This is a genomic window from Streptomyces sp. NPDC086519 (assembly GCF_040686075.1).
In the GTDB taxonomy this organism is placed as follows: Bacteria; Actinomycetota; Actinomycetes; order Streptomycetales; family Streptomycetaceae; genus Streptomyces; species Streptomyces shenzhenensis.
This window is the reverse complement of sequence record NZ_JBFBJL010000031.1, coordinates 57,672-111,441: the sequence shown is the minus strand read 5'-3', so window position 1 is coordinate 111,441 and position 53,770 is coordinate 57,672. Positions and strand designations below refer to the sequence as shown.

The window sequence follows — 53,770 nt, the reverse complement described above, 5'->3', positions numbered from 1 at the left end:
GTGGGCCCGGGTGCGGGGTTTCCCGCGCCGGGGGGATCAACTCCAGGGCACGCCGAGGAGCGAGCGCCACGGGCCCTGGCCCGGTGTCACGGTCGCCGGACGGGCTGGTGGGTGGGGGCGCGGGCTGGCCTTCGTCCTCAAGCGCCGGACGGGCTGATGGGGGTGCAGGTCGTCGGACGGGTGGAAACACAGATCCTGCTGAACAAGGAGCGAAACATGCATCTCGATCACGATCACCACCACGGTCCCGCCGCCCTCAGCGCCGACGCCCATCGGCCCGACGGATCCCGTCGAGCTCTCCGGATCGGGCTCGGGGGGCCGGTCGGGTCCGGGAAGACCGCTACCGTGGCCGCCCTGTGCCGGGCCCTGCGTGACGAGCTGTCCCTCGCCGTCGTCACCAACGACATCTACACCCGCGAGGACGCCGAGTTCCTGCTGCGGGAGGCCGTGCTGCCGCCGGAGCGGATCGCCGCCGTCGAGACGGGGGCTTGTCCGCACACGGCGATCCGGGACGACATCTCGGCCAACCTCGAAGCCGTGGAGGACCTGGAGGACGAGGTCGGGCCGCTGGACCTCATCCTCGTCGAGTCCGGTGGGGACAATCTCACCGCCACCTTCTCCAAGGGGCTCGTGGACGCGCAGATCTTCGTGATCGACGTGGCGGGAGGGGACGACATTCCGCGGAAGGGCGGGCCGGGGGTCACCACGGCCGACCTGCTTGTCGTCAACAAGACGGACCTGGCGCCCCACGTCGGGTCGGATCTGGCCCGGATGGCCGCCGACGCCAAGGCGCAGCGGGCCGGACTGCCCGTCGTGTTCCAGTCGTTGCGCGGCGAGACCGGGGTCGCGGACGTGGCCGCGTGGGTGCGGGAACGGCTCGCGGCGTGGGCCGTATGACGGGGACGGGGGTACGCGCCGTCGCCCGGATCGTCGCCCGGGACGACGGGCGGGGCGGTACCTCGCTTCCCGTGCTGGAGGGGGAGGGGCCGCTCGCGCTGCGGCGTACCCGGGGGAGCGGTGCCGAGGCCCGGGTGATGGTCGTCGGGGCGATGAGCGGGCCGCTCGGCGGGGACCGGTTCGGCATCGAGGCCCGGGTCGAGGCAGGGGCCCGGCTGTGTGTCGGGTCGGTTGCCGCGACCATCGCCCTGCCGGGGCAGGGCAAGGAGGAGGCGCGCTACGACGTTCGGCTCGATGTCGCCGACGAGGGTGAACTGCGGTGGCTGCCGGAGCAGTTGATCTCCGCGGGCGGGAGTGATCTGCGCGTCCGCACCCAGGTCGATGTCGGGGCGGGCGGTCGGCTCGTGCTGCGGGAGGAGCAGGTGCTCGGACGGGTGGGGGAGGAACCCGGGCGGCTCAGCAGCCGGCTCACCGTGCGTGTGGCCCAGAAGGCCGTGCTGGATCAGGAACTGGCCTGCGGGCCCGGGGCGCCCGGCGGCTGGGACGGGCCCGCCGTGCTCGCGGGACATCGCGCGGTAGGGCAACTCGTCGTCGTACGACCGGAGTTCGAGACGGATCCGATGGGGGCGCGGATGCTGGGGGAGTGCGCCGCGCTCACTCCACTCGCCGGGCCCGGGGTGTTGGTGACTGCGGTGGCGGGCGATGCCCTGCGGCTGCGGCGGATGCTGGACGAGGCGTTGGACCAGTTGGGCGGGTGATCCGCTCAGCGGGACGGGCGGGATACCGAACGTCCGGTTATCGGATTGGTAAAGACGGCTGTTGGGCCCTGTTCTCAGGAGGCTCACAGCCGGAAGGATCTCCCCTGACCATTCATCATGATGCAGGGGGAGGGGCCCACTTGAGGGACAACTACAGATCGAGAAGCCGGGTGCTGGCGCTGGGTTCGGCCGGTGCGCTCGTCACCGCCAGCCTGATCACCGGTGCGCTCGCGGCACCCGCCGCCGGCGCCGAGGCCCGGCACGGCGGCCAGGACCGCGCCCAGCAAGGCGCGGCCGTCGCGGCCGCACGGGCCGCCAAGGCCGGGATCGACTGGGCCGACTGCCCCACCGACTGGGCCCTGACCAAGCCCGTGCAGTGCGGTTGGGTCAGCGTGCCGCTCGACTACACGAAGCCCTACGGCAAACAGATCAAGCTCGCCGTCGACCGAATAGGCAGCACGGGGACGCCGGCGGAGCGCCAGGGCGCGCTCGTCTACAACCCGGGCGGCCCGGGCGGCTCGGGGATGCGCTTCCCGCTCCGGGTCACCAACAAGAACCCCCTGTGGGTCAACGCCTCCAAGGCGTACGACTTCGTGGGCTTCGACCCGCGCGGTGTCGGCCACTCCGCGCCCATCTCCTGCGAGGACCCGCAGGAGTTCGTGAAGGCCCCCAAGGCCGACCCGGTGCCGGACACCGAGGCCGACAAGACCGTGCAGCGGGGGCTCGCCAAGCAGTACGCGGACGGCTGCGCCGAGCGCACCGGCCGCGCGATGCTCCAGCAGATGACGACCGCGAACACCGCCCGTGACCTGGACGTCATCCGGGCCGCGCTCGGCGAGCAGAAGCTCAACTACCTCGGTGTCTCCTACGGCACCTACCTCGGCGCGGTGTACGGGACGCTGTTCCCGGGGCATGTGCGCCGGATGATCGTCGACAGTGTCGTCAACCCGTCGCGGAAGAACATCTGGTACCAGGCCAACCTGGACCAGGACGTCGCCTTCGAGGGCCGCTGGAAGGACTGGGAGGACTGGGTCGCCGCCCACGACTCCGCCTTCCACCTGGGGACCACGCGGGACGCCGTCCAGGCCAAGTGGCTCCAGCTGCGCGCCACCGCCAAGGCGAACCCGATCGGCGGGGTCGTCGGACCCGCCGAGCTGATCGGCTTCTTCCAGAGCGCGCCGTACTACGACTCCTCGTGGATCCCGGTCGCCACGGTGTTCAGCAAGTACGTCGCCGGTGACACCCAGGCACTGGTCGACGCGGCCGCCCCGGACCTCACCGACACCGCCGGCAACATCAGCTCGGAGAACGGCAACGCCGTCTACACCGCCGTCGAGTGCACCGACGCCAAGTGGCCCACCAGCTGGCGGAAGTGGGACCGCGACAACACCGAGCTCAACACCCAGTACCCGTTCATGACCTGGGCCAACGCCTGGATGAACCTGCCGTGCGCCACGTGGCCGGTCAAGCAGCAGACCCCGGTCGAGGTCAGGACCCACAAGGGGCTGCCGCCGGTGCTGATCGTGCAGTCCACGCGGGACGCCGCCACCCCGTACCCCGGCGCCGTCGAACTGCACGAGCGCTTCAAGGGCTCCCGCCTGATCACCGAGCAGGGCGCCGGCTCGCACGGCGTGACCGGCCTGGTCAACCCGTGCATCAACGGCCGCGTCGACACCTACCTGCTCACCGGTGAGCTGGACGGCGCGGACGTCACCTGCGGCCCGCACGCCACCCCGCAGCCGTAACCGCTCCGGTACGACGACGAGGGGCGGCCGGAACACTCCGGCCGCCCCTCAGCCGTTCCGGTTCAGCTCAGCGGCGCCCGTGGGAACCTGCGCTCCTTCTCGCCCTTGGACGCCGCCTGTTCGGCCTTGACGACGGCCGCGTACTCGTCGACGTACTCCTGCTCGGACAGGGTCAGGATGGCGTACATGATCTCGTCGGTGATGGCACGCAGGACGGCCTTCTCGTTCTCCATCCCGGCGTAGCGGGAGAACTCGAGTGGCTTGCCGAAGCGGATCACGACGGGGCGGATGTTCGGGATGACCTTGCCGGGCGGCTGCGCCTCGAACGTGCCGATCATCGCGCAGGGGATCACCGGCACGCCGGCCCGCAGCGCCATCACCGCGACCCCGACCTTGCCCTTGTACAGGCGGCCGTCGTGCGAGCGCGTGCCCTCCGGGTAGATGCCCAGCAGTTCGCCCTTGCGCAGCACCCCGAGCCCCTCCCGGATCGCGGCCTGGCCCGCCTCCTTGCCGGAGCGGTCCACCGGGATCTGCCCGGCACTGCGGAAGAAGAAGGCCGTCAGCCGGCCCCGCACCCCCGGCCCCGTGAAGTACTCGGCCTTGGCGAGGAAGGTGATGCGCCGCTTGAGGACGGCCGGCATCAGGAAGTGGTCGGAGAAGGAGAGGTGGTTGCCGGCGACGATGGCCGGTCCCGACGACGGCACATGTTCCAGGCCCTCGATCCGCGGCCGGAACACCACTCTCAGCAGCGGCCCCAGCAGTACGTACTTGAGCAGGTAGTAGAACACGGCTCTCTCCTAACTTTGCCAGCTCCCGCCGGAACTGGCGTTTTCCCAGGTCGGATCATCAACGACTGCCCGGGGTGATGTGCGCCTGTCGTCATCTGTGGCCAGTTCGGTCGCACTCATGCTGATCCCTTGCCGAGTTACTTGATGGGTTGTCAGGTAACCCCGGGGGCGACGCAACCACTCGACCTCCCGGAAACCCAGTCCGACCGGAGCAGACGGACGAGCCCGCCGCCCCTTTGAACATGCTCGTCGGCATTCCCTCGCGACGACACAGTCGATCGAACATCGTCTCGTCGGATTTCACCAGGTTGGACGCTGAGTCGTCGCGCGCCCCGCGGGCAGACGCTGCCGACGAAGCGACACCGTCGCCACGGGCCGATCCGCGCGCCACCGTAACCGGCGCCTGGCCACGCCGATTCGGCGGTGCCGAAGCGGTCGTCATCCACGACGGAGGCACACGCATCGCCGGTCCCAGGATCGGGTCGACGTTGCTGCCGAAGCTTCCCCGTACCGCCACGCCGAGCCCTGGAGCCATCGCGACCCCGTTCCGGTTCCCACTCCCCAACAACTGGTCTGCCTGCCATGCTGGTTGGAGGTTGGTCCGGTTCCGGTCCGGTGCGCTGTCCACCACGGTGCGCGTCGGCCGGCGTGGGCGGGCAAGATCTTCCTGGCCCACCCCGAGCTGCCACGAACGGGGAGGGGAAACCCAGTTGGTGTTCAGCGGGACGATGGTGCTGGCGCGTGTCGTGGGAGGCCCGCTGGCCAAAGCGGCCATTGGCCATGTGGGGCAGCAGATCCTGGGTACGCCGGCCGAGCGCGCCCTGGAAAAGGTGTGCCAGGCCGCGGCCGAGCGTTCGGCGGAACTGCTGCTCCCCGCCGACGTGTCCGACATCGAATTCAGCCACGCGGTCGATCTGACCCAAGCGGTCCTGAACGGCAAAGAAGGCGAACTGATAGCGGAGGCGATCACCGGAGCTGCGTTCGGCAAGAGCCCAATCAACGGGGAGGCGGTGGAGCTGTGGAAGGCAGCCGTCAACCGGCAGGGCTTCGACGCTACGACGTTCCCCATTCCGATCGAGTCACTGGTGCGCACCCTGGCCGTCCTGTTGCCGGAGGAATTGCTGAAGGAAGCGGGGACAGCGGGCAGTCCGCTGTTCAACGCGGTCACGCAGGCCCAACTGGTCGACGTACGGGCTGTTCTGGACCAGCACCGCACCCTGCTGGCCAACTTGATTCCGCTGTCCGGCGCGGTGCTGGCCGCGCTGGACCGCGCGGTTGCCCGGTGCGCACGGAACCGCGTGGCGTTCTTCACTCCGCACCTGCTGCTGGCCCTGCTGGACCTGAGCGGCAGCGCTGTCGTGGCGACTCTCGACGATGTCTCGCCGGGGCTCGCGACCGAGTTGCGTCGTCGGCTCAAGGTGTATGTCGAGTCCGCCGCAGCGGCCAGCCAGCCGTTCACTCCGTTCGAGTGGAGCGAACGGGAGTACGTTCGGCGTGCTCGATGCATAGCCTGGGGGCGGGGCGATCCCGCGGTCACCGAACTCCATCTGCTGCTCGGCGTCTTCGACGCTTCGTCCACCACCGGCCGAGAACTGACTACCCTGCTGGGATCTCGGCTGGGCGCGGTGCGCCGCGTCGCGATACGCACGCTTGACGAGCGCGAACAGGCCCGAACACCCGGACCTGTCTTGGACACCCTCGATGGCATCTGACGACACGCCGGGAAACCCGTTCGCTCCGCTCGAGTCACCCTCCGTCATGGATCGACCGCTTTCCTGGCCTGGGTATGCCGAAGACATACCGAGATTTTCACGCCGACTGTATGGGGTTCCGGACGACATAGAAGACCTGCGGGGGGATCTGCCGAAGCTGGGTGACTGGCGCGTCTACAACATGCGCCAGGGCGGGATGGGAGAGGTATATTTCTGCGTGCCTGACAAGGGTGCGATCATACCCGTCGCTTTGAAGACTTTCGCTGCGCACCTCTTCTTCGACGCCACCTCGCGTCGGGCGTTTACCCGTGAGTGCGCCATCTGGGTCCGACTGTCCCATATTGTTCCGGGAGTATGGGAGGGGCGCCGGTGGGAGGAAATCGACGGCCGCCCCTATATGAATATGCCGGTGGCGCCTTCAGGGCCGAACGGTGAGGTCAACCTACGAGATCTGCTCAGCCTGGAACCCCTCACTCCGGACCTGGCGTTGTTCTACACGCTGGAGATCAGCAGGACGATGCGGCACGCTGCCGAAGTCGTGCCCGGGCTGGTGCACGCGGACCTGAAGCCGGAGAATATTTTGCTCGACGGCGGCATGCCGAAGGTTTCCGATTTCGGGCTGGCCCGATCGCTGGAAAACGCGCATAATGGCCAACTGCTGCTCGGTACACCACGTTACAGGGCACCTGAGGCCGAGAACCCCAAGGCCGAACTCACGGCCGCTGCCGATGTGTACTCCTTCGGCGTCATCCTGCGGGAAATGTTGAGTGGCATAACAGAAGGGAAGACGGTCGCGGAACTCGTGTCACTGGCCGACCGTTGTGCAGTGGCCGACCTGTCCGCCCGGTTGCCCGATTTTGCGGCCGTTGAAGAAGAAGTGCGAAGAACGGCTCCCGACGAAGGCGTCGCAGTTCCAGAATATGCCACCATCGGCATGCAGAAAATGGCCATCATGGGTCCGATCGGCATGGCGTTCTGGCGGGAAAATCGTTGGCGGCAGATGCTGCACTACGGGCAGTACGAAGCGGTGATCTCCGAAGTGTCTGACATTCCGGCTGGGCACCGCGACGCGGTCGCATGGACTATGAACGGTGCGGCCCTGTCTCTGCTGGACCGGGACGAAGAGGCGGTGGAATGCTTCGACCGAGCTCTCGCTCTGCAACCGGACCGCAAGCGTCGATTCCTGACCCGAAATGAGCGTGCCTTGTCCTACAAGCGCCTGCGTAGATTCCGGGAGGCGGCCAAGGAGTTCTCGTTGCTTGGCGCAGAAGCAGTCGATGAGGAAGCGGAGGTAATGGCCACCGGTAATCTCGCGAACACGCTCATCGACTCCGGCCGCCCGACGGCCGGTGCGCGGGTGCTGCGAAAGCTGGCCAACCGGTACCCGAAGAACCCGAAGATCTGGCGGGACCTGGCCGTGGCGTACTCGCGTACCGATGAACCCGAGAAGGTGGTATCCGCGCTCGAAAAAGCCGTCGCTCTCGATCCCGGGAACCCGCAGCACTATGAACGGCTGGCAGATTCGCTACTTCATTCCGGGCGGCCAGTGCAGGCGGTCGACGTGTTCGTCAAGGCGTTGGCGCTCGGCTCGGTGGATGTCGATCTGATCGTTCGCATGGGCCGTCTCAGACACCTGGGCGAGCCTCATCTCGCCACCAAGATCAACCGGGCGATCAACGCCGCCCACCTGCCGGACGAGGTGCGGTGCGAGGTTCGGCTCAAGACCAAACTGCTCAACAAGTTCGGCCCGCTGTAACGCGACTTCCAGTCGCCGGCCCACACGGGCGGACCGGTCGTCGCAGGGCTGGGCGCCGGCCTGAGGTTCAACGGCAGCCTCCGCGCCATCGGCGCGACCACGAAGGACGGGTCTACTCCGTCACCGCAGACCGCAGGGTCGTCCGTCCCGACAAACTCGTGCGCGTCTGAGCTGTCACACCCGGAGGGGCCACCGTCTCCCTGTCGAGAAAGCAGGCCGGGCGACGAAGGAAGACGTCAGAGAAGACGTCAGAGCAGGTGAGATCGATCATGCGGCACGGCATACATCCACCTGCAAGCGCTACGAGCACCGCTCGCGAGCGCTGTGCGCTCGGGTCGACCCTCGGCAGTAAGGATCCCTATGCAAGCCATCACTGTGCGAGACCGTCATGCCGGTCCGGCCGGGATGTCCCTGACAGACATGCCCCACCCTCATGCGGCTGAGAACGACGTCATCGTGCGGGTGCACGCCGCCGGGTTCACCCGTGGCGAGCTGGACTGGCCCGCCACGTGGACCGATCGTGCCGGCCGGGACCGGACGCCGAGCGTGCCCGGGCACGAGCTGTCCGGTGTCGTCGTGGAACTGGGGTACGGCACCACCGGCCTGAGCGTCGGACAGCGGGTGTTCGGCCTTGCCGACTGGGCCCGTGACGGCACGCTCGCCGAGTACACCGCAGTGGAGGCCCGCAACCTGGCCCCGCTGCCGGCGGACATCGACCACACCGTGGCCGCCGCTCTGCCGATCTCCGGGCTGACCGCCTGGCAGGGCCTGTTCGACCACGGTCACCTCGCCACGGGCCAGACCGTGCTGATCCATGGTGCCGCGGGCGGCGTCGGCTCGATCGCGGTACAACTCGCCCGCGAGGCCGGCGCCCGCGTCATCGGCACCGGGCGGGCCTCCGACCGGGACAGGGCACTCGCGCTCGGCGTCGACACCTTCATCGACCTGCAGAACGAGAAACTGGAGGACGCCGGCGAGGCCGACGTGGTGTTCGACGTGATCGGCGGCGACATCCTGGACCGCTCGGCCGCGCTGGTCCGCCCCGGTGGCACGCTGGTCACCATCGTCATGCCGCCGAAGGTCCGGCCCAAGGCCGGGCATGCAGTCTTCTTCGTCGTCGAACCCGACCGCGCCCGGCTCACCGATCTCGCCGCGCGGCTGAGGGACGGCCGGCTCAAGCCGGTCGTCGGCGCTGTGCGGCCGCTCGCCGAAGCGCCCTCCGCGTTCGCTCCGGACAAGCACACCCCGGGCAAGACGATCATCCGCGTCGCGGAAGACTGAACAGGAGACAGATTGTGACGGGAATGACCACCTCGACGGCCTCCAGCTGGGCATCCTGGTGCGATGAGCCGGCCGCCGGAGGACGAGCGGAGAGCTGCGGCAGCCCGGCGGCGAAGCAGCCGTTCGTCCCGAAGGGGGTGGGCCAGGTGCCGGGAGCGTGCGCCGGCGGGCGCATCCTTGCGGTGGGGCGGCGGTGGAGGGCGAGAAGGCCCCGCCGAAGCGGCGGACGCTCGGCCGGGGGCGTGGTGTGGAGCGGCCCGTCGAGGCTGCCGGGTGGTGCCGCGGCGCGTCAGCGGGACTCCTGTATGCCGAGCAGGGTGAGGGCGTTGCGGATGCCCTCGTCGAGGAGTTCGTCGGAGAGTCGCTGGTCGGCCAGGGCGCGGGAGAGCTGTAGCGTTCCGACCATCATGGCGTAGACGCTGAGCGTCCTCGTGTGCACCGACCGCGGATCGGCGGGTGCCAGGCGAGCGGCGATACCGTCGACGACGGCGAGCACGCCGTCGGTGTACGCCTGCTTGGTCTCGTCCCCGCAGCGACCGATCTCATCGAGGAGTGCCGCGGAGGGGCAGCCCTCGTCGGGACTGTCGCGGTGCCGGGGCGAGAGGTACCACCGTACGATCTGCTCGACTCCGGCGATGCCGGGGGCCGCCTGCTCGATGACGTTCGCGTACTGCGCGCGCAACTGGTCCGTGACCGCGGTGGCCACGAGGTCGTCCTTGGATGCGAAGTGGGCGTAGAAGGCGCCGTTGGTGAGTCCGGCGTCCGCCATCAGCGTCGAGATGCCCGAGCCGTCGATACCGTCCCGCTTGAACCGGCGGCCGGCGGTCTCGATGATCCGCTGCCGCGTCGCCTGCTTGTGCTCTTTCCCGTAACGCGCCACGCGCTCGCTCCCTTGGTGCGCCGGAAGGGACACCTGCCCTCCGCCGACTTCGCCATCGTATTGGATTGCGAACGTACTCCAATGGTGTGCCGACGATGTCCTGGAGCCCCGGCACGCCTTCTCCGCGGCCGGCCCGATTCATTCGTCGTAGGGGGTCATCGAGATCACGACCTTCCCGGCTGTGACACGGCCCTGCTCGACGTACGCCATCGCCTCGGGCGTCTGGTCGAAGGGGAACGTTCGGTCGATGACCGGGCGGAGCCGGCCGCTGTCGTACAGGGCGCCGAGTTCACGGAGCTGGGAGCCGCTGGCCTGCATGAAGAAGAACTGATAGCGCACGCCCAGGGCCTTGGCCCGCATGCGCACCTTGCGACTGAGCGCGTTCATGACCACGCCCATGAAGGAGGGAGCGCCGAGTTGCCCGGCGAAGCCGGCGTCCGGCGGGCCGACGACGCCGATGGCCAGGCCGCCCGGCTTCAGTACGGTCAGCGACTTCTCGAGGTTCGCCCCGCCCACGGAGTCCAGCACCAGGTCGTAGCCCGACAGCACCTTCGAGAAGTCCTCCTTGGCGTAGTCGACGACGATGTCGGCGCCGAGGCTCCTGACCAACTCCCCGGTGCGGCTGTTCGTGGTCGTCGCCACCGTGGCACCGAGGTGCTTGGCGAGCTGGATCGCCGTCGACCCGAGGCCTCCGGCACCGGCGTGGATGAGCACCTTCTGCCCCGGCTTCACATGCGCACGGTCGACGAGGATCTGCCAGGAGGCCAAGGCCACCAGCGGCACCGCGGCCGCCTCGCGGAGGGTGAGTGACTCCGGCTTGGGCGAGACGTCGTCCTGGTCGATCGCGATGAACTCGGCGAAGCCTCCGATCCGCAGGTCGCGGGGGCGTGCGTAGACCTCGTCGCCGACGGCCACGCCGCGCACGGCGGACCCGGTCTTCGTCACGACGCCGGCGACGTCGTGGCCGAGCACGAAGGGCAGCTTGTACCTCAGAAGTCGTTTGAACTCCCCGTTGCGGACCATTTTGTCCAGCGGGTTGACGCTGGTGGCGCTCACTCGGACCAGGACGTCGCCGTCCCGGATGGCGGGCTCTGGAACGTCTGCGGCGCGTACGCCGTCCTTGCCGTACTTCTCGACGACGAATGCCTTCATGTCAGCCATCCCTTTGCGTGGTCTTCTCGGTTGCCTTTCGGCGGACGATGCGCATGTCCGGGCGGCTTCCACATCAGCTGCCGAGGTGCCGGCGGAGCCATCGACCCATCTGCCCGATCGCCCGGTCCACCTCGGGCACGCGCCCCGCGCCGAGGATGAACGAGTGCTGGCCCGCGGGCAGCGGGCGGACCTCGGAGACAATCTCGAAGTCGGCGAGCCGGCGGCCGAAGCCGGCGCCCTCGCGACGTCAGGCGGGCATCCGGTTGAATCGGCGGATCTGCCTGTCGAAGATCCCGGCGGGGACGAGGCGTCGCGCGGTGGTGATGCGTGAGGCGAGGGGTCCGGCGGTGTAGCGCAGCTTCGGCTTCGGGGCGGTGGCTGCCGTGACGACCTCCTTGGCGACAAGGGCGGGGTCGTCGCCGGCCTTCATCGCCGCGGCGACCACCTCGTCGAAGACACGCCGCCGCTCCGCGTACAGCGGCAGCGGCGTGTCGGGCTGCGCGGCATGGGCGTCGAAGGCGGTCCGGGTGTAGCCGGGCTCGACGAGCAGGACGCGGACGCCGTGTTCGCGGACCTCGTGGTCCAGGGACTCGGAGTAGCCCTCGACGGCGTGCTTCGCCGCGGCGTAAAGGGCCATGTAGGGCTGCGGGATGACGCCGAGCACGGACGAGAGGTTGATGATGCGGCCGCGGCCCCGGGCGCGCATGTGCGGCAGGACGGCCTTCGTCATGCGGACGAGACCGAAGAAGTTGAGGTCGAAGAGGCTCTGGGCTTGGGCGACGGAGTTCTCCTCGGCCGCGCCGGCCGAGCCGAGTCCGGCGTTGTTGACGAGGACGTCGATCCGACCGAACCGTTCGATCACTTCCCGGACGGCGGCGGTGACGGATTCGCCACGGGTCACGTCGAGGTCGAGGAAGGTCACACCGGCGGGCGGGGTGAGTCCCGAGGTGTTCCGTCCGGTTCCGATCACCTCGAACCCGGCTGTGACGAAGGCGCGAGCGGTTGCGTTGCCGATCCCCGATGATGCCCCCGTCACGAGTGCTACCGGCCGATCTGTCGTCATCACGGACTCCCTGTGTCATGGAATTACGATCGTTTATCTTACGATCGTAAGACTATGGCGGGCCGGGACGGATGGCAAGGGGCGGCTCCGGCGATCGCCGGGAACCCGCGGCTTGGTGCGGGAGGGGAGACCAGGGTCGAGTACGGAGGAGCTCCGTGTGGCGACTGCCTGAAACGGGCTGGCGGATGTGGTTCCACCAGGGCACTTCGGCCAGTTGAGCTGGAGAACTCCGCTGCTGCCGGCGTCGTCAGCCTTCGGATCGTACCCAAGCCGAAGTTCGCCGGGCCCGGTATGAACAGCTATGAACAGCACAGTCGACGTACGGCATCGGTGAGCGGAAACGGCCGTCCGGGGCACACCTGTGCCGGCCCACTCTCAGGGCGCGCATAGGATGGTCGCGATGCGCCCCACCGAGCAGCCCGCCCCGCGACCGCCCTTGCGGCGGTGGCGCGCCCTGCTCGTGCTGGGACTGCTGGCCGGGCTGCTCGGCATGCACGCGCTGGCACCCGGCGGCGTCATGGCACGCCACGGCGGGCCCGAGCGGGCCGTCTCCCACCCCGCGGTCATGGTCACCGCGTACGACGGCTGCTCCGGCGACGACGGCCACTGCGGTGGCGACCACGCGCACCACGCCGACGCGACCTGCGCCTCCGGTGCGGTGAGCGGCGGTCCGGCGCTGCCCGCGCCGGTCCCGGACCCGGTCCCCGTCCCCGTGGCCGCCGGCGCGGTCGGCTCCCGTCCCGCCCCGGCGCCGGACGCCGCCCGTGCACCCCCTGATCTGGCCGAACTCCAGCTCCTGCGGATCTAGCGGCACCCGAGCCGGCCGTGCGCGTACCGCGCGGCGGCCGTGCTCCCGCGTGCCCACTCACAGCTATCGCAGGAGACCCAGCATGACCACCACGCGTACCCGTGCCGTCCTCGTCGCGCTCACCGCGACCGCCGCCCTCGTCCTCACCGCGTGCGGCAGCGGCGACGACAGCGCCGGCACCGCGCACGCCTCCCACTCGGCAGCGGCAGGCGCCACCGCCACCTCCGGGGTGCACAACGCGCAGGACGTGTCCTTCGCGCAGGCCATGATCCCGCACCACCAGCAGGCCCTGGAGATGGCCTCCCTCGCCGCCGGCCGTGCCTCCTCCGCCCAGGTGAAGGACCTCGCCGCCCGGATCGAGAAGGCGCAGGACCCGGAGATCACCGCCATGACCGGCTGGCTGAAGGCCTGGGGCGAGGACGTGCCCATGGCGGGCATGGGCCACAGCGGTCACGCCGGCATGGCCGGGATGATGTCCGACAAGGACATGACCATGCTGAAGCAGGCCAAGGGGACGGACTTCGACACGATGTTCCTGACCATGATGGTCCAGCACCACCAGGGCGCCGTCGAGATGGCCGGCACCGAGAAGGCCAAGGGCGAGTACGCCCCGGCCACGAGCATGGCCGGCTCCATCGTCACCGGGCAGAACGCCGAGATCAAGGAGATGAACAAGCTCCTCGGCAAGGGCTGAGCGGAAGCGGCGGCCGCGCCCACCGGCGCGGCCGCCGTCCGCCTCAGACCGCCAGCACCTTCTCCAACGTCCCCAGCGCCGACCGCAGTTCCTCCGCGGTGATGGTCAGCGGCGGGGCCAGCCGGATGGTGGAGCCGTGGGTGTCCTTGACCAGGACGCCCTCGCGCATCAGGCGTTCGCCGATCTCCCGCCCGGTGCCGATCGCCGGGTCCACGTCGACGCCCGCCCACAGCCCGCGCGAGCGGAAGCCGACCACGCCCCTGCCGACCAGCTCCGTGAGGCCGTCGCGCAGGATCACGCCCAGCTCGGCGGCGCGGCGCTGGAAGTCGCCGCTCTCCAGCAGCTCGACCACCGCCGTGCCGACCGCCGCCGCGAGCGGGTTGCCGCCGAACGTCGAGCCGTGCTCGCCGGGATGCAGGACCCCCAGCACCTCCCGGCGGGCCACCACCGCGGACACCGGCACGATCCCGCCGCCCAGCGCCTTGCCGAGCAGCAGCACGTCCGGCACCACGCCCTCGTGGTCGACGGCGAGGGTACGGCCGGTGCGGCCGAGGCCGGACTGGATCTCGTCGGCGACGAACAGGCAGCCCTTGCGCCGGGTCAGTTCACGGACCCCGGTCAGGTAGCCGTCGTCCGGGATGAGCACCCCGGCCTCGCCCTGGATGGGCTCGATCAGCACCGCCGCCGTGGTCTCGTCGACCGCCGCCTCCAGCGCGGCCAGGTCGTTGTACGGCACGATCCTGAAGCCCGGCGTGAACGGGCCGAAGCCCGCGCGGGCGGTCTCGTCGGTGGAGAAGCTGACGATCGTGGTCGTACGGCCGTGGAAGTTGTCCGCGGCGACGACGATCGTGGCCCGGTCGGCGGGAACGCCCTTCACGTCGTAGGCCCATTTGCGGGCCACCTTGATGCCGGACTCGACCGCCTCGGCGCCGGTGTTCATCGGCAGCACCATGTCCAGGCCGGTCAACCCGGCGAGCCGTTCGGCGAATTCGGCGAGCCGGTCGTTGTGGAAGGCGCGCGAGGTGAGGGTGAGGCGGTCCAGCTGGCGGTGCGCGGCCTCGATCAGCGCCGGGTGGCGGTGGCCGAAGTTGAGGGCCGAGTAGCCGGCCAGCATGTCGAGGTAGCGGCGGCCCTCGACGTCCTCCACCCAGGTGCCCTCGGCGCGGGCGACGACGACGGGCAGCGGGTGGTAGTTGTGCGCGAGGACCGGGCCCTCCGCCTCGATCAGCTCGGCGGAGGTGCGGGTGCGTGCGGGTGCGGTCATCTGGGGAATCTCCTGGTCCTCAGCGGATTTCCTGGGTGCAGCACTTGATGCCGCCGCCTGCCTTGTGAAACTCCGACAGGTCGACGGGGACGGGCTCGTAGCCCTGGTCGGCGAGCCGGGCGGCGAGGGTCTCGGCCTGCGGCGCGATGAAGACGTGGCGGCCGTCGGAGACCGAGTTCAGGCCCCATGCCAGGGCGTCGTCGCGGGTGGCGAGCACCGCGTCCGGGAACAGCCGGCGCAGCACGTCCCGGCTGCCGGGGGAGAAGGCCTGCGGGTAGTAGACGATGTTGTTCTGGTTCCCCTCGTCCAGGACGAACAGCGCCGTGTCCAGGTGGTAGAAGTACGGGTCCACCAGGGTCAGGCTGATCACCGGATGGCCGAAGAACTCCTGGGCCTCCCGGTGCGCCTCGCGGGTGGTGCGGAACCCGGTGCCGGCGAGCAGGTACCGGCCCGTCCAGACCAGGTCGCCCTCGCCCTCGGTCACCGAGCCCGGGCGGTACACGTCGTAACCCGCGGTCTTGAACCAGAGGTCGTAGTGGGTCGACTCGGGTCGCCGCTCGGGCGAGTGGAAGAGCGAGCCGAAGACACGGCCGCCGACGACGACCGCCGAGTTCGCGGCGAACACCATGTCGGGCAGGCCGGGGACCGGCTCCAGCCGGTCGATGCTGTGGCCGTGGGCACGGTAGGCGCTGATCAGCGCGGTCCACTGCTCCTGGGCCAGGTCGACGTCGACCCTGGTGTCGGGGTTCATCCAGGGATTGATCGCGTACTGCACGGCGAAATGTCTGGGTTCGCAGACAAGAAAGCGCCTGAGACGCGGCACACGGTTTTCGGACACAGAGGGGTTCCTCCGCTTTCCCGCGGTGTCGACTGAGGGTTGACACCAAGGTAGAAAGCGTCGGATACGGGCGACAAGCAATGAATGTTGCGTGTCTGCGCAGGAATGCTGCGTCTCCGATCGTACAAACGCAGGATCAGTGCGTTTACTCCGGCACGGGGTGGGTGGCGCCCGCCTCGGGGCTCTCCGGGAGCAGATGCGACAGCACCATCACGCTGATCGTCTTCCGGATGAACGGCTCCACGCGGATCCGCTCCAGCACCTCCTCGAAGTGGTCCACGTCCCGGGCCCGCACATGCAGCAGGGCGTCCGCGCCGCCGGTCACCGTCATGGCCGCGGTGATCTCCGGATGGTTGCGGACCACCTCCGCGAGCCGCCGGGGCGGGGCGGCCCCCTCGCAGTACACCTCGACGTACGCCTCCGTGCGCCAGCCGAGGGCCGACGGCTTGACGGTGGCCGTGAACCCGGTGATCACACCGGTCTCACGGAGCCGGTCGACCCGCCGCTTCACGGCCGTCGCGGAGAGCCCGACGGCGGCGCCGATCTCGGCGAAACTGGTCCGCGCGTTCGCCATCAACGCGGTGGTGATCTTCCGGTCGAGATCGTCGAAGGGGGCGGTGCCGCTGTTCATGCCCGCACTGTAACCACGGGCGCGGACACTTCGGGAACACCACTTCATCCGGCGCCAACGTCCACGTCCGGTACATGTCCAGCGCCGCGTTCCGCCGCCTACACTCCGTTCATGCTGCGCGCCCTCGCCGTCGACGACGAACGCCCCTCGCTGGAGGAGCTGCTCTATCTGCTGAACGCCGATCCGCGCATCGGAAGCGTCGAGGGCGCCGGGGACGCCACCGAGGCGCTGCGCCGCATCACCCGCGCGCTGGAGTCCGGACCGCAGGGCCCCGAGGCCATCGACGTCGTCTTCCTCGACGTCCAGATGCCCGGACTGGACGGACTCGACCTGGCCCGGCTGCTCACCGGCTTCGCCCGGCCCCCGCTGGTCGTCTTCGTCACCGCCCACGAGGACTTCGCGGTAAGGGCCTTCGATCTCAAGGCAGTCGACTACGTCCTCAAGCCGGTACGCAAGGAACGCCTGGCGGAGGCGGTACGGCGGGCCGCCGAACTGCGCGGCACCGCACCCCGGATACCCGTGCACGAACCCGACCCCGACCACATCCCCGTCGAACTCGGCGGCGTGACGAAGTTCGTGGCGGTCGACGACATCACCCACGTCGAGGCCCAGGGCGACTACGCCCGCCTGCACACCGACCGCGGCAGCCACCTCGTCCGCATCCCGCTGTCCACCCTGGAGGACCGCTGGCGCTCCCGCGGCTTCGTCCGCATCCACCGCCGCCACCTCGTCGCCCTCCGCCACATCGGCGAACTCCGCCTGGACGCGGGCACGGTGAGCGTCCTGGTCGGCGCGGAGGAGCTCCAGGTCAGCCGGCGCCACGCCCGCGAGCTGCGGGACCTGCTGATGAGGAGGGCCTGACGATGCCCGCCGACCCCGCCGAGCGCCGGGTCACCGTCACCGGCCCGCCCCGCCGCAGCCGTCACGGCCACCGTGACTCCGGCTACTACCGCGCGCGCACCGAGATCGACGAGCAGACCACCCTCGGCCACACCTACGTCCGCTCCCTCATGCGCAGCCAACTGCGCGTCGCCCTCGTCGTGTTCGCGGTCCTGGTGCTGCTCGTCGGCCCGCTCCCGCTGGTCTTCGCCGCCGCCCCCGAGACGCGCCGACTGGAGTGGCTGGTGCTCGGCTTCTGCCTGTACGCCCCGCTGATCCTGCTCGCCCGCTGGTACGTGCGCCGCGCCGAACGCAACGAGGAGGACTTCGTCCGCCTCGTCGAGGACCGATAGGACCGATGAACTCCAGCTATGCCGTCCCGGCGGTCGCCCTCGTCGTCGTCGCGACCGTCCTCGTCGGCGCCTTCGGCCTGCGCATCTCCCGGACCACGTCCGACTTCTACGTCGCCTCACGCACCGTCGGCCCCCGCCTCAACGCGGCCGCGATCAGCGGCGAGTACCTCTCCGCCGCCTCCTTCCTGGGCATCGCGGGCCTGGTCCTCGTCCAGGGCCCCGACATGCTCTGGTACCCGGTCGGCTACACCGCCGGCTACCTCGTCCTCCTCCTTTTCGTCGCCGCCCCGCTGCGCCGCTCCGGCGCCTACACCCTCCCCGACTTCGCCGAGGCCCGGCTGGCCTCGCAGACGGTACGGCGGCTGGCCGGGGCGTTCGTCGTGGGCGTCGGCTGGCTCTATCTGCTGCCCCAACTCCAGGGCGCCGGGCTGACGCTGGCGGTCCTCACCGGCGCTCCCGACGCGCTCGGCGGGCTCATCGTCGCCGTCGTCGTCGTGGCCACCGTGGCCGCCGGCGGCATGCGCAGCATCACCTTCGTCCAGGCCTTCCAGTACTGGCTCAAGCTCACCGCCCTGTTCGTCCCCGCCCTCTTCCTCGTCCTCGCCTGGCAGAGCGCCGGCGCTCCCACCCACGCCTTCGACGAACCGGCCACCTTCCGCGACCGGCGCGTCGTGGACGTCCAGGACACCCTCTCCCTCACGCTCGACCGCCCCCTCACGGTCACCGTCACCGGCACGGTCGACGGCAGCCCGCGCGTGGACACCCGGGTCACCCTCCCCGAGGGCACCCACCGCATCACCGCGGGCACCCGGCTGACCTTCGCCAGGGGCACCCGCGTCCCCGCCACCGACCGGGGCACCAACGGCGGCATGTCCACCTCGCTCGCCGAGAGCCGCGAGCAACGCCCGCTGTACGCCACGTACGGACTGATCCTCGCCACCTTCCTCGGCACCATGGGCCTGCCGCACGTCGTCGTCCGCTTCTACACCAGCCCGCACGGCGTCGCCGCCCGCCGCACCACGGTCGCCGTCCTCGCCCTGATCGGCCTCTTCTACCTGCTGCCGCCCGTCTACGGCGCCCTCGGCCGCCTCTACACCCCCGAACTCACCCTCACCGGTGAGACGGACGCCGCCGTCCTGCTGCTGCCCGATCGGGTCGTCGGCGGCCTCGGCGGCGACCTGCTCGGCGCGCTGGTGGCGGGCGGCGCCTTCGCCGCGTTCCTCTCCACCGCCTCCGGCCTGACCATGGCGGTCGCCGGCGTTCTCACCCAGGACGTCCTGCCGTCCCGCGGCGTACGGCACTTCAGGCTGGGGACCGTCCTCGCCATGGCCGTACCGCTCGCCGCGAGCGTGCTGGTGGGCGGCCTGCCGGTCGCCGACGCCGTCGGACTGGCCTTCGCCGTGTCCGCCTCCTCCTTCTGCCCGCTGCTGGTCCTCGGCATCTGGTGGCGGCGGCTGACCCCGCCCGGCGCCGCCGCCGGGATGCTGGCCGGGGGCGGCTCGGCGTTCTGCGCGGTGGCCGCGACGATGGCCGACCTCCCCGGCACCGGCAGCCTGCACGCCCTGCTCGCCTGGCCCGCGCTCTGGTCGGTCCCGCTGGGCTTCCTCACCATGATCCTGGTCTCCCTGGCGACCCCGGGCCGGGTACCGCCCCAGACGGGCGCGATCCTGGCCCGCTTCCACCTGCCGGAAGAGCTGCGCGCGGAGGTCAAGGCGTGACCGGGTTCCTGGCGGGCCTCTGCGTGGCCGTGCTCCCGCTCCTCGCCGCCGGCTTCTGGCTCGGCCGCCGCACCGCACGCCCCCAGAACCTCGGCGGCCTCGGCACCCCCGTCGAGCACGCCACCTTCGAGACCCTGCACACCGCCTCGCTCGCCGCGCCCCCGCTGCGCGCGGGCCTCACCGAGGAGACCGCCCGCCGCTCGGCCCGCCGGCTGCGCACCCTGCTCGGCACCGACGCCCTCTGCCTCACCGACCACGAGAACCTGCTGGTCTGGGACGGCGTCGGTGACCACCACCGCACCGAGATCACGGAACGGCTCGCCGGACCCCTGGAGACCGGCCGCGGTGAGGCGTTCCGGCTGCACTGCGAGACCCCCGACTGCCCGGTCCGCTGGGCCGTGATCACCCCGCTCACCGTCGACGACCGCGTCCACGGCACCCTGGTCGCCTGCGCCCCGCGCGAGTCCGCCGTCCTGGTCCGGGCGGCCGGTGAGGTCGCCCGCTGGGTCAGCGTCCAGCTGGAGCTGGCCGACCTGGACCGCTCCCGGACCCGCCTCATCGAGGCCGAGATCCGCGCCCTGCGCGCCCAGATCTCCCCGCACTTCATCTTCAACTCGCTCGCGGTGATCGCCTCGTTCGTCCGCACCGACCCCGAGCGCGCCCGCGAGCTGCTGCTGGAGTTCGCCGACTTCACCCGCTACTCGTTCCGCCGGCACGGCGACTTCACCACCCTCGCCGACGAACTCCACGCCATCGACCACTACCTGGCGCTGGTGCGGGCCCGCTTCGGCGACCGCCTCACGGTCACCCTGCAGATCGCCCCCGAGGTGCTCCCGGTCACCCTGCCCTTCCTCTGCCTCCAGCCCCTGGTGGAGAACGCCGTCAAACACGGCCTGGAGGGCAAGACCGGCACCTGCCACATCCAGATCACCGCCCAGGACGCGGGCGCCGAGGCCCTGGTCGTCATCGAGGACGACGGCGCCGGCATGGACCCGGTCCTGCTGCGCCGCATCCTCGCCGGCGAGAGCAGCCCGTCCGGCGGCATCGGCCTGTCCAACGTCGACGACCGGCTCCGCCAGGTCTACGGCGACGACCACGGCCTCGTCATCGAGACCGCCCCCGGCGCGGGCATGAAGATCACCGCCCGGCTGCCCAAGTACCAGCCCGGGGTGCACTAGGCGCTTCGCGATGCGCCGTTGTCCGTCCGCGGCGCCGTGGTGGCTGGTCACGTCCACTCGGCGGCAGCCGCACCCGCAGCCGCAGCCGCAGCCGCACCCGCACTTCGGACACGGCCTCGCGCGCCTTGGGGACGCCGCGTGCGCGACCGGAATGTCAGTTGCTCTGGGTGACCACCATTGCCAGTGTCAGCAGGCCCAGCACCACCCATCCGAACCAGAGCCAGCCGTTGCTGCCGAGCGCCACCGTGTAGGCCGTGACCACCACCAGTGCACCGACGGTGAGCACCCCCATCGTCTTGGTGGCACCGTTCGAGCCGTTCGCAGAACCGGGCATCGCGACACCCTCCTCATGGTCCGACTACCCCCATGGTGCCCCGTTCTGCTTCCGGGGGCGGTGCACACGACGAATCGGCTTCCTCCGCGCGTCCCGCCGGCCCGCTCGGCGACGGCACGCTCTCCGCTGCCGGGCGGGCGGAAAGCCGTTCAGCCGTTGCGTGCGTTCAGCGCGGCCAAGTAGGCGTTGTACGCCTCAAGTTCCTTGTCACCGTCGCGGTCGGCGGCCCGGTCCTGGCGGCGGGCCTGGCGCTGTTCGGAGTTGTACCACTGGAACAGCAGGGCGATCAGCACCAGTACGGACGGGACCTCACTGAACGCCCAGGCGATTCCGCCGGCCGCGTTCTGGTCGGAGAGCGCGTCGATGCCGAGCGAGGCGGGCGGATTCCTGAACGTCTCGACCATCGGCTCCGACGCCATCATCAACGCGATGCCGAAGAACGCGTGGAACGGCATGCCCGCGAACAGCTCCAGCATGCGCATGAGATGCCCCGGCCGGTGCGGCCCCGGGTCGACGCCGATGATCGGCCAGAAGAAGACGACGCCGACGGCGAGGAAGTGCACCATCATCGCGATGTGCCCGGCCCTGGAGCCCATCAGGAAGTCGAACAGCGGGGTGAAGTAGAGCGCGTACAGGCTCGCGATGAACATGGGGATGGTGAAGGCGGGATGGGTGATGATCCGCATGTAGCGGCTGTGCAGCAGGGCCAGCAGCAGTTCACGCGGCCCCTTCCGGCCCCTCCCGGCGACGGGCAGCGCGCGCAGCGCCAGGGTCACCGGGGCCCCCAGCAGGATCAGGATGGGGGAGAGCATGCTGATGATCATGTGCTGCACCATGTGCACGCTGAACATGACCATCCCGTAGTCGTTCAGCCGGGTGCACATCACGAGCATGATGGTCAGCACCCCGACGACGAACGACACCGTCCGACCGGCGGACCAGGCGTCCCCGCGCCGCCGCAGCCGCACCACGCCCCACCCGTACAGCGCCAGCGCCGCGACACAGGCGACGAGGAAGAAGGGATCCGCCGACCACTCCAGGCCGCGCCCCAGCGTGAACGGCGGCAGATCCATGGTCATGCCGTGCCCGCTGTGATCCATGCGGCGGCTCCTGATTCGTGGGGGCTTGTGCGTTTACTGCCGACCCCAGAGTAGAACCGTCCCCGGCCACTGCTACGACCGGGGGGCACGAGAGCGCCCCGTCAGGGACGCGGGGCTGAGCCGATGCGCACCCGCGGACCACGCACGGCCGCGACCCTCAGAGCACGGTCTCCGCCTCGTCGTACCGCTCGGTCGGAACCGTCTTCAGCGTCTCCACCGCGTCCGCCAGCGGCACCATCACGATGTCCGTCCCCCGCAGCGCGGTCATGTGGCCGAACTTCCCCCGGTGCACCGCCTCCACCGCGTGCCACCCGAACCGCGTCGCCAGCACGCGGTCGTACGCCGTCGGCGTGCCGCCCCGCTGCACATGCCCGAGGATGACCGGCCGTGCCTCCTTGCCGAGCCGCTGCTCCAGCTCGATGGAGAGCTGCCGGGCGATCCCGGCGAACCGCTCATGGCCGTAGATGTCCTTGCCGCCCTCGTCGAAGGCCATCGTGCCCGCCTTCGGCTTCGCCCCCTCCGCCGCGACGACGATCGCGAAGCGCTTGCCCAGCTCGAACCGCTCGCCGACCCGGCGGGACAGCTCCTCGATGTCGAAGGGCCGTTCCGGTACGACGATGGCGTGGGCGCCGGCCGCCATGCCGGAGTGCAGGGCGATCCAGCCGGTGTGCCGCCCCATGACCTCCACGACCAGCACCCGCTGGTGGGACTCGGCGGTGGTCTTGAGCCGGTCGAGCGCCTCGGTCGCGACCCCCACGGCCGTGTCGAAGCCGAAGGTCACGTCGGTGACGGCGATGTCGTTGTCGATGGTCTTCGGCACGCCCACGATCGGCAGACCGGCGTCGGACATCAGCCGGGCCGCCTTCAGCGTGCCCTCACCGCCGATCGGGATGATCGCGTCGAGCCCGAGCTCGGCGACGTGCCCCCTGGCCCGCTCCACGCCGTCCCGCAGGTGCGAGGGCTGGACCCGGGAGGATCCGAGGATGGTGCCGCCGCGGGCCAGGATGCCGGACACCGCGTCGAGGTCGAGCTTGAGGTAGTCGCACTCCAGGAGGCCCTTCCAGCCGTCCCGGAAGCCGATGACCTCGTCGCCGTGGTCGGCGACGGCACGGTGCACGACGGACCGGATGACGGCGTTCAGGCCGGGGCAGTCGCCGCCGGACGTGAGGACACCAATGCGCATAGCCCGAAACAACCTTCTCCACGTGGGCCGGGGACCGGACCACGCTGTCCGGCTGTCATCGGCGTCACCCTACCGGCGCGAGGGGGGCCTTCCACACCGGGCGTCCGCCTGCTGGACGCGCCCGCACATGTGAGCGGACTCGCTGTCAGGCGGGCCCCGGAAGCGGCTGTTCCGAAGGGGTCACGCGGGCTGCTGCGCGGCCGCGATGCGCTCGTTGCGGAGCGCCTCGTACCAGCGGTCGTCGATCGGCGGCAGCGCGTTCACGTCGAGCGCCAGCTTCAGCAGCAGGTCCGCGATGAGCGGGTTGCGGGCGAGGACCGGCCCGTGCATGTACGTGCCGAAGACGGTGTCGTTGTACGCGCCCTCCGTGCCGTCCCCGGTGCCGTTGCCCTTGCCCAGCTGGACCCGGGCGAGCGGGCGGGCGGTGGGGCCGAGCTGGGTGACGCCCTGGTGGTTCTCGAACCCGGTGAGCGGGGGGAGCCCGAGGCGCGGGTCGATGTCGGCGAGCACGTCACCGACGCACCGCTCGCCGGTGCCGCGCACGGTGGTCACGTCGAGCAGGCCGAGGCCCGGCTCCCGCTGCCCGAGGTCGTTGATGAACTCGTGGCCGAGGATCTGGTAGCCCGCGCACACGGAGAACACGATGGCGCCGTTCTCCACCGCCCGGTACAGGTGCCCGTCCCGGCGCAGCCGCTCGGCGGCGAGCCGCTGCGGACGGTCCTCGCCGCCGCCGATCAGGTAGATGTCGCCGGAGGTCGGGATCGGCTGGTCGCTGCGCACGTCGAGCCGGGCCACGTCGAGCCCGCGCTGCCGGGCCCGGCGCTCCACGACGAGCGCGTTGCCCTGGTCGCCGTAGGTGCTGAGCAGGTCCGGGTAGATCCACACCAGCCGCAGTTGGTTGTCGCTCATGAGGGGATCGTCACTCCGATGTCTGATGCGGTCAGTTGCCGACGCGGCGGCGCAGGTCCTGGAACGCGGTGTAGTTCGCGATGACCTCGATCCGGCCCGGCGGGCACATCTGGACGGCCTGGTCCAGCGACTCGCAGACCTGGAAGTGCTGGCCCGCGACCTCCAGCCGTACCGCGAGGTCCAGCTTGCGGTCACCGAGCACGAAGATCGGGTGGCCGGTCAGGCGCGTGTAGTCCACGTCCCACAGCCAGGAGGTGTCCGTGCCGTCGGCGCCGCGCGCGTTCACGGAGAGGATGACCGGCGCCGGCGGCGGGTCGATCAGCGAGAACGTCTCCAGCCAGCCGGCCGGGTTCTTGGCCAGCAGCAGCCGCAGGTCGCGCCCCTGGAACTGCACGACGTCGTAGCGCCCCGCGACGGCCTGCACCTGGTACATCCGCTCCAGGGCGACCTGCGGCGGCACTCCGAAGACGGCGGCGACGGCGGCCGAGGAGGCGGCGTTCGCCTTGTTGGCACGCCCCGGCAGTTGCAGGTGGATGGGCCAGGCGGACCCGTGCGGGTCGAGCACGTGATCGCCCGACAGCACCCAGCTCGGCGTCGGCCGCCGGAACCCGCACTCACCGCAGAACCAGTCGTCGCCGGGCCGCTGCATCACGCCACCGCAGGACGGGCAGGACCAGGCGTCGTCCTTCCACATCTGCCCGGCGGCGACCCAGATCACGTTGGGGGAGGAGGAGGCGGCCCACACCACCAGCGGGTCGTCGCAGTTCGCCACGATGACGGCCTTCGACCCGGCCAGGCCCTCGCGCCAGTTCTCGGCGAGCATCCGGGTCTCGGCGGCGCGGTCGAGCTGGTCCCGGGAGAGGTTGAGCAGGGCGATGCACTTCGGGTCGGTGTCCCGGGCCACTCCGGCCAGGTACTTCTCGTCGACCTCGATCACGCCGAACTTGGACTCCGACCCGCCCGCCAGGGCGGAGGTGATGCCGGCCGGCATGTTGGCGCCGAGCGCGTTGGAGACGACCGGCCCCGCGGCCTTCAGCGCCTCGGCGATGAGCCTGGTGGTCGTCGTCTTGCCGTTGGTCGCCGAGACGAGGGTGACGTCCAGGTTCTGGGCGAGCCGGGCGAGCAGGTCGGGGTCGAGTTTGAGCGCGACCCGGCCGCCGATCACCGACCCGCTGCCGCGCCCCGCTGCCCGGGACGCCGCCGCGACCGCCTTGCCCGCGGTCACGGCCAGCTTGGCCCGCGGCGTGAGCGGGTCCGAGTTGCCTGCCATCAGTTCTCGATCCTCCTTGCGTACGCGCCGCGCCTGAGCCATCCGGCAACGTGGTGTGAGGTCAGCCTATCGAGATCCATTCGCACACCCGAATTCCGGCCCGTGCCTGCGCGGCGGGCAGGGCCCGATCCGAACCGTACCCTTACGGCCATGCGACACGGTTCCATTCCGGGCGCCCGCGGACGGGTCCGGCCTCTCACCCTGCTCGGTGACCCCGTCCTGCACGCCCGTTGCGCGGAGGTCACCGAGTTCGGCCCCGAACTCTCCCGGCTGGTGGAGGACTTGTTCGCGACGATGTACGCGGCGGAGGGCGTGGGCCTGGCGGCGAACCAGGTGGGGGAACCGCTGCGGGTGTTCGTCTTCGACTGCCCCGACGACGACGACGTCCGCCACCTGGGCCACGTGGTCAACCCCCGCCTGGCGGCGGCGGACGGCATCACGCTCCGCGGCCCGGAAGGCTGCCTGTCCCTGCCGGGTCTGGAGGCGGGCACCGAACGCTACGACCACGCGGTGGTGGAGGGCTTCACGGCGACGGGGGAGCCGATCACCGTCCATGGCACGGGCTTCTTCGCGCGGTGCCTCCAGCACGAGACCGACCATCTGGAGGGCCGCGTCTACGCCGACCACGTCACAGGCTGGCGCAAGCGCAAGCTGATGCGACAGGTGGCGAAGTCCTCGTGGCGCCGGTGAGGACATGCTCCTGGGGGCGCGGGAAACTGCGCGATCAGCCCCCACCGGGCGGTCAGCCGGAACTGAACCCCTCAGAACCCCGGACCTCCGATCCTGTCCCCCGCCGCCGCCAGGCGACCCCACAGAAGATCGGCCAGACTCTTGACCAACTGAGCGCGAGTACACGGCCGTTCCCCCAGCCACCAGTCCCCGGCCGCATGCATCATCCCGACGATCCCGTGTCCCCACACCCGGGCCAGCTGCTGGCTCCCGGGGCCCAGGTCCAGCCGCTCCTCGATGACCTGCGCCAGTTCCTCGCCCATCCGCCGCAGCAGCGGAGCCGAGTGCTTCCCGACGTCGAACCCCTGGTCGGTCCCGGTGCCGCCCTCCGCGGGATGCATCAGGAACCGGTACACCTGGGGCCGCGCCTCGATCGCCGCGAGGTACGTGTCCAGCGTCGCCTCGACCCGCTCACGGCGGTCCGCGGGAGCGTCCAGCGCCTCCCGCAGCGAGTTCAGCAGCGCGTCCGTGTGCCGCTTGGCCAGCGCCGCGTACAGTCCGCTCTTGTCGCCGAAGTGGCGGTACAGGATGGGTTTGGTGATGCCGGCCTCCGCCGCGATGGCGTTCATGGAAGCCTGTGGGCCGTCGCGCAGCACCACCCGGTCGGCGGCCTCCAACAGCTCGCGCCGTCGGCGGTCGGCGGACCGCTGCTGTTCGGTCCGCTGTGTGGTGTCCATGTGCTCTCCCCACCCCGTGCTGTTATCGGTGACGCCTGCGCAAACTAACACCTGACAGCCATTCGCCCTCGAACTGGCTGCCGAGGTGACCTCGGGAGTTGACTTTTCCTACCGATGAGTAACAGACTCGGGTTACCGCTAGTAACACATTATGCGCCGCCGCTGGAGGAGTCATGGCCGAGTTCACCATGGAACTCAACGACGAACAGAAGGAGGTCCGCGACTGGCTGCACGGTTTCGCCGCAGACGTCATCCGCCCCGCGGCCGCCGAATGGGACGAGCGTGAGGAAACTCCCTGGCCGGTCATCCAGGAGGCCGCCAAGGTCGGCATCTACTCCCTCGACTTCTACGCCCAGCAGTACTTCGACCCCACCGGCCTCGGGATCCCGATGGCCATGGAGGAGCTGTTCTGGGGCGACGCGGGCATCGCCCTGTCCATCGTGGGCACCGGCCTCGCCGCCGTCGGCGTGCTCGCCAACGGCACCGAGGAGCAGATCGGCACCTGGATCCCCCAGATGTACGGCGACACCAACGACGTCAAGGTCGCCGCGTTCTGCTCCTCCGAGCCCGACGCCGGCTCCGACGTGGCCTCCATGCGCACCCGGGCCGTCTACGACGAGGCCAAGGACGAGTGGGTGATCAACGGCACGAAGACCTGGGCGACCAACGGCGGCATCGCCAACGTCCACGTCGTCGTGGCCGTCGTCGACCCGGAGCTCGGCTCCAAGGGCCACGCCTCCTTCATCGTCCCGCCGGGGACGCCCGGACTGTCCCAGGGGCAGAAGTTCAAGAAGCACGGGATCCGCGCCTCGCACACCGCCGAGGTCGTCCTGGACAACGTCCGGGTGCCCGGTTCCTGCCTGCTCGGCGGCAAGGAGAAGCTGGACGAGCGGCTTGCCCGGGCCCGGGAGCGGGCGAAGTCGGGCGGCGAGCGGGTGAAGAACGCGGCCATGGCCACGTTCGAGGCCTCGCGGCCCGCCGTCGGTGCGATGGCCGTCGGCACCGCGCGCGCCGCGTACGAGGTGGCCCTCGACTACGCCATGACCCGTGAGCAGTTCGGGCGGCCGATCATCGACAACCAGGGGGTGGCCTTCCAGCTCGCGGACATGAGGACGTCCATCGACGCGGCCCGGCTGCTGGTGTGGCGGGCGTCCTGGATGGCGGTCAACGGGAAGCCGTTCACCGCGGCCGAGGGGTCGATGTCGAAGCTGTTCGCGAGCGAGACGGCGAAGAAGGTGACCGCCCAGGCGATCCAGATCCTGGGCGGGAACGGGTACACGCGGGAGTACCCGGTGGAGCGAATGCACCGGGATGCAGCGATCTACACGATCTTCGAGGGCACCAGTGAGATCCAGCGGCTGGTGATCGCCCGGACCTTGTCGGGGATGTCGATCCGGTAGCGCCGTCCGGGGTTCTGCGCGAGGCGGTCCGCGGGCGCGTCGTGGCTGGTCGCGCCCGCGCGGCACAGCCGCGTGCCGACAGCGCCCCGCGCCCCCGGGTGAATCTCCTCACCGGTGTTTCAAAGGCGTGAGCTGCTCGATGTCGTAGCGCCGCCGGAGTTCCTCGATCGCCTCGTGATCGGGCGGCCCGCCGCTCCCCAGGATCTCCAGCAACTCCTCGAAGTAGCGCTCGTGATCGGGTGGGGGAGACGCCTGGAAGAACATCCTCGTCGGGGTCTCCGTCGGGTTGGCGAAGGCGTGCGGGCATCCCGGCGGCACGACGATCACCGTGCCCGGGGTCGCCCGCACCACCCTCGTGCCCGAACTCGACTCCCACTTCTGCCAGTTGTCGGGGGTGCGGATGCGCGGCTCGAAGGCGAGGACGTCCAGCTCGCCTTCGAGGACGTAGAACAGCTCCTCGCTGCGGGTGTGTACATGGGCGCCCACGTCGAAGCCCGGCGGGACCTCCACCTCGAAGGTGGAGGACGTCCGTGAGTGCGTGCCCGTCACCTTGAAGGTGACGCGCTGGGCCGGCGTGTGGACCACGCGCCCGTGTCCCGGTGGTACGAGGAGTCCCTCGGTCGTGGTCATGGGCCGCTCACCAGGTCACCGGAAGGGTCTCGGGTCCCCGGATCAAGGCGCCCTTCCTGAAGGGGACCTGCTCCGGGGGCACGGCGAGCCGCAGCCCCGGCAGCCGGTCGAGAAGGGCGTCGACCAGCAGCTCCTCCTCCAGTCTGCCGAGCTGGGCGCCGGGGCAGTAGTGCGGGCCGAAGCCGAAGGAGACGTGCCGGTTGGGGCTGCGGGAGAAGTCGATCGTCTCCGGGTCCGGGAAGACCTCCGGGTCGCGGTTGGCGGCGACGTACGAGACGTAGACCGGGTCGCCCGCCTGGATCCGTACGCCCCTGATCTCCACGTCCTGCAAGGCGATCCGGGACAGCCCGACCGCGCTGCGGTGCGGGATGTAGCGCAGGAACTCGTCGATCGCCCGGGGGCGGATCGCGGGCTCGGTGCGCAGCCGCTCCAGGAGGTCGGGGCGGGTCAGCAGCAGGTAGAACATCTGTCCGCTGTTGTTGGTGACCGCCTCGCCGCCGATCTGGAGGAGGACGGCGAGACCGACGGCCTCCTCCAGCGTGACCTCGCCACGGCCCACGGCCGCCCCCAGCAGGGAGGCCACGTCCTCGCCGGTACTGCCCTCGCGCAGGGCGACGAGGTCGGAGAAGTAGGCGCTCATCTCGCGCTTGGCCTTCTCACTGACCGTCTTGCCGTGCGCCGAGGAAAGGATCAGCTGGGTCCAGATGTGCATGGTGTGCCGGTCGGCGGCCGGCACGCCCATCACCTCGCAGATCACCGCGATCGGGAACGGGCTCAGGACCGCCGCCGTGAGATCGGCGGGCGGCCCGCCCCGGACGAGCTCGTCGACGATCTCGTCCAGCATCAGGCGGGCCTTGTCCCGGACCCGCTCCACGCCCTTGGCGGTGAGCGCGGGGGCCACCGAGCGGCGCAGCCGCGTGTGGGCGGGCGGGTCCAGGAAGCCGACCGCGCCGCGATCCGGGACGAAGTGCGGGGCGAGCCGGGTGACCGGCCGCTCCAGCACCGCCTCGCGGCTGAACCGGGGGTCGTCGGCCACCGTCCGTACGTCGTCGTACCGGGTGACCAGCCACGCCCAGCCCTCGCCGTTCGGCAGCCGGATCCGGGTGACCGGACCCTCCCGCATCAGCTCGCCCAGGGTGGGGTCGAAGGCCGCCCCCGCCAGGTCCGGCACCTCCCAGTGCCGGACCGGACAGGCGGCCCCGTCGGCGGGGCCGAGTGGATCGGTGAGCGTCATCCCGGTCATGCCCCCTCTCCGTCCGAACGCCGCCAGCGGCCCAGCGACATCTCCGCGGTGATGCCGGGACCGAACCCGGCCAGCAGGCCACGCGCCTGGTTCTCGGCGCCGCCCTCGTCGAACATCCGGCGCAGCGCGTCCAGGACGACGGCGCTGGCGATGTTGCCGTACTCGGTGAGCGTGGACCTGCTGAACCGGAAGGCGTGCGGTTCGACCTGGAGGAACTTGCTGAGGTCGTCCAGGATGCGCGGCCCGCCCGCGTGGACTATGTAGAAGTCCAGGTCGGACGCGTCCCAGCCGTGCAGCCCTGCCAGGTCCTGGAGCGCCGGCGCGAGCGGCTCCATGGTCGCCGGGACCCGCTTGTCCAGCAGGAAGTGGAACCCGGTGGCCCGCACGTCGTACATGATCCACTCCTCGGTCTTGGGGATCAGGTACGAGCCGTTGCGTTCGAGTTCGACGCCCGTGCCGCCGTTGCCGCGGACCACGGCGGCGGCGATGCCGTCGCCGAAGAGGCCGTTCGAGAGCAGCGAGCCGACGCCGAGGTCGGTCGGCTGGTAGCACAGCGAGCAGAACTCGCAGGCCACGATGAGGGCGTTGGCGTCCGGGTACGCCGAGCAGAAGTCGTGCGCCCGGTTGATGGCGGCTCCGCCGGCCGCGCAGCCGAGCTGCGCGATGGGGATCTGACGGGTGGTGGAGTCGAAGGCCATCTCGTTGATCAGCCACGCCGTGAGCGACGGCATCATGAAGCCCGTGCACGAGACGTAGATGATCACGTCGATGTCGGTGGTGAGCAGTTCGGCGTCGTCGAGTGCTCGCTGGATGACGGCGGGGACCCGGGCCTTGGCCTCGGCCTCGTAGAGCTTGTTGCGCTCCTCGAAGCCGGGGTGCTTCAGGGTTTCCTCGATCGGCTGCACGATGTGCCGGGTGCGAACGCCCGTGTTCTCGATCAGTCTCAGCGCCAGTGGCAGCTGCGGGTGGTTCTCGTGGTGGGAGCGCGCCAGTTCCAGCGTCTCCTCCATCGTGATCACGTACTCCGGGACCGACACTGAGGGTTTGCACAAAGTCGCCATGAACCGTGCCTGCTTTCAGCTTTCCGGCGGGTTTGGCCCGACCGGTCAGAGAGGTGGTTCACCTCAGGAGGTGGTCCCCTCACGATCACCCGTGAGGGCGATGATCTCTCGCCGAACTACTCCGAACCGGTGACCGCGTGTCAGGGTCGGAGCAGCACAGAGGTACCCGGACGAGGAGGACGCGATGCCCGGCACGGCCGCGGAACTGCTGAAGAAGACCAGGTCAGAGCTTGCCCCGGACCCGAGCGCCAATCCGTTGGTCCCCCTCGTCGCCGGCGGCCGGGCGAGCCTGGAGACACTCGCCGTACTCGCGCTGGAACAACACCGGGTGATCCCCGCCGACCGGCGCGCGTTCCTGCATCTGGCGCAGCGCGCCACCGAGGAGCCGGCGGCCGCCGGGTTCTTCACGGCGCTGGCCGAGGGCGAGGAACTGGCGGCGGCGCGGCTGGGCGCGTTCACCGAGGCGTGCGAAGTGGACGACGAGCGCATGCGGGCGTACGAGCCCCTGCCGGGCTGCCAGGCGTACCCGGCGTACCTCTCCTGGCTCGCCCTCAACGCCGCCCCGGCGGACGCCGTCCTGGCCGTCACGGCCAACTTCGCGACGTGGGGCACGTATTGCGCGAGCATCGCGCGGGGGCTGCGCACCCACTACGGCTTCACCGACGAGGCCTGCGCCTTCTTCGACTTCTTCGCGGCTCCGGCGCCGGCCCTGGAACAGCAGGCGGAGGCGGCGGTGCGGGCGGGACTGGAGTCAGGGCGCCTGGACGAGAAGCGGGTGTACACGTACGGCCGCCTGCTCCAGGCGTACGAGCAGATGTTCTGGACTGCGCTCAGCTGAATGCTTTCAGGGGGGCGGGGGCTGTATCGATGTGCGGCTGCCGCCGCGCGGGCGCGAGCAACCACGAACCACCCGCACTCGCCGAACCCCCTCAATCCCCACTGCTGTGGGCGATACAAGCCACGTCGATCCGGTCAGCGAGCTTCGCCAGCTCGATGGTCAGAGCGGCCACCGTGTCCTCGTCCAGCCCGCCCCCGCCGGACTCCACCAGACGCAGCCACCGCGCCCCCAACGTCCGCAACAACTTACTCACGTCGGCCGCGGCCACCTGCAAGGTACCGCGGTCGTCGACGATCAGAGGCAGAGTCACTTCGCGGTTCACACCCGGATCGTAGCCGCGCGACCGTCACGCACCCTGCCAAACCGTGGTGATGTTGCAGAACTCCCGGATTCCGTGCCCGGACAGCTCGCGGCCGTATCCGGACCGCTTCACCCCGCCGAAGGGGAACGCCGGGTGGGAGGCGGTCATGCCGTTGACGAACACGCCACCCGCCTCCAGATCCCGTACGAACCGGTCCACCTCGGCGTCGTCCCGCGTCCACACGTTCGAACTCAGCCCGAAGGGGGAGTCGTTGGCGATGAGGATCGCCTCGTCCAGGTCCCCGGCCCGGTACAGCGTGGCCACCGGCCCGAACGCCTCCTCGCGGTGGATGCGCATCTCGCGGTGGATCCCGGCGAGCACGGTCGGCGGGTAGTACCAGCCGGGGCCGTCCGGCCGCTGCCCGCCGCACAGCACCTCGGCACCCGACCGCTTCGCGTCCTCGACCAGTTCCTCCAGGTCCTCGCGCCCCTGCTCGCTGGCGAGCGGCCCGACGTCCGTCTCCTCGTCCATCGGGTCGCCCGTCCGCAGCGCCGCCATGGCCGCCACGAACTTCTCGGCGAACGTGTCGTAGACGTCCGTGTGCACGATGAACCGCTTCGCGGCGATGCACGACTGCCCGTTGTTCTGCACGCGCGCGGTCACCGCGATCCCCGCGGCGCGGTCGATGTCGGCCGACGGCATCACCACGTAGGGGTCGCTGCCGCCCAGCTCCAGCACCGTCTTCTTGATCATCTCGCCGGCGGTGGCGGCGACCGCGCGGCCCGCGGGCTCGCTGCCGGTGAGCGTCGCCGCCTTCACCCGCTCGTCGCGCAGGATGTCGTCGACCGCGCCGGAGCCGATCAGCAGGGTCTGGAAGCAGCCCTCGGTGAAACCGGCCCGGTGGAACAGGTCCTCCAGATACAGGGCGGTCCGCGGGACGTTGGACGCGTGCTTGAGCAGGCCCACGTTGCCCGCCATCAGCGCGGGCGCGGCGAAGCGGACCACCTGCCAGAGCGGGAAGTTCCACGGCATCACGGCGAGCACCGGCCCGATCGGCCGGTAGCGCACCCGCACCCGGGACGCGCCGGAGTCCTTCACGTCCGTCTCCGCCGGCTCCTCGTCGGCCAGCAGTTCCGCCGCGTGGTCGGCGTACCAGTGCATCGCCTTCGCGCACTTGGCGGCCTCCGCGCGGGCCTGCTTCAGCGGCTTGCCCATCTCGGTGGTCATGGTGCGGGCGATGTCGTCCCGGTCCGCGTCCAGCAGGTCGGCGGCCCGGTGCAGCAGCCGGGCGCGTTCGGCGAAGGTGCTCGTGCGGTACGTGCGGAACGTGGCCTCGGCGAGTTCGAGCCGGCGTTCGAGCTCGTTCTCGTCCATGGCCTCGAACGTTTCGAGCCTCTCGCCGTTCGCCGGGTTGACCGTCGCGATGGGCATGGCTGACCTCCCTGGGAGCGGGCTTGCTATGACCTTCGCGCGCGGCCCCGGGGACCGCAACGCGTGGGCGCCTGTTCAGCCCGAGTGCTCCGCCAGCCGGTCGAGAAACGCGGCCTGGGCCGTGACGATCACCTCGCGGGCCCGGTCGGGGGTCAGCCAGGCCACCCGGTCCAGCTCCGGGAACTCCTGGATCCGGCCCGACCGCGGCGGCCACTCCATCACGAAGGTGCCGGGGGCGATCGTGGCCGGGTCCAGGTCGGCCTCGACCGCCCACGCCGTGACGATCTTGCCGTTGGCCTGCCGGACCTCGCCCAGCTCGATCGCCGCGCCGTCCGGCGGCGGCAGCCCCAGCTCCTCCTGGAACTCGCGCCGGGCCGCCTCCCAGGCCGGCTCGGCAGGCTCGTACTCGCCCTTGGGGACGGTCCAGGCGCCCGCGTCCTTCTTCGCGAAGTACGGCCCGCCCATATGGCCGAGCAACACCTCAAGACCCGCACCGGTACGCCGGAACAACAGCAGTCCCGCGCTTCGCCTCGGCTCCGTCAACGCCGTACCTCCGGGTGGGTGGCCAGCAGGGTCTCCACCGTATCGGCCTCCTGAGGCCGTTTGTCCTCGCGGTAGCGGACGACACGCGCGAAACGCAGGGTGACGCCGGCCGGGTAGCGGGTCGACTTCTGCAGGCCGTCGTAGGCGATCTCGACGACGAGTTCGGGGCGTACGGTCACCACCCCGCCGCTGTCCGAGACCGCCAGCTCCTTGAGCCGGGCGGTCTGCCACTCCAGCATCGCGTCGGTCATGCCCTTGAACGTCTTGCCGAGCATGGCGAAGGTGCCGTCCGGGGTGCGGGCGCCGAGGTGGAGGTTGGAGAGCCTGCCGGTGCGGCGGCCGTGACCCCATTCGGCCGCCAGGACGACCAGGTCGAGGGTGTGGACGGGCTTCACCTTCAGCCAGGAGGCGCCCCGGCGGCCGGCGCTGTAGGGGGCGTCCAGGGCCTTGACGATCACGCCCTCGTGGCCGCGGTCCAGGGTGGCCGCGAGGAACTCCTCGGCGGCCGCCGTCTCCCCGGGCCCGGACACCAGCGCCCGGCGCACCCGCATCGGCTCGGGGACCAGCCGGGCCAGCTCCGCGTGCCGTTCGGCGAAGGGGAGGTCGAGCAGGTCGTGATCGCCGACCGAGAGCGCGTCGAAGAAGACCGGGGAGACCGGGACCTCCTGCGCGGCCCTCGCCACATCCACCCGGGAGCCGACCCGGCCCGCCGTCTCCTGGAAGGAGCGGGGGCGGCCGTCCGGGGCGAAGGAGATCACCTCGCCGTCCAGGATGAACCTTTCGCCGTCCAACTCCCGTGCGGCGGACGTCACCTCGGGGAGGCGGTCGGTGATGTCGTCGAGCGTGCGGGTGAAGACGCGGACGGCGGCACCGTCCCGGTGGACCTGGACCCGGATGCCGTCCAGCTTCTCCTCGACCGCGCAGCCGCCCAGCTTCGCCACCGCCTCGGCGACCGCCGCGGCGGTGTGCGCCAGCATGGGCAGCACCGGGCGGCCGACGGTGAGCCGGAAGCGGTCCAGGGCCGGCGGGCCGTCCGCCAGCAGCGCCTCGGCCACCGTCTGGAGGGAACCGGCGAGCATCACCGCCCGGCGGACGGCGCCCGGGTCGGCGCCCGTCGCCTGCGCGAGTCCCTCGACGGCGACCGCGTCCAGGGCGCCCTGCCGTACCTCCCCGGTGATCAGCCCCAGCAGGAAGCGCTGCTCGTCCGCCGTCGCCGCGCCCATCAACTCGCCTGTGATCCGCATGCGTTCGGCCTGTGAGCCGGGTCCGGAGACCTTTCCCAGCTCGGTCAGCCGGGCGTCGACCTCGCGGACCGTGAGGGACGGTTCGGCGGCCGGCGGGACGCTCCTGCTCAGCACCTTCCAGCCGACTCCGAGGCGGCCCTGCGGCAGCCGGCCGGCCAGGTAGGGGATGACGACCGGTACGTCGTCGGGCGCCGTCTCCCGGAAGAGCCCGGCGAGCAGCGCGGTCTTGCGGGACCTGGCCGCGGTGGCGGCGACCTCCCGGGACACTTCGGCGAGCCGGGTCAGCAGCATGCAGCCATGGTGCAACGGGCGGGGCCGGATCACACCACAACGGTGTGCCCGGATCTGCGTCGGCTCGGGGCGGCAGTGCCTGCGTGGGCGTGGCGGCAGCCGGGCTGCCCCTGCAGGGGCGGGGCCGGGTCACACGACAGCGGGTGTGTCCGGATCTGCGTCGGCTCGGGGCGGCAGTGCCCGCGTGTGCGCGGCCGCAGCCGGGCTGCCCCTGCACGGGCGGTGTCGGACTACACCCGCACGGCCGCGTCCAGGTCCGCGAAGAGCAGCTCGCCGTTGATCGCCGCGCCGGCCCGGTAGCCCCGGCTGGCCGCGTTGACCACCTGCTCCGCGAACCCGCTCGCGTTGCCGGCCGCCCACAGTCCGGGCACGGTCGTCAGGCCCCGCTCGTCGATCACCGGGTAGCTGCCGAACGGCGTCTGCTTCAGCTCCGCGCCCAGCCCGGTCAGCAGGTCGTTCCGCGGGACCGGCCGGGGCGCGACGAACAGCGCCTCCCGGTCGTGCACGTTCCCGTCCACGAGCCGCACGCCCGTCAGCCGGTCGTCCTCGACGCGCAGCCCCGCCACCTCGCCCGGCACCACCCGTACCCGGGCCGCGGCCAGCCTGCGCAGGTCGTCGTCGGTCAGCTCGGCCTCCTCGACCTGGTGCAGGAAGAGGGTCACGTCCTTGGACCACTGGGTGACCATCAGCGCCTGGTGCACGCTCATCGGGGTCGTGGCCAGCACGCCGAACGCCCGGTCGCGGACCTCCCAGCCGTGGCAGTACGGGCAGTGCAGCACATCCCTGCCGAAGCGTTCGGCGACGCCGGGGACGGGCGGCAGCTCGTCCTTCAGGCCGGTGGCGACGACCAGGTGCCGGGCCCGGACGGTCCGGCCGCTCGCCAGCGACACCGCGAAGCCGTCCGCGTGGTCGCCGGTCGCGGCCACCGCCCGGTCCCGGACCAGCTCCACGCCGTACCGGGCGATCTCCGCACGGCCCACGGCCAGGAACTCCGCGGGCGGCATGCCGTCCCGGGACAGGAACCCCTGCATGTGTGCCGACGGGGCGTTGCGCGGCTCGCCCGCGTCGACGACCAGGGTGCGGCGCCGGGCCCGGCCCAGCACCAGCGCGGCGGACAGCCCGGCCGCACCGCCTCCGACGACGACCACCTCGTACGTATCGGTCATGGTGACCACCTCCGCCGCCGAGGGTCGCCCGGCCGCTGCCGGATTGACAAACGGCTTTGCCGAAACTGCAATGCAGGGATGACTACGGACGACGTCCTCGCGGGCGTGGGACCCCGGCTGCGCCGGCTCCGCAAGGAGCGAGAGGTCACCCTCGCCGCCCTCTCCGAGACCACCGGCATCTCGGTCAGCACCCTCTCCCGGCTGGAGTCCGGGCTGCGCAAGCCCAGCCTGGAGCTGCTGCTGCCGATCGCGCAGGCCCATCAGGTGCCCCTGGACGAACTGGTCGGCGCCCCGCCGGCCGGCGATCCGCGGGTGCGGGCCAAGCCGATGGAGCGCCACGGCCGTACCTTCCTGCCGCTGACCCGGCAGCCGGGTGGTCTCCAGGCCTTCAAGGTGGTCGAACCGAAGCGGAGACTCGAACCCGAGCCGCGCACCCATGAGGGCTATGAGTGGCTGTACGTGCTGTCCGGGAAGCTGCGGCTGGTGCTCGGTGAGCACGACGTCGTGCTGGCGGCGGGAGAGGCGGCCGAGTTCGACACCCGGGTGCCGCACTGGTTCGGTTCGACGGGGGAGGGGCCGGTGGAGTTCCTCAGCCTGTTCGGGCCGCAGGGGGAGCGGATGCATGTGCGGGCGCGGCCGAAGAAGGCGTGACGAATCCGGCGTTCCCCCGGAGGTTGTTCCCTCCATGGCAAGCGACCGCTTAGTATGCGATGGACCCCGGTCAGACGACGCAGTCCCGTGGAGGCACCGCATGCAGGCATGGCAAGTGCACGAGAACGGCGAGCCGAGCGAGGTGATGCGGCTCCACGAGGTGGAGCGGCCCACGCCCGGCGACGGCCAGGTGCTGCTCAGGGTGCGTGCCGCCAACATCAACTTCCCTGACGTGCTGATGTGCCGGGGCCACTACCAGGTGCGCCCGCCGCTGCCGTTCACCCCGGGTGTGGAGATCTGCGGCGAGACCGAGGACGGGCGCCGGGTGATCGCCAACCCGGCGCTGCCGTACGGCGGTTTCGCCGAGTACGCGGTCGCGGACGCCGCCGCGCTGCTGCCCGCCCCGGACGCGCTGGACGACGCCGAGGCCGCCGCGCTGCACATCGGCTACCAGACGGGCTGGTTCGGACTGCACCGCCGGGCGGCCCTCCAGGCCGGCGAGACCCTGCTCGTGCACGCGGCCGCCGGCGGGGTCGGCAGCGCGGCCGTCCAGCTCGGCAAGGCGGCCGGGGCGACGGTGATCGGCGTGGTCGGCGGCGCCGACAAGGCGGCCGTGGCCCGCGAGCAGGGCTGTGACGTCGTCATCGACCGGCGTGCCGAGGACGTCGTCGCCGCCGTGAAGGAGGCCACCGGCGGGCGGGGCGCCGACGTGATCTACGACCCGGTCGGCGGCGACGCCTACACCCAGTCCGCCAAGGTCGTCGCCTTCGAGGGCCGGATCGTGGTCGTCGGCTTCGCCAGCGGCACCATCCCCAGCCCGGCGCTCAACCACGCCCTGGTGAAGAACTACTCGATCCTGGGCCTGCACTGGGGCCTGTACGCCACGAAGAACCCCAAGCTGATCCTGCACTGCCACCAGCAGCTCACCGAGCTGGCCGCCAAGGGCGCCATCAAGCCGCTGGTGAGCGAGCGGGTCCCGCTGTCCGAGGCCGCGGCGGCCGTGCAGCGGGTCGGTGACGGCGTCACCACCGGCCGGGTCACCGTCGTACCGAAGGGAGCCGCGGCATGACCGACGCCGCCGAACTGGAGCGCCGCACAGCCGAGCTGCTGGCCGCGCACCCGCCCGCCACGACCGGGAAGCTCGACTTCCTGAAGGCCCGCTTCGACGCGGGACTGGCCTGGGTGCACTACCCGGAGGGCCTCGGCGGCCTCGGGGCCCCGCGCTCCCTCCAGGTCGTCGTGGACGCGGCGCTGGAGGCCGCGGGCGCCCCCGACAACGACTCGCGCCGCAACGGCATCGGGCTCGGCATGGCCGCGCCGACCATCCTCAAGTACGGCACGGAGGAGCAGAAGCAGCGCTATCTGCGGCCGCTGTGGATCGGGGAGGAGGTCTGGTGCCAGCTCTTCAGTGAGCCCGGTGCCGGCTCCGACCTGGCCGCGCTCGGCACCCGGGCGGTCCGGGAAGGCGACGAGTGGGTGGTGAACGGGCAGAAGGTGTGGACGTCCGGCGCGCACAACGCCCGCTGGGCCATCCTCATCGCCCGCACCGACCCCGAGGTGCCCAAGCACGCGGGCATCACCTACTTCGTCTGCGACATGACCGACCCGGGCGTGGACGTCCGGCCGCTGCGGCAGATCACCGGCGAGGCCGAGTTCAACGAGGTCTTCCTCACCGACGTCCGCATCCCCGACTCCCGCCGCCTCGGCGCCGTCGGCGACGGCTGGCGGGTCGCCCAGACCACGCTGAACAACGAGCGCGTCGCCATCGGCGGCATGCGGCTGCCCCGCGAGGGCGGCATGATCGGCCCGGTCGCGAAGACCTGGCGCGAACGCCCCGAGCTGCGCACCCACGACCTGCACCAGCGGCTGCTGAAGCTGTGGGTCGAGTCCGAGGTCGCCCGCCTCACCGCCGAACGCCTGCGCCAGCAGCTCGTCGCCGGCCAGCCCGGCCCCGAAGGCGCCGGCATGAAGCTCGCCTTCGCCCGCCTCAACCAGGAGATCAGCGGCCTTGAGGTCGAACTCCGCGGTGAGGAAGGCCTGTTGTACGACGACTGGACCATGCGCCGGCCCGAACTGGTGGACTTCGTCGGCCGCGACGCCGGCTACCGCTACCTCCGTGCCAAGGGCAACAGCATCGAGGGCGGGACCAGCGAGGTCCTGCTGAACATCGTCGCCGAACGCGTCCTGGGCCTGCCGGCCGAGCCGCGCACCGACAAGGACGTCGCCTGGAAGGATCTGGCCCGATGAGCGCACAGCCCGACCTGCTGTACTCGGAGGAGGAAGAGGCGCTGCGGGCGGCGGTACGGGATCTGCTCGCCGACCACTGCGACGCGCCGGGCGTGATCGCCCGCACCGAGTCGGACACCCCGCACGACGCGGCCGCCTGGAAGGCTCTCACGGAGGGCATGGGGCTCGCCGGACTGCTGGTACCGGAGAAGCTGGGCGGCCAGGGCGCCTCGCACCGCGAAGTCGCGGTCGTGTTGGAGGAGCTGGGGCGGGCGGTGGCGCCCGTGCCGTATCTGACCAGTGCCGTGGTGGCGACCGAGGCGCTGCTGGCCTGTGGCGACGACGGGCTGCTCGGGAAGCTGGCGTCCGGGCGGACGGTCGGGGCGCTGGCGGTGGGGCTGCATGTCGCCCCGGGGGCCGCGTTCCGGGCCGTACGCGTCGAAGACGGCCGCCTGTACGGTGAGTTGACCGGGATCGCGGACGCGGCCGCCGCGGACGTGCTGCTGGTGCCCGGGGACGACGGCGGGCTGTACGCGGTGGAGGCGGGCGCCGTCTCCGTCACCCCCCAGGTGTCCTTCGACCTGACCCGGCCGCTCGCCACGGTGACGCTGGAAGGCGCGCCGGGGCGGCGCGTCGGCGACGCGGAGCCCGCGGTACGGCGGGCGCTGCGGGCCGGGGCCGGGCTGCTGGCCTCCGAACAGTTCGGGGTCGCCGAATGGGCGTTGACCGAGACCGTGCGGTACCTCAAGGAGCGCAAGCAGTTCAACCGGCCGGTGGGCGGGTTCCAGGCGATCAAGCACCGGCTGGCGCAGCTGTGGCTGGAGGTCGTCAATCTGCGGGCCGCCGCGCGGGGTGCCGCCGACGCGTTGGCCTCCGGCGAGGACGCCGACGTGCTGGTGGCCGTCGCGCAGGCCTACGCGGGACCGGTCGCCGTGCACGCGGCCGAGGAGGCGCTGCAGTTGCACGCGGGGATCGGCATGACCTGGGAACATCCGATCCACCTGTATCTGAAGCGGGCCAAGGCTGATTCGATCGCCTTCGGTTCGGCGGGGGCGCATCGGGAGGCCCTGGGCACGCTGGTTGATCTGCAGGCGCCCTGATCTGGCGGGTGCGGGCGCGGGTGCGGGTGCGGGTGCGTGGGGGCTGGTCGCGCACCCGCGGCGGAGCCGCATGGCCCGCATGAAGTGAACCCGGCGTGTCAGTCCAGCCGACTCCGCTCGCTGACAAGCCAATTGGGCTCTGTTCGCACGCATACTCCCTTCGGTTGCTCATGGCCCTGTCAACACCGACGATCTCGCCGGTCTGGAGGCCCTCCTGGACGCCCACGCGGTGTCGTGACACCACTCGAACGGAGGCCGTGTCAACCGCACCGGCCAACCCTCCGCTACGCCACACTTACGGCCGAACGCCCCGAAACGGGCGTGGCGGAGGAGGTTCGCGATGGCCGTTTCCATCTCTGTGGTGCTGCTGCTCCTGTTCCTGGCCGTGTTCTTCACGCGCCAGGGCGGGCTGAAGATCTCGCACGCCCTGGTCTGCATGGTGCTCGGCTTCTGTCTGGCCAGCACCAGCATGGCGCCGACCATCAGCGGCGGGCTCACCGCGACCGCCGACCTGGTCAGCGGTCTGCGGCCCTGAGCCATCGGCTCAGGGTCTCCAGAAGACCCCGATCCCGTTCGCCACGGCGCGCTCCGGGCTGTCGGTCGGGTGGTTGAGCACGCTCACCGTCTTCGCCCCCGCGGTGCGGGCCACCATCGTCGTGGAGCCCCCGCCGTCCAGGCTGAACGCGTCGACCGCCCCCAACCGCCGCATCTCGCGGGCGACTTCGGCGATGGTCATACCGCTGCGGTAGGCCACCGCGCCGTCCAGTGCCAACAGCAGCAGCCTGTGCCCGCCGCTCGCGTAGCCCACGGCCGTGCGCACGGCCGAGGTGGTGTCGTTCAGCCCGGCCGACGGCTCGCCGCCGCGCAGCACCGGGTAGCCGCCGACCGCGAACCGGTACGGGATCCTGGCGGCGGCCGCCACCATCTGCTCGCGCACCGTGACCGCTTCGCCCTTGATCAGAGCGCGCAGCCGGTCCGCGCCCGCCTCCCGGCCCAGCAGGACGGTCGTACCCGCGGCGATCGCACCGCTGCCCGGGGCGGCGGACGTGGCGACGACCCGGCCGTCGCGGATCTGCACCTCGTAGGTGTCCGTGCTGCACCCGGCGGCCCGGTCGATGTCCGAGCCGCAGGTGGCGCGCTTGCGGGAGGCCGAGCCCCAGGCGGTGGTGTAGGCGCCGACGGACCCCTGCGCCAGCGCGTACTGGTTGAGCCCGCGCAGCGTGAGGGTGGCAGCGGGGGTTCGGACCGTGCCCACGAGCGTCAGCCGGTCGAGCCGGGCCCGGCGGTCCATGCCGACACCGAAGACGTCGGTGGTGTCGGTGCCGGGCGGCAGCGCCGGGCCGAACCGCTGGGCCGTGGGCACCGCCGCCTTGAGCACCTTGCCGTGCGCGATCGCCGGGCCGACGCTCGCGCCGGTGGCCTCGACGCCGGGGTGCTGGGTCTCGGTGATGTCGAAGAAGTCGCCGTTCACGCCCGCGACCGCGTCCGCCGCGTCCGCCATCGTGGACACCGGCGACCGCGCGGCCACCGCGCCCGGGGAGAGCAGGTCCACGTGGACGTGCGGGTCGGTCAGGTCGACGGTCAGCAGATGGGCGTGGACCGTGCCCCTGGCCGCCGGGAGGTCGAACTGCCGGTAGGTGACGCCGGACGCGATCCGGCCGGTGCCCGACACGGCACTGGCCGGTGCCGCCCCCGCGAGGGCCGCACCGGCCAGTAAGCCGGACGTGGTGAGGATCGTGCACAGAGCTCGGGTCGTCGCCGCCAGCGGTCTTTGACGATGCGTCACCGCACCTCCTGATGTCTCGTCGAGTTCCCTCAGGACTCAGGAAGTGCAGCAGACGGGAGTGACCGGCGGGGCGGCTAGCCGTCGACTACGCGAGAACGGGTGAGGAAACGCACCCCCTCGGGTGCCTCCAGGGAGAAACCGCTCCCCCGTCCGGGTACCACGTCCACGATCAGCCGGGTGTGGCTCCACACCTCGTACTGGCTGCGGGACATCCAGAAGGTGACCGGCTGCTCGACACCGTCCACCGCCAGCTCGGCCAGCAGCACGTCCGAGCCGCCGGTGCGGAACTCGCCGTCCGGATAGCACATGGGCGCGCTGCCGTCGCAGCAGCCGCCGGACTGGTGGAACATCAGCGGGCCGTGCTCGGTGTGCAGCCGGCGCACCAGCTCGGCGGCCTGCGCGGTGAGTTCGACGCGCGGTGGCGTCGCTGTCGGGTCGGCCATGGTCGCACTCCTGGGGCCGGGGCGTCGGACCCTCTCAGTCTCACGTCCCGTCACAGGCGCGTCCAGAAGCGGTCGCCGGTCCGTTCGGCACGCGGCGCGGTCGCCGGGCGGATCCGGGCCGCCCAGGTTTCAGCCGCGCCGAGGTGTTCGTCGTACGCACTCGGGCCGATGGGCGGGGCGAGGGCGTACGGCGCGCGCGGCTGCCCTGCCGAGGGACATCCGCATGCCCGCAGTTCGGGGACGGGCCGGTGGACGCGGACTCACGGACGCGGCAGCAGGTTCGCGATCGTCCGGTCCACAACGGGCAGGGCGCGCTGGCCCCAGACGGCCAGGGCGATCGACGCGGTCACCGCGGTCAGGGCGAACGGGCCCAGCGGGGTGCAGCCGAAGAAGTGGCTGACTACCGGGGTTTCGATGACCGCGACCAGGACGGCGGCCGAGCCGAGCGAGGCGAGGCGGACCAACGAGCTGTCCCGGCGGTCCAGCAGGGTCTGGATGAGCTGGGTGCCGACCACCGCGGCCAGTGCCATCGTGCTGGAGCGGCGGGGCGTGCCGGGAGTGCCGCGGCCGATGAGCCAGGCCATGAGCGCGCCCGCGCTGGTCGTCAGCGCGCGGTGCCGGATCCGCCGCAGCAGGGGCGCGCCGAGCGCGGCCGACGGCGACCCGGGGTCCGACCGCTCCGCCGTCTCCTTCGGCGTGACCGCCACCGCCATCGCCGGGAACAGGTCGGTGAAGAGGTTGACCAGCAGCATCTGACGCGTGGACAGCGGGGCGCTGCGGGACAGCAGGGTGCCGAGGATGCCGAAGCCGATCTCGCCCGCGTTGCCGCCGATGAGGATGGCGACGGCGTCCGCGACGCTGTGCCACAGCGACCGGCCCTCCCGGACGGCGTCGATCAGCACCGTCAGGTCGTCGTCGGTGAGGACGAGGTCGGCCGCGTTGCGGGCGGCGGCGGAGCCGCGGGCGCTGATGCCCACGCCGATGTCGGCGGCGCGGATCGCCGCCGCGTCGTTGGCGCCGTCGCCGACCATGCCGACCACCCGTCCCGCGTCCCGCAGCGCCTCGACGACCTGAAGTTTCTGCTCCGGCGCCACCCGGGCCACGACACCCGCGTCGCGGAGCATCCGGGCCCTGCCCGTCCGGTCGGCGGCGGCCAGCTCGTCGCCGGTCACCACGACCGTGTCCGCGGGCCAGCCCAGCTCGGCGGCGATCGACCGGGCGGTCTGCGGATGGTCGCCGGTGAGCATCACCGGCCGTATGTTCTCCTCGTAGAGACTGCGCACCAGTTCCTTGGAGGTTTCGCGCGGGGCGTCGGCGAAGCCGAGCAGCCCGAGGAACTCCAGTCGCTCCAGGGGCTGTTCGAGGACGTTCGGCGCGTTCTCGGGGTCGCTCGTGCGGCGCTGGGCGACGGCCAGGACCCGCAGGCCCCCGGCGGCCAGCGCGTGGGCCGTCCGCGAGGCGTGCCCGGTGACGTCGGAGCAGGCGGGCAGCACGGTCTCCGGGGCGCCCTTCACCACCAGCAGGGGCGGTTCCGCGCCGGAGCGGCCGACGGCCGCCGCGTAGCCGCGGGCCGCCTCGAACGCGAGCTCCTGCGACTGCTCCCACTCGGGGTCGGGTTCGGCCGCGTCCAGCACCGCCGCGTCGGTGGCGTGCTCCGGCGGGCCGTCGCCGTCATCGAGCTGGGGGCAGGCCCGGGCCGCCACGCGCAGGATGCCGGCCACCGCCTCGTCGTCCGGGGCGTGGCTCTCCCCGTCGGTGCCGGTCACCTTCACCAGGCGCAGCGTGTTCTCGGTGAGCGTGCCGGTCTTGTCGAAGCAGATGGTGTCCATCCGGCCGAGCGCCTCCAGCGCGCGGGGCGCCCGGACCAGCACCCCGTCCCGGCTCAGCCGCCGGGCGGCGGCCAGTTGGGCCACCGTCGCCACCAGTGGCAGCCCCTCCGGTACGGCGGCGACGCCGACGGCCACGCCACCGCTCACCGCCTCCCGGATCGGGGTGCCGCGCAGCAGGGCGAGGCCGGTGATGGCGGCGCCGCCGCCCAGTGTCAACGGCAGTGCCTTCGCGGTGAGTTCGTGCAGCCGGGCCTGCACTCCGGCGGCCGGGGGCGTCCGCGCGGCGAGGTGGACGGCGCGGGCGGCCTCGGTGCGCTCGCCGGTGTCCACCACGACCGCCCGCGCGTGACCGGCGGCCACCGTCGTGCCCTCGAAGACCATGGAGTGCCGGTCGGCCACCGGCACATGCGGGGTCGCGGCGGTGTGCTTCTCGGTCGGCACCGACTCCCCGGTCAGCGCGGACTCGTCGACCTCCAGGCCGTCCTCGCACAGCACCCGGGCGTCGGCCGGCACCACGTCGTCCGTGTGCAGGTCGATCACATCGCCCGGTGACAGGCGTGCCGCGTCCACGGTGTGCGTCTCCGGTTCCCCGGCGGAGTCAGCCACCCGGGCCTGCCGTTTCTGGTCGGCGAGCAGCCCGGACACGGCCTGTTCGGCCCGCAGCCGCTGGATCCCGCCGATCAGGGCGTTGAGGTCGAGCGCGCCGACCACCAGCAGGGCGTCCACGGCCGAGCCGACGATCGCGGACGCCGCCGAGCCGACGGCGAGCACCGGGGTCAGCGGGTCGTCCAGTTCACTGCGCACGGCGTGGGCGAGCCGCCGTGTCCACCGCACCGGCGTGAGCAGCGGGCTCGGGGACGGCTCGGCGGTCCGCTCGCGTTCCCCGGGCGGCTCGTTCTCGCGTTCGTGCTCCAGCCGCTCCAGGGTTTCCCGCGGCCCGAGTTCATGCCAGTGCACTCGCGCCCTGGGCTGTGGGGCCTCGGCCCGCGCCACCCGCAGGGCCGCCCGGGTCCCGGACACCAGCGCGGCCGCGGCGGCGCCGTCCACCGGCGCGTGCCGCAGACCGGGCAGCGCGATCCAGCCGCGGCGCCCGGTCCTCCTCCCGCCGACCGCGACCAGCAGCCCGGAGAGCGCGGCACCCGACCGGGCCAGGGTCTGCGAGCGCCGGCCCACCCGGCGCGCGGCCGGTATCGCGGTCAGCAGCCGCCACACGTCGGGCAGCCCGTGCAGGGCGAGGGCGTCGGCGCTCCAGACGACCGCGCTGCCGCCGTCGGTGAGCGCGAGCGCGATGTCACCGGCGAGCAGCCCGGCCAGCACCCCGGTGTCCCTGCCCGACCACAGCCGGGCCACCGTGATCACCGCGCCCGCGTCCTCGGGCAGGGAGCACACGATGTCGTCCAACGGCCGCCGGGCGTCGACCACTTGGTCGGCGAGGCCGGTGAAGTCCTCCAGCGCCGGGTCGTCCACCAGCACCACCCGCAGCCCGGCGCGCCGGGCCGCGTCCAGCACCGGCTCGGTCCAGGGGTCGGGATCCCCGTCCGCGGTGCACACCGCGCTCGGATGCAGCACGATCGTGCCGGCCAGCTCCAGCTCGCGCAGCCGCTCCGGATCGCGGACCAGCAGCCCCGACCGGGCCAGTACGGCGCCGAGCACCGCCTCGAACGCGGTCGGCCCGTACCGGGCGGCCTTGGGGGAGCCCGCGAGCACCGCCTCCGCCGCCTCGGCGGTGTCGTGCTTGACCAGCAGGGTGGCCGCCGCGCCCAGCGCGCTGCCGGCGAAGGCGTGGGTGGCGTACGCCTGGGCCGGGGTGGTGCGCAGGGGCCGGCGCGGACGGCCGCCGTCGCCGACGCTCGGCCGGTCCGGGGTGCACAGCTCGTCGTGGAAGAGCTCGAAGGCGACCGCCCGCGCCATGGTGTCGGCGAGCTGGCAGCCGCGCAGCGCCCCGTCGAGCAGCAGCGCGGCGGGGGTCTGCCCGGCCCCGTGGGCCGCGGCGTTGGCGCAGGCCAGCAGCAGGTCCATGGCGTCGGCCCCCAGGTGGGCGCGGATCGCGCCGCGGACGCGCGGGTTCTCCCGGAGCACCGTCACCACCGCGGTCACCGCACGCGGGGACGGCGGGAGCCGCAGCCAGTACGCGGCGACGCCGACCCCGGCACCGATCAGATCGGCCGCGAGTGTCGCCAGGGCAGCCCGGATGCCCGCCGGGTCGGCCGGGTGCGTGACCTCCTCGGGCGCGCCGGCGGCCGCGGTGAGACCGTGCCGGTCGGCGAGGTCGGCCGCGTGCTCCAGGATCTGGTCCAGGGCCGTGTCCTCGGCGGCGGCCACCACCAGGCGGCCGAGGCCCTCGTCCCAGTAGGCGAACAGGACGTCAGGATGTTCGGCCAGCGCCTCGGCGACATGCCCGGCGATCCGGTGCAGACCGCCCGCGGCCCGGGCCTGCGCGGGATCGGCCGCCCGCAGCGCGAGGTGCGCGCGGGTGCCGGACCGCCACTGCCGTCCGTCGCTGAGCAGCGCACTGCGGGCCGCCCGGGTCATACGGGCGGCCGTGTCCAGGCTCCTGACGCCGGCCCGCGCGGTGCCGGCCGCCGCTCCCGCGACCGCACCGACTCCCGGCGCGGCCGCCCGGGCCAGCAGCCGGGGCGCCCCGGACAGGACCCGCGCGGCGACGGACGGCACTGTCGGCAACCCGAGCGCCATCGCCCCTCACCCCCGGCTCACGTCAGCTGGTGGGTGGCGGGGTCGGGCCGGTGGCCGGCGGATCCTCGTTGCCGTGCGACGCCTGCGGGGCGGCGGGCGGTGTCATCGGGCCGGTGGGCGGGGTGGCCGGCTCGGCCGGCCGGGTCCAGGCGCCGCCCGGCATCTCGTCCTCCAGCATCGGGCCCGGGGCGCCGGTGGCCGGGCCCTGCCGCGCCGTCGTCACCGCATCGCCCATCGCCACGTAGGCGCCGTGGCCCGCGGTGTCGGTCATGTCCGCCGCCTCCGGGTGGGCGGTCTCGCCGTCGTGCTGCGGACGGGGCTGGGTGAGCCAGGCCACCGCCGCTCCGGTCAGCGCGACGGGCCACTCGACCACTCCGACCGCCCCGAGCACGCCGGCTCCGGCGTACACGGCCATCCGGCGGCCCCGGGGCGAGACGGCCCCGATCCTGTCCAGGGTTCCCTCGGCGGCCTTGCTCACCATCTCGGCGCCGGGCACGTGGCGCACCGCCGAGGCAACGTTGCGCAGGGGCGTGGCGAGGGCCGAGGAAGACATTCGCTCAGCCATGACTACTCCTCGTCAATGCAGGGATCACACGTTCTGCCTTGCTGAGTGCCCCTAAATGTCCGGGATCATCCAGGATTTATCGGATATATCAGAAAGTCATCTTCAAAGCGGATGTAGCGGATGATCCCGGCGGCCGGCCCTGGTGTACCGCGCGAGCGGATGCGGCCGGGAGCGCGGCCCCTGGTTCGCCGTTGACCGGAACGTGTCCGCATCCATAATCTCTATCTGCATATATAGATGACGCTTCCGCGGCAGTGAGGACCTTCGCCCATGAGCCAGCCCTTCGTCACCCGTTTCTCCGTGTATCCGGTGGCAGGCCGGGACTCCATGCTGCTCAACCTCTCCGGTGCGCACGCCCCGTACTTCACCCGCAACGTCGTGGTCGTCGAGGACTCCGAGGGGCGGACCGGGCTCGGTGAGGTGCCCGGCGGGGCGGCGATCACCCGGACCCTGCGGGATGCCGAGCCGCTGGTCGTCGGCGCACCGCTGGGGGACTACCAGCGGGTGCTGCGGGCCATCGGGAAGGAGTTCGGCGGGCGGGACGCCGACGGCCGCGGGGAGCAGACCTTCGACCTGCGCACCACCGTGCACGCCGTCACCGCCGTCGAGTCCGCCCTGCTCGACCTGCTCGGCCAGCACCTGGAGGTGCCCGTCGCCGCCCTGCTGGGCGACGGCAAGCAGCGCGACTCGGTACGCGTCCTCGGCTACCTCTTCCACGTCGGCGACCCCGACCGCACCGACCTGGACTACCTCCGCGAACCCGACTCGGACGTGCCCTGGTACCGGATCCGCCGCGAGGAGGCACTCACCCCCGAGTCGATCGTCCGGCAGGCCGAGGCGGCCTACGACCGCTACGGCTTCCGTGACTTCAAACTCAAGGGCGGTGTGCTGGCGGGCGCCGAGGAGGTCAAGGCCGTCCAGGCGCTGAAGCAACGCTTCCCCGAGGCCCGGATCACCCTCGACCCCAACGGCGCCTGGTCCCTGCGCGAGGCCGTCGAGCTGTGCCGCCCGCTGCTCGGCACGCTCGCCTACGCCGAGGATCCCTGCGGAGCCGAGGGCGGCTACTCCGGCCGCGAGATCCTCGCCGAGTTCCGCCGGGCCACCGGGCTGCCCACCGCGACCAACATGATCGCCACCGACTGGCGGCAGCTCACCCACGCCCTCGCCCTGCAGTCGGTGTCGATCCCGCTGGCGGACCCGCACTTCTGGACCCTGCGCGGGTCGGTGCGGGTGGCGCAGCTCTGCCACGAGACGGGGCTGACCTGGGGCTGCCACTCCAACAACCACTTCGACATCTCGCTGGCGATGATGGCCCACTGCGGTGCGGCGGCCCCGGGCGAGTACAACGCCCTGGACACGCACTGGATCTGGCAGGAGGGGCAGGAGCGGCTGACCGTCGAGCCGCCGCGGATCGTCGGTGGTGAGGTCGCCGTCACCGACGCACCCGGCCTCGGCGTCCGGCTCGACATGGACCGGCTGCTCGCGGCCCACGCCCTCCACGAGGAGCGCAGCCTCGGCGCGGGGCGGGACGACGCGGCCGGGATGCGGTACCTCGTGGACGGCTGGACCTTCGATCCCAAGCGGCCCTGCCTGGTGCGGTGAGCCGTCAGGCGCCCCGCGCGGCCCGGGCCTGCCCGACCGTGGTGTGCCCCGCCGCCCTGAGCGTCGGCCGCTGCCGGGGCGCGCGCAGCAGGACCACCGCGACCAGGGCCGCCAGCAGCGTCAGGCTCCCCGCCGTGATCAGGCACAGGCGCATTCCGTCCAGGAAGGAGTCGCCGAGCGCCCCCATCGTCCCGCCGGTCGAGGCGCCCAGGTCCAGCCCGGCGACCGCGCCGAGGCCGTCCGCCTGAGCGGTCGCGACGACCCGGTCCTGCGCCGCGCCGGTGACCCCCGCGCCGGTGAGATGCCCCGGCAGCGCGCCGAGGGCCCGGCTGGTGAGCAGCGCGCCCAGGACGGCCGGACCGAGGGCGCCGCCGACCTGCCGGAAGGCGTTGTTGGCGGCGGCGGCCATGCCGGCCAGGTGGTGCGGCACGGAGGCCACCGCGGTCGCGGTCATCGGCGTCATGACGAAGCCGATGCCGAGGCCCAGCAGGGCGAGCCGCCAGGCCGCCGAGCCGAACGAGGTGTCGGCGGCCAGGCCGGTCAGCGCGAACTGGGCGGCGGCGACCAGCAGCAGACCGCCGGTGATCATCACACGCGCCGATATCCGGTGCATCAGCCGCCCGGCCGGACCGCCGACCAGCAGGGACGCCCCCGTGACCGTGAGCAGCCGCCACGCGGCCTGCATGGTGTCGAGCCGCTGCACCATGCCGAAGTACAGGCTGAGCACGAAGAAGAACCCGATGAGTGCCAGGAAGCTGGTCATCGCGACCAGTGTGGTGGCGGTGAAGGCGGGGCTGCGGAACAGGCTCAGGTCCAGCATCGGGCTGTCGCTGCGCCGCTCCGCCAGCACAAACGCGCCCCCCGAGGCCGCGGCCGTGAACAGCGCCACCATCACCTTGACGTCGGTGAACGAGCTCGCCCCGCCCTCGATCACGCCGTACACCAGGGCGGTGACCGCGAGCGTGGCGGTCAGCTGGCCGGGCCAGTCCAGGCGGCGCCCGTGCGGCGCCCGCGAGTCGGGCAGCCGCCGGGCCGCGACTGCCGCGGCCAGCAGCGCGACCGGAACGCTCGGCAGATAGATCCAGCGCCAGGAGAAGTGCTGGACGACCGCACCGGCGATCAGCGGTCCGACGGCCAGGGCGGCCATCAGACAGGTGGCCCAGACGCCGATGAACCTGCCGCGCTCCCGGTGGTCCGGCACCGCATGGCTGATCAGCGCCAGCGTGGTCGGCAGCAGCGCGGCCGCGCCGACCCCGGCCAGGGCCTGCCCGGCCCAGACGACCTCGATCGAGCGCGCGCACAGCGCGGTGACCGCCCCCGCAGCCGAGAACAGCAGGCCCGCCTGGAACACCTTCTTGCGCCCGTGGACGTCCCCGAAGACGCCCGCGGTCAGGATGAACGCGGCCATCGGCAGCACGAACGCGTCCTGCACCCACGACAACTGGGCGGTCGAGGCGTTCAGCGCGGCCTGCACGGCGGGCAGGCTCACGGCGACGGTGGTGACCGGGAGGTAGGCGACGAAGACGCCCAGGCAGGCCATGGCGATCGTGGCCGCCCGCCGCTCGACCGGCGCGCTCGCCGGTGTCGTGACGTTCACGGAGATACTCCTTCGCGGCGCGTCGCGCCGCGGTCGAAGGCCACCGGCGTGTCCGGTGGCCTGTGTCGTACGGACGTCCGAGGGGAAACCCGCCGCCACAGCATCCGCTCTGCACGCCCACAACCACCAACCAAGGGGCCCTCCAGCCGTGAAAACCTCCATTGGAGCGGCCTCTCCGTGGCACACTTCCGCCATGCTCGACATCGTGGACAGAAAGATCCTCCGTGCCCTGCAGTGCGCGCCCCGGCTGCCCTTCCGCCGGATCGGCGAGGTGGCCGGTGTCTCCGAGCAGACCGCGGCCCGCCGCTACCAGGCGCTGCGCCGCGGCGGCGCACTGCGCGTGCTGGGACTCGTCAACCCCCGGGTGTACGGCTCCGCGGAGTGGGTGGCCCGGATCCGCTGCCGCCCCGACCGGATCGGCCCGCTCGCCGACGCCCTGGCCCGGCGTCCCGACATCGCCTACGCCCATCTGGCCTCGGGCGGTTCGGAGATCTTCTGCGTGATCCGCGCGCCGCTCGACACGGAGCGCGACGACGCCCTGTTCCGGCAGCTGCCGAAGTCCGCCTCGGTCCTGGACGTCAGCATCGATCTGCTCCTGCACGAGTACGGCGCTCCCGGCACCGCCGAGTGGACCGGCTACGGCGACAGCCTCGACGCCGAGCAGGTACGGCAGCTCACGGCGGAGCGGCCCCCGCCCGCCCCCGCGCCCCCGCCGCCTCCCGCGGACGAGGACGCCCCGCTGCTCGACGCCCTCGCCGAGGACGGCCGCACCACCCACACCCGCCTCGCCGAACGCACCGGCTGGTCGTCGACCCGGGTGGCCCGGCGGCTGGAGGCGCTGGAGAGCTCCGGGACCCTCGAATACGAGGTCGAACTGCTCCCGGAGCGCCTGGGCTACCCCCTCAACGCCCACATCTGGCTGCGGGTGGCCCCCGCCCACCTGGAGCGGGTCGGCGAGGAGTTCGCGCGCCACGCGGAGGTCCCGTTCGTCGGGGCCGTCACCGGCGAGTACAACCTGCTGGCCAGCGTCATCACTCGGGACCCCGACGACTTCTACCGCTACCTGACCACCCGCGTCGCCGCGACCTCCGGCGTCGACGCCTACAGCGTCAGCATGCGGGCCCGCCCCCTCAAGAAGGCGGCCTCTCTCATCTCCAGGGGCCGCCTGGTGCCGGCGACGTCCGGCCAGAAATAGTCTCGCCGGCCGGTCGGCGCCGACCACGGGGCGGCAGTTGGAAGCAGTGGCCGGGAAGCTCGACTGATTTCCTCGCGCAGCTTCCCGGCACGGGCTTCCCGTGGCCCTGGGCCGCAGCGCGGCCACGGGGGGGCAGACGCGGCACCGCCGGGGGGTCCGCCCGCGCTGTGCGCGACGGCCGGGGCCAGGGGGCCTGGACGTCGTCCCGGCGGTCGATGACGCGCCCCGGCTGCGGCAGATCGTGGAGCACCTGCCGTCCAGCGCCCGCGTCCCGGCGGACACGCCGGTGCATGTGCGGGGCGGCGTCATCGCGCTGGGTTCCGGACCGGCGGCCCCCACCGCACGGGCCGGCGGCCCCCACCGCACGGGACGCTGCTCGGCCTCCGCTCCGCTGTCCCCGCCGGGGAGCGGAGTCAGCGGCCGCGGTGTGACCGGCGGGCCTCCACCAGCAGCGGCAGCAGGGACAGGACGACGATCACGCCGACCAGCGGCAGCAGATAGCGGTCGATGTGGGAGACCGAGGAACCCAGGGCGTATCCGGCGAGGACGAAGCTCTGCGACCACAGGACACCGCCGACGGTCTGCCAGACGGTGAACGGCCGCACCGGCACCCCGAGCGCCCCGGCCGCCGGATGCAGCACCGACCGGAGCATCGGCACGAAACGGCCGATCACCAGCGCCTTGCCGTATCCGTAGCGGGCCAGCAGCCGCTCCGCCCGGACGGCACCCTCCCGCACCCGCGCCCGGGAGGCACGGGCCAGCAGCGGCCGCCCGCCGTGCCGGCCGATCAGATAGCCGACCTGCCCGCCCGCCACCGCACCCACGGCCGCGCACACCAGCACCTGCCACAGCTCCAGCCGGGGCGGCCGGTCAGCCGTCGACGCGCACAGCACACCGGCGGGGAAGAGCAGCGTGTCACCCGGCAGGAAGAAACCCACCACCAGCAGCCCCGACTCGGCGAAGATCACCGCCAGTACGCCCAGCGCCCCGAAGGCGGCGAGCAGCGAGCCGCTGTCCGTCGGATTGACGGCGATCACCACGCTCGCCTCCCCGCCCCGTTCGCCGGCCGTCCCACTCAAGTGTCCCGTGCCGGCGCCCGCGTACCCGCCCGCGACACCGCGCACCCGGCCGTCCCGCATCAGGTGTCGTACATCCTGCCCAGGATGTCCCGACGCGCGCGTGCCCGGCCCGGGAGATCACACGGCCGGATCGGGGCCGGTCGTCGCGGGCGGGGAGATCTCGTCCGCCGTGGCTCGGTGCGGCATGGACCGGACGGCCGTGCAGAGGTCGTCGAGCCGTTCGCGGTAGTAGAAGTGGCCGCCGGGCCATGTCCGGCG

At 71.8% G+C, this 53,770-nt stretch carries 50 protein-coding genes (1 of these 50 running past the window's edge); 22 read left to right on the top strand and 28 right to left on the bottom strand.

Going from position 1 to position 53,770, the window contains the following annotated elements:
• The first annotated feature begins 216 nt into the window (after positions 1 to 216).
• The 3 genes from ureG to AB0P24_RS27665 all read left to right on the top strand — a co-directional run bounded on the left by ureG (position 217) and on the right by AB0P24_RS27665 (position 3,400).
• On the top strand, positions 217 to 897 hold the full coding sequence (gene ureG, locus AB0P24_RS27675; RefSeq protein ID WP_365798547.1) for an urease accessory protein UreG: 681 nt from the start codon (positions 217 to 219) through the stop codon (positions 895 to 897).
• Entirely contained in the window at positions 894 to 1,655 is a 762-nt protein-coding gene (locus tag AB0P24_RS27670; RefSeq protein WP_365798545.1) for an urease accessory protein UreD, read from the top strand. Before ureG ends, AB0P24_RS27670 begins: the two co-directional genes overlap by 4 nt.
• A gap of 140 nt (positions 1,656 to 1,795) precedes the next feature.
• On the top strand, positions 1,796 to 3,400 hold the full coding sequence (locus tag AB0P24_RS27665) for an alpha/beta hydrolase (protein ID WP_365798543.1): 1,605 nt from the start codon (positions 1,796 to 1,798) through the stop codon (positions 3,398 to 3,400).
• Positions 3,401 to 3,462: 62 nt separating this feature from the next.
• On the opposite strand, the gene AB0P24_RS27660 is transcribed toward AB0P24_RS27665, so the two are convergent.
• Positions 3,463 to 4,188 (bottom strand): lysophospholipid acyltransferase family protein, encoded by a 726-nt coding sequence (locus AB0P24_RS27660; RefSeq protein ID WP_365798541.1) that lies wholly within the window; start codon positions 4,186 to 4,188, stop codon positions 3,463 to 3,465.
• 710 nt (positions 4,189 to 4,898) lie between these two features.
• Here AB0P24_RS27660 and AB0P24_RS27655 point away from each other — a divergent pair.
• From AB0P24_RS27655 to AB0P24_RS27645, 3 genes are all read left to right on the top strand, one after another.
• The gene (locus AB0P24_RS27655; RefSeq protein ID WP_365798539.1) at positions 4,899 to 5,900 is read left to right on the top strand and encodes a hypothetical protein; all 1,002 of its coding nucleotides are present in this window, start codon (positions 4,899 to 4,901) and stop codon (positions 5,898 to 5,900) included.
• Positions 5,890 to 7,656 carry a protein kinase family protein gene (locus tag AB0P24_RS27650; RefSeq protein ID WP_365798537.1) on the top strand — a complete coding sequence of 589 codons (1,767 nt, stop codon included), beginning with the start codon at positions 5,890 to 5,892 and terminating at the stop codon, positions 7,654 to 7,656. The genes AB0P24_RS27655 and AB0P24_RS27650 overlap by 11 nt, the downstream gene beginning before the upstream one ends.
• 360 nt (positions 7,657 to 8,016) lie before the next feature.
• Complete coding sequence (locus AB0P24_RS27645; protein ID WP_365798535.1) at positions 8,017 to 8,937, top strand: NADP-dependent oxidoreductase; 921 nt, start codon at positions 8,017 to 8,019, stop codon at positions 8,935 to 8,937.
• 289 nt (positions 8,938 to 9,226) lie between these two features.
• On the opposite strand, the gene AB0P24_RS27640 is transcribed toward AB0P24_RS27645, so the two are convergent.
• The 3 genes from AB0P24_RS27640 to AB0P24_RS27630 form a co-directional block, all read right to left on the bottom strand.
• Positions 9,227 to 9,817, bottom strand: coding sequence for a TetR/AcrR family transcriptional regulator (locus AB0P24_RS27640; RefSeq protein ID WP_365798533.1), 591 nt, complete (start codon positions 9,815 to 9,817; stop codon positions 9,227 to 9,229).
• Between the two features lie 138 nt (positions 9,818 to 9,955).
• A complete protein-coding gene (locus tag AB0P24_RS27635; RefSeq protein ID WP_365798531.1) occupies positions 9,956 to 10,969 on the bottom strand; it encodes an NADP-dependent oxidoreductase in 1,014 nt (337 codons plus the stop codon).
• 247 nt (positions 10,970 to 11,216) lie between these two features.
• On the bottom strand, positions 11,217 to 12,032 hold the full coding sequence (locus AB0P24_RS27630) for an oxidoreductase (protein WP_365798529.1): 816 nt from the start codon (positions 12,030 to 12,032) through the stop codon (positions 11,217 to 11,219).
• Positions 12,033 to 12,432: 400 nt separating this feature from the next.
• Here AB0P24_RS27630 and AB0P24_RS27625 point away from each other — a divergent pair, with 400 nt between their 5' ends.
• Entirely contained in the window at positions 12,433 to 12,840 is a 408-nt protein-coding gene (locus AB0P24_RS27625; RefSeq protein ID WP_365798527.1) for a DUF6153 family protein, read from the top strand.
• An 82-nt stretch (positions 12,841 to 12,922) separates the two neighbouring features.
• On the top strand, positions 12,923 to 13,534 hold the full coding sequence (locus tag AB0P24_RS27620; RefSeq protein ID WP_365798525.1) for a DUF305 domain-containing protein: 612 nt from the start codon (positions 12,923 to 12,925) through the stop codon (positions 13,532 to 13,534).
• A gap of 43 nt (positions 13,535 to 13,577) precedes the next feature.
• Here AB0P24_RS27620 and rocD read toward each other — a convergent pair whose 3' ends face one another.
• From rocD to AB0P24_RS27605, 3 genes are all read right to left on the bottom strand, one after another.
• Entirely contained in the window at positions 13,578 to 14,798 is a 1,221-nt protein-coding gene (rocD, locus tag AB0P24_RS27615) for an ornithine--oxo-acid transaminase (RefSeq protein WP_365798523.1), read from the bottom strand.
• A 19-nt stretch (positions 14,799 to 14,817) separates the two neighbouring features.
• On the bottom strand, positions 14,818 to 15,636 hold the full coding sequence (gene ddaH, locus AB0P24_RS27610; RefSeq protein ID WP_365798521.1) for a dimethylargininase: 819 nt from the start codon (positions 15,634 to 15,636) through the stop codon (positions 14,818 to 14,820).
• Between the two features lie 145 nt (positions 15,637 to 15,781).
• Complete coding sequence (locus AB0P24_RS27605) at positions 15,782 to 16,267, bottom strand: Lrp/AsnC family transcriptional regulator (protein ID WP_181802789.1); 486 nt, start codon at positions 16,265 to 16,267, stop codon at positions 15,782 to 15,784.
• Between the two features lie 111 nt (positions 16,268 to 16,378).
• Between AB0P24_RS27605 and AB0P24_RS27600 the strand changes: the two genes are divergently transcribed.
• From AB0P24_RS27600 to AB0P24_RS27585, 4 genes are read left to right on the top strand one after another with little or no spacing between them, the layout of a single operon-like run.
• Complete coding sequence (locus AB0P24_RS27600) at positions 16,379 to 17,128, top strand: response regulator transcription factor (RefSeq protein ID WP_365798519.1); 750 nt, start codon at positions 16,379 to 16,381, stop codon at positions 17,126 to 17,128.
• Positions 17,129 to 17,130: 2 nt separating this feature from the next.
• A complete protein-coding gene (locus tag AB0P24_RS27595) occupies positions 17,131 to 17,499 on the top strand; it encodes a hypothetical protein (RefSeq protein WP_365798517.1) in 369 nt (122 codons plus the stop codon).
• Between the two features lie 5 nt (positions 17,500 to 17,504).
• On the top strand, positions 17,505 to 19,217 hold the full coding sequence (locus AB0P24_RS27590) for a cation acetate symporter (RefSeq protein ID WP_365798515.1): 1,713 nt from the start codon (positions 17,505 to 17,507) through the stop codon (positions 19,215 to 19,217).
• Positions 19,214 to 20,395: a histidine kinase gene (locus AB0P24_RS27585; protein WP_365798513.1), complete on the top strand. Its 1,182-nt coding sequence runs from the start codon at positions 19,214 to 19,216 to the stop codon at positions 20,393 to 20,395. The genes AB0P24_RS27590 and AB0P24_RS27585 overlap by 4 nt, the downstream gene beginning before the upstream one ends.
• 154 nt (positions 20,396 to 20,549) lie before the next feature.
• Here AB0P24_RS27585 and AB0P24_RS27580 read toward each other — a convergent pair whose 3' ends face one another.
• The 5 genes from AB0P24_RS27580 to AB0P24_RS27560 form a co-directional block, all read right to left on the bottom strand.
• Positions 20,550 to 20,729, bottom strand: a complete 180-nt coding sequence (locus AB0P24_RS27580) for a hypothetical protein (RefSeq protein WP_181802784.1) — start codon at positions 20,727 to 20,729, stop codon at positions 20,550 to 20,552.
• A gap of 149 nt (positions 20,730 to 20,878) precedes the next feature.
• On the bottom strand, positions 20,879 to 21,829 hold the full coding sequence (locus AB0P24_RS27575) for a cytochrome c oxidase assembly protein (RefSeq protein WP_365798510.1): 951 nt from the start codon (positions 21,827 to 21,829) through the stop codon (positions 20,879 to 20,881).
• A 157-nt stretch (positions 21,830 to 21,986) separates the two neighbouring features.
• Positions 21,987 to 23,012 (bottom strand): 6-phosphofructokinase, encoded by a 1,026-nt coding sequence (locus AB0P24_RS27570; RefSeq protein ID WP_365798508.1) that lies wholly within the window; start codon positions 23,010 to 23,012, stop codon positions 21,987 to 21,989.
• Positions 23,013 to 23,192: 180 nt separating this feature from the next.
• Positions 23,193 to 23,921 carry a type 1 glutamine amidotransferase gene (locus tag AB0P24_RS27565; protein ID WP_093505915.1) on the bottom strand — a complete coding sequence of 243 codons (729 nt, stop codon included), beginning with the start codon at positions 23,919 to 23,921 and terminating at the stop codon, positions 23,193 to 23,195.
• A 31-nt stretch (positions 23,922 to 23,952) separates the two neighbouring features.
• On the bottom strand, positions 23,953 to 25,191 hold the full coding sequence (locus AB0P24_RS27560) for a MurT ligase domain-containing protein (RefSeq protein ID WP_181802780.1): 1,239 nt from the start codon (positions 25,189 to 25,191) through the stop codon (positions 23,953 to 23,955).
• A gap of 150 nt (positions 25,192 to 25,341) precedes the next feature.
• Here AB0P24_RS27560 and def point away from each other — a divergent pair, with 150 nt between their 5' ends.
• A complete protein-coding gene (gene def / locus AB0P24_RS27555; protein ID WP_365798505.1) occupies positions 25,342 to 25,881 on the top strand; it encodes a peptide deformylase in 540 nt (179 codons plus the stop codon).
• Between the two features lie 71 nt (positions 25,882 to 25,952).
• Here the strand turns inward: def and AB0P24_RS27550 are convergent, their stop codons facing one another.
• Entirely contained in the window at positions 25,953 to 26,597 is a 645-nt protein-coding gene (locus AB0P24_RS27550) for a TetR family transcriptional regulator (RefSeq protein ID WP_365798503.1), read from the bottom strand.
• Between the two features lie 173 nt (positions 26,598 to 26,770).
• On the opposite strand from AB0P24_RS27550, the gene AB0P24_RS27545 reads away from it, so the two are divergent.
• Positions 26,771 to 27,997, top strand: coding sequence for an acyl-CoA dehydrogenase family protein (locus AB0P24_RS27545; RefSeq protein WP_365798501.1), 1,227 nt, complete (start codon positions 26,771 to 26,773; stop codon positions 27,995 to 27,997).
• A gap of 108 nt (positions 27,998 to 28,105) precedes the next feature.
• Here the strand turns inward: AB0P24_RS27545 and AB0P24_RS27540 are convergent, their stop codons facing one another.
• From AB0P24_RS27540 to AB0P24_RS27530, 3 genes are read right to left on the bottom strand one after another with little or no spacing between them, the layout of a single operon-like run.
• Positions 28,106 to 28,627: a cupin domain-containing protein gene (locus tag AB0P24_RS27540; protein ID WP_365798499.1), complete on the bottom strand. Its 522-nt coding sequence runs from the start codon at positions 28,625 to 28,627 to the stop codon at positions 28,106 to 28,108.
• Positions 28,628 to 28,634: 7 nt separating this feature from the next.
• Positions 28,635 to 29,870 carry a cytochrome P450 gene (locus tag AB0P24_RS27535; protein ID WP_365798497.1) on the bottom strand — a complete coding sequence of 412 codons (1,236 nt, stop codon included), beginning with the start codon at positions 29,868 to 29,870 and terminating at the stop codon, positions 28,635 to 28,637.
• Positions 29,867 to 30,931, bottom strand: a complete 1,065-nt coding sequence (locus AB0P24_RS27530; protein WP_365798495.1) for a type III polyketide synthase — start codon at positions 30,929 to 30,931, stop codon at positions 29,867 to 29,869. The genes AB0P24_RS27535 and AB0P24_RS27530 overlap by 4 nt, the downstream gene beginning before the upstream one ends.
• 184 nt (positions 30,932 to 31,115) lie before the next feature.
• Here AB0P24_RS27530 and AB0P24_RS27525 point away from each other — a divergent pair, with 184 nt between their 5' ends.
• Positions 31,116 to 31,769 (top strand): transcriptional regulator, encoded by a 654-nt coding sequence (locus AB0P24_RS27525; protein WP_365798493.1) that lies wholly within the window; start codon positions 31,116 to 31,118, stop codon positions 31,767 to 31,769.
• A 91-nt stretch (positions 31,770 to 31,860) separates the two neighbouring features.
• Here AB0P24_RS27525 and AB0P24_RS27520 read toward each other — a convergent pair whose 3' ends face one another.
• The 5 genes from AB0P24_RS27520 to AB0P24_RS27500 all read right to left on the bottom strand — a co-directional run bounded on the left by AB0P24_RS27520 (position 31,861) and on the right by AB0P24_RS27500 (position 36,745).
• Positions 31,861 to 32,091, bottom strand: a complete 231-nt coding sequence (locus AB0P24_RS27520; RefSeq protein ID WP_365798491.1) for a DUF6213 family protein — start codon at positions 32,089 to 32,091, stop codon at positions 31,861 to 31,863.
• Between the two features lie 24 nt (positions 32,092 to 32,115).
• Positions 32,116 to 33,501, bottom strand: coding sequence for an NADP-dependent succinic semialdehyde dehydrogenase (locus AB0P24_RS27515; RefSeq protein WP_365798489.1), 1,386 nt, complete (start codon positions 33,499 to 33,501; stop codon positions 32,116 to 32,118).
• A 75-nt stretch (positions 33,502 to 33,576) separates the two neighbouring features.
• Positions 33,577 to 34,044, bottom strand: a complete 468-nt coding sequence (locus AB0P24_RS27510; RefSeq protein WP_365798487.1) for an NUDIX domain-containing protein — start codon at positions 34,042 to 34,044, stop codon at positions 33,577 to 33,579.
• Entirely contained in the window at positions 34,041 to 35,579 is a 1,539-nt protein-coding gene (locus AB0P24_RS27505; RefSeq protein WP_365798485.1) for an ATP-dependent DNA ligase, read from the bottom strand. The genes AB0P24_RS27510 and AB0P24_RS27505 overlap by 4 nt, the downstream gene beginning before the upstream one ends.
• A gap of 230 nt (positions 35,580 to 35,809) precedes the next feature.
• Positions 35,810 to 36,745, bottom strand: a complete 936-nt coding sequence (locus AB0P24_RS27500) for an NAD(P)/FAD-dependent oxidoreductase (protein ID WP_365798482.1) — start codon at positions 36,743 to 36,745, stop codon at positions 35,810 to 35,812.
• 78 nt (positions 36,746 to 36,823) lie between these two features.
• Here AB0P24_RS27500 and AB0P24_RS27495 point away from each other — a divergent pair, with 78 nt between their 5' ends.
• The 5 genes from AB0P24_RS27495 to AB0P24_RS27475 all read left to right on the top strand — a co-directional run bounded on the left by AB0P24_RS27495 (position 36,824) and on the right by AB0P24_RS27475 (position 41,257).
• Positions 36,824 to 37,396: an XRE family transcriptional regulator gene (locus tag AB0P24_RS27495; RefSeq protein ID WP_365798480.1), complete on the top strand. Its 573-nt coding sequence runs from the start codon at positions 36,824 to 36,826 to the stop codon at positions 37,394 to 37,396.
• Positions 37,397 to 37,496: 100 nt separating this feature from the next.
• A complete protein-coding gene (locus AB0P24_RS27490) occupies positions 37,497 to 38,465 on the top strand; it encodes an NADPH:quinone oxidoreductase family protein (protein WP_365798478.1) in 969 nt (322 codons plus the stop codon).
• Positions 38,462 to 39,643 (top strand): acyl-CoA dehydrogenase family protein, encoded by a 1,182-nt coding sequence (locus AB0P24_RS27485; protein WP_365798475.1) that lies wholly within the window; start codon positions 38,462 to 38,464, stop codon positions 39,641 to 39,643. Before AB0P24_RS27490 ends, AB0P24_RS27485 begins: the two co-directional genes overlap by 4 nt.
• Positions 39,640 to 40,722, top strand: a complete 1,083-nt coding sequence (locus AB0P24_RS27480) for an acyl-CoA dehydrogenase family protein (RefSeq protein WP_365798473.1) — start codon at positions 39,640 to 39,642, stop codon at positions 40,720 to 40,722. Before AB0P24_RS27485 ends, AB0P24_RS27480 begins: the two co-directional genes overlap by 4 nt.
• Positions 40,723 to 41,062: 340 nt before the next feature.
• Positions 41,063 to 41,257 (top strand): hypothetical protein, encoded by a 195-nt coding sequence (locus AB0P24_RS27475; RefSeq protein ID WP_365798471.1) that lies wholly within the window; start codon positions 41,063 to 41,065, stop codon positions 41,255 to 41,257.
• Positions 41,258 to 41,266: 9 nt separating this feature from the next.
• Here the strand turns inward: AB0P24_RS27475 and AB0P24_RS27470 are convergent, their stop codons facing one another.
• The 4 genes from AB0P24_RS27470 to AB0P24_RS27455 form a co-directional block, all read right to left on the bottom strand.
• Positions 41,267 to 42,508, bottom strand: coding sequence for a phosphodiester glycosidase family protein (locus AB0P24_RS27470; RefSeq protein WP_365798469.1), 1,242 nt, complete (start codon positions 42,506 to 42,508; stop codon positions 41,267 to 41,269).
• Positions 42,509 to 42,582: 74 nt separating this feature from the next.
• The gene (locus tag AB0P24_RS27465; protein WP_365798467.1) at positions 42,583 to 42,951 is read right to left on the bottom strand and encodes a DUF779 domain-containing protein; all 369 of its coding nucleotides are present in this window, start codon (positions 42,949 to 42,951) and stop codon (positions 42,583 to 42,585) included.
• 260 nt (positions 42,952 to 43,211) lie between these two features.
• On the bottom strand, positions 43,212 to 47,474 hold the full coding sequence (locus tag AB0P24_RS27460; RefSeq protein ID WP_365798465.1) for a cation-translocating P-type ATPase: 4,263 nt from the start codon (positions 47,472 to 47,474) through the stop codon (positions 43,212 to 43,214).
• 22 nt (positions 47,475 to 47,496) lie between these two features.
• On the bottom strand, positions 47,497 to 48,039 hold the full coding sequence (locus AB0P24_RS27455) for a hypothetical protein (protein ID WP_365798463.1): 543 nt from the start codon (positions 48,037 to 48,039) through the stop codon (positions 47,497 to 47,499).
• Between the two features lie 270 nt (positions 48,040 to 48,309).
• Between AB0P24_RS27455 and AB0P24_RS27450 the strand changes: the two genes are divergently transcribed.
• The gene (locus AB0P24_RS27450) at positions 48,310 to 49,641 is read left to right on the top strand and encodes an enolase C-terminal domain-like protein (RefSeq protein WP_365798461.1); all 1,332 of its coding nucleotides are present in this window, start codon (positions 48,310 to 48,312) and stop codon (positions 49,639 to 49,641) included.
• Between the two features lie 4 nt (positions 49,642 to 49,645).
• Here the strand turns inward: AB0P24_RS27450 and AB0P24_RS27445 are convergent, their stop codons facing one another.
• Positions 49,646 to 51,238: an MFS transporter gene (locus AB0P24_RS27445; protein ID WP_365798459.1), complete on the bottom strand. Its 1,593-nt coding sequence runs from the start codon at positions 51,236 to 51,238 to the stop codon at positions 49,646 to 49,648.
• Positions 51,239 to 51,431: 193 nt separating this feature from the next.
• Between AB0P24_RS27445 and AB0P24_RS27440 the strand changes: the two genes are divergently transcribed.
• Positions 51,432 to 52,433 carry an Lrp/AsnC family transcriptional regulator gene (locus tag AB0P24_RS27440; protein ID WP_365798457.1) on the top strand — a complete coding sequence of 334 codons (1,002 nt, stop codon included), beginning with the start codon at positions 51,432 to 51,434 and terminating at the stop codon, positions 52,431 to 52,433.
• 413 nt (positions 52,434 to 52,846) lie between these two features.
• On the opposite strand, the gene AB0P24_RS27435 is transcribed toward AB0P24_RS27440, so the two are convergent.
• Together AB0P24_RS27435 and AB0P24_RS27430 are read right to left on the bottom strand one after the other, a co-directional pair.
• Complete coding sequence (locus AB0P24_RS27435) at positions 52,847 to 53,470, bottom strand: DedA family protein (protein ID WP_365798554.1); 624 nt, start codon at positions 53,468 to 53,470, stop codon at positions 52,847 to 52,849.
• Positions 53,471 to 53,629: 159 nt separating this feature from the next.
• Positions 53,630 to 53,770: the end of an alpha/beta fold hydrolase gene (locus tag AB0P24_RS27430; protein WP_365798455.1), read on the bottom strand. Its footprint extends 669 nt past the window's final position; only the last 141 of its 810 coding nucleotides appear in the window; the start codon falls outside the window, past its right edge; the stop codon is at positions 53,630 to 53,632.

What these genes read in the sequence shown, in the direction of transcription:
- AB0P24_RS27570 (WP_365798508.1), bottom strand. Translation starts at nt 23,012, where the DNA reads ATGCGCATTGGTGTCCTCACGTCCGGCGGCGACTGCCCCGGCCTGAAC.
- AB0P24_RS27465 (WP_365798467.1), bottom strand. Translation starts at nt 42,951, where the DNA reads ATGGCCGACCCGACAGCGACGCCACCGCGCGTCGAACTCACCGCGCAG.
- AB0P24_RS27595 (WP_365798517.1), top strand. Translation starts at nt 17,131, where the DNA reads ATGCCCGCCGACCCCGCCGAGCGCCGGGTCACCGTCACCGGCCCGCCC.
- AB0P24_RS27650 (WP_365798537.1), top strand. Translation starts at nt 5,890, where the DNA reads ATGGCATCTGACGACACGCCGGGAAACCCGTTCGCTCCGCTCGAGTCA.
- AB0P24_RS27460 (WP_365798465.1), bottom strand. Translation starts at nt 47,474, where the DNA reads ATGGCGCTCGGGTTGCCGACAGTGCCGTCCGTCGCCGCGCGGGTCCTG.
- AB0P24_RS27515 (WP_365798489.1), bottom strand. Translation starts at nt 33,501, where the DNA reads ATGCCCATCGCGACGGTCAACCCGGCGAACGGCGAGAGGCTCGAAACG.
- AB0P24_RS27495 (WP_365798480.1), top strand. Translation starts at nt 36,824, where the DNA reads ATGACTACGGACGACGTCCTCGCGGGCGTGGGACCCCGGCTGCGCCGG.
- AB0P24_RS27630 (WP_365798529.1), bottom strand. Translation starts at nt 12,032, where the DNA reads ATGACGACAGATCGGCCGGTAGCACTCGTGACGGGGGCATCATCGGGG.
- AB0P24_RS27545 (WP_365798501.1), top strand. Translation starts at nt 26,771, where the DNA reads ATGGCCGAGTTCACCATGGAACTCAACGACGAACAGAAGGAGGTCCGC.
- AB0P24_RS27635 (WP_365798531.1), bottom strand. Translation starts at nt 10,969, where the DNA reads ATGAAGGCATTCGTCGTCGAGAAGTACGGCAAGGACGGCGTACGCGCC.
- AB0P24_RS27625 (WP_365798527.1), top strand. Translation starts at nt 12,433, where the DNA reads ATGCGCCCCACCGAGCAGCCCGCCCCGCGACCGCCCTTGCGGCGGTGG.
- AB0P24_RS27565 (WP_093505915.1), bottom strand. Translation starts at nt 23,921, where the DNA reads ATGAGCGACAACCAACTGCGGCTGGTGTGGATCTACCCGGACCTGCTC.
- ureG (WP_365798547.1), top strand. Translation starts at nt 217, where the DNA reads ATGCATCTCGATCACGATCACCACCACGGTCCCGCCGCCCTCAGCGCC.
- AB0P24_RS27600 (WP_365798519.1), top strand. Translation starts at nt 16,379, where the DNA reads ATGCTGCGCGCCCTCGCCGTCGACGACGAACGCCCCTCGCTGGAGGAG.
- AB0P24_RS27540 (WP_365798499.1), bottom strand. Translation starts at nt 28,627, where the DNA reads ATGACCACGACCGAGGGACTCCTCGTACCACCGGGACACGGGCGCGTG.
- AB0P24_RS27450 (WP_365798461.1), top strand. Translation starts at nt 48,310, where the DNA reads ATGAGCCAGCCCTTCGTCACCCGTTTCTCCGTGTATCCGGTGGCAGGC.
- AB0P24_RS27490 (WP_365798478.1), top strand. Translation starts at nt 37,497, where the DNA reads ATGCAGGCATGGCAAGTGCACGAGAACGGCGAGCCGAGCGAGGTGATG.
- AB0P24_RS27530 (WP_365798495.1), bottom strand. Translation starts at nt 30,931, where the DNA reads ATGGCGACTTTGTGCAAACCCTCAGTGTCGGTCCCGGAGTACGTGATC.
- AB0P24_RS27535 (WP_365798497.1), bottom strand. Translation starts at nt 29,870, where the DNA reads ATGACCGGGATGACGCTCACCGATCCACTCGGCCCCGCCGACGGGGCC.
- AB0P24_RS27485 (WP_365798475.1), top strand. Translation starts at nt 38,462, where the DNA reads ATGACCGACGCCGCCGAACTGGAGCGCCGCACAGCCGAGCTGCTGGCC.
- AB0P24_RS27525 (WP_365798493.1), top strand. Translation starts at nt 31,116, where the DNA reads ATGCCCGGCACGGCCGCGGAACTGCTGAAGAAGACCAGGTCAGAGCTT.
- def (WP_365798505.1), top strand. Translation starts at nt 25,342, where the DNA reads ATGCGACACGGTTCCATTCCGGGCGCCCGCGGACGGGTCCGGCCTCTC.
- AB0P24_RS27670 (WP_365798545.1), top strand. Translation starts at nt 894, where the DNA reads ATGACGGGGACGGGGGTACGCGCCGTCGCCCGGATCGTCGCCCGGGAC.
- AB0P24_RS27575 (WP_365798510.1), bottom strand. Translation starts at nt 21,829, where the DNA reads ATGGATCACAGCGGGCACGGCATGACCATGGATCTGCCGCCGTTCACG.
- AB0P24_RS27500 (WP_365798482.1), bottom strand. Translation starts at nt 36,745, where the DNA reads ATGACCGATACGTACGAGGTGGTCGTCGTCGGAGGCGGTGCGGCCGGG.
- AB0P24_RS27605 (WP_181802789.1), bottom strand. Translation starts at nt 16,267, where the DNA reads ATGAACAGCGGCACCGCCCCCTTCGACGATCTCGACCGGAAGATCACC.
- AB0P24_RS27550 (WP_365798503.1), bottom strand. Translation starts at nt 26,597, where the DNA reads ATGGACACCACACAGCGGACCGAACAGCAGCGGTCCGCCGACCGCCGA.
- AB0P24_RS27480 (WP_365798473.1), top strand. Translation starts at nt 39,640, where the DNA reads ATGAGCGCACAGCCCGACCTGCTGTACTCGGAGGAGGAAGAGGCGCTG.
- AB0P24_RS27620 (WP_365798525.1), top strand. Translation starts at nt 12,923, where the DNA reads ATGACCACCACGCGTACCCGTGCCGTCCTCGTCGCGCTCACCGCGACC.
- AB0P24_RS27645 (WP_365798535.1), top strand. Translation starts at nt 8,017, where the DNA reads ATGCAAGCCATCACTGTGCGAGACCGTCATGCCGGTCCGGCCGGGATG.
- AB0P24_RS27475 (WP_365798471.1), top strand. Translation starts at nt 41,063, where the DNA reads ATGGCCGTTTCCATCTCTGTGGTGCTGCTGCTCCTGTTCCTGGCCGTG.
- AB0P24_RS27440 (WP_365798457.1), top strand. Translation starts at nt 51,432, where the DNA reads ATGCTCGACATCGTGGACAGAAAGATCCTCCGTGCCCTGCAGTGCGCG.
- AB0P24_RS27455 (WP_365798463.1), bottom strand. Translation starts at nt 48,039, where the DNA reads ATGGCTGAGCGAATGTCTTCCTCGGCCCTCGCCACGCCCCTGCGCAAC.
- AB0P24_RS27580 (WP_181802784.1), bottom strand. Translation starts at nt 20,729, where the DNA reads ATGCCCGGTTCTGCGAACGGCTCGAACGGTGCCACCAAGACGATGGGG.
- rocD (WP_365798523.1), bottom strand. Translation starts at nt 14,798, where the DNA reads ATGACCGCACCCGCACGCACCCGCACCTCCGCCGAGCTGATCGAGGCG.
- AB0P24_RS27560 (WP_181802780.1), bottom strand. Translation starts at nt 25,191, where the DNA reads ATGGCAGGCAACTCGGACCCGCTCACGCCGCGGGCCAAGCTGGCCGTG.
- AB0P24_RS27590 (WP_365798515.1), top strand. Translation starts at nt 17,505, where the DNA reads ATGAACTCCAGCTATGCCGTCCCGGCGGTCGCCCTCGTCGTCGTCGCG.
- AB0P24_RS27505 (WP_365798485.1), bottom strand. Translation starts at nt 35,579, where the DNA reads ATGCTGCTGACCCGGCTCGCCGAAGTGTCCCGGGAGGTCGCCGCCACC.